Source organism: Thauera linaloolentis 47Lol = DSM 12138 (genome assembly GCF_000310205.1).
Taxonomy (GTDB): domain Bacteria; phylum Pseudomonadota; class Gammaproteobacteria; order Burkholderiales; family Rhodocyclaceae; genus Thauera; species Thauera linaloolentis.
In genome coordinates, this window is record NZ_AMXE01000009.1 from 1 (window position 1) to 57,671 (window position 57,671).

At 64.6% G+C, this 57,671-nt stretch carries 46 protein-coding genes, 2 tRNA genes and 1 pseudogene (1 of these 49 running past the window's edge); 31 read left to right on the forward strand and 18 right to left on the reverse strand.

The window, feature by feature from the left end:
• Window positions 1-88: 88 nt before the first annotated feature.
• Window positions 89-433, reverse strand: a pseudogene (locus C666_RS04430) (MaoC family dehydratase); the annotation flags it as partial.
• A gap of 421 nt (window positions 434-854) precedes the next feature.
• On the opposite strand from C666_RS04430, the gene C666_RS04435 reads away from it, so the two are divergent.
• From C666_RS04435 to C666_RS04465, 7 genes are all read left to right on the forward strand, one after another.
• Entirely contained in the window at window positions 855-2,237 is a 1,383-nt protein-coding gene (locus tag C666_RS04435; protein ID WP_004334347.1) for a TIGR03013 family XrtA/PEP-CTERM system glycosyltransferase, read from the forward strand.
• Window positions 2,238-2,312: 75 nt separating this feature from the next.
• Window positions 2,313-4,394, forward strand: a complete 2,082-nt coding sequence (prsK, locus tag C666_RS04440) for an XrtA/PEP-CTERM system histidine kinase PrsK (RefSeq protein WP_004334348.1) — start codon at window positions 2,313-2,315, stop codon at window positions 4,392-4,394.
• Window positions 4,387-5,751: a PEP-CTERM-box response regulator transcription factor gene (gene prsR, locus C666_RS04445; protein WP_028792349.1), complete on the forward strand. Its 1,365-nt coding sequence runs from the start codon at window positions 4,387-4,389 to the stop codon at window positions 5,749-5,751. The genes prsK and prsR overlap by 8 nt, the downstream gene beginning before the upstream one ends.
• The gene (gene prsT / locus C666_RS04450; protein ID WP_028792350.1) at window positions 5,748-8,552 is read left to right on the forward strand and encodes an XrtA/PEP-CTERM system TPR-repeat protein PrsT; all 2,805 of its coding nucleotides are present in this window, start codon (window positions 5,748-5,750) and stop codon (window positions 8,550-8,552) included. Before prsR ends, prsT begins: the two co-directional genes overlap by 4 nt.
• A 36-nt stretch (window positions 8,553-8,588) precedes the next feature.
• Window positions 8,589-9,869, forward strand: coding sequence for a nucleotide sugar dehydrogenase (locus tag C666_RS04455; protein ID WP_004334354.1), 1,281 nt, complete (start codon window positions 8,589-8,591; stop codon window positions 9,867-9,869).
• 109 nt (window positions 9,870-9,978) lie between these two features.
• Window positions 9,979-10,863, forward strand: a complete 885-nt coding sequence (locus C666_RS04460) for a lytic transglycosylase domain-containing protein (RefSeq protein ID WP_370701727.1) — start codon at window positions 9,979-9,981, stop codon at window positions 10,861-10,863.
• Window positions 10,860-11,669, forward strand: a complete 810-nt coding sequence (locus C666_RS04465; RefSeq protein WP_004334359.1) for a S1 family peptidase — start codon at window positions 10,860-10,862, stop codon at window positions 11,667-11,669. The genes C666_RS04460 and C666_RS04465 overlap by 4 nt, the downstream gene beginning before the upstream one ends.
• Window positions 11,670-11,811: 142 nt before the next feature.
• Here C666_RS04465 and C666_RS04470 read toward each other — a convergent pair.
• Window positions 11,812-11,886 (reverse strand) — tRNA-Arg (locus C666_RS04470).
• A gap of 233 nt (window positions 11,887-12,119) precedes the next feature.
• Here C666_RS04470 and C666_RS04475 point away from each other — a divergent pair.
• Complete coding sequence (locus C666_RS04475) at window positions 12,120-14,042, forward strand: ATP-binding cassette domain-containing protein (protein ID WP_004334361.1); 1,923 nt, start codon at window positions 12,120-12,122, stop codon at window positions 14,040-14,042.
• Between the two features lie 16 nt (window positions 14,043-14,058).
• Here the strand turns inward: C666_RS04475 and C666_RS04480 are convergent, their stop codons facing one another.
• The 3 genes from C666_RS04480 to C666_RS04490 all read right to left on the reverse strand — a co-directional run bounded on the left by C666_RS04480 (window position 14,059) and on the right by C666_RS04490 (window position 16,509).
• Window positions 14,059-14,961, reverse strand: coding sequence for a hypothetical protein (locus C666_RS04480; RefSeq protein ID WP_004334363.1), 903 nt, complete (start codon window positions 14,959-14,961; stop codon window positions 14,059-14,061).
• Window positions 14,962-14,988: 27 nt separating this feature from the next.
• A complete protein-coding gene (locus tag C666_RS04485; RefSeq protein WP_004334365.1) occupies window positions 14,989-15,564 on the reverse strand; it encodes a LemA family protein in 576 nt (191 codons plus the stop codon).
• A 78-nt stretch (window positions 15,565-15,642) separates the two neighbouring features.
• On the reverse strand, window positions 15,643-16,509 hold the full coding sequence (locus C666_RS04490; protein ID WP_028792351.1) for an HDOD domain-containing protein: 867 nt from the start codon (window positions 16,507-16,509) through the stop codon (window positions 15,643-15,645).
• A 150-nt stretch (window positions 16,510-16,659) separates the two neighbouring features.
• Here C666_RS04490 and C666_RS04495 point away from each other — a divergent pair, with 150 nt between their 5' ends.
• From C666_RS04495 to C666_RS04505, 3 genes are all read left to right on the forward strand, one after another.
• The gene (locus C666_RS04495; protein ID WP_004334369.1) at window positions 16,660-17,655 is read left to right on the forward strand and encodes an oxidoreductase; all 996 of its coding nucleotides are present in this window, start codon (window positions 16,660-16,662) and stop codon (window positions 17,653-17,655) included.
• 29 nt (window positions 17,656-17,684) lie between these two features.
• Window positions 17,685-18,872: a GGDEF domain-containing response regulator gene (locus C666_RS04500; protein ID WP_004334371.1), complete on the forward strand. Its 1,188-nt coding sequence runs from the start codon at window positions 17,685-17,687 to the stop codon at window positions 18,870-18,872.
• A gap of 99 nt (window positions 18,873-18,971) precedes the next feature.
• Window positions 18,972-20,864 (forward strand): propionate--CoA ligase, encoded by a 1,893-nt coding sequence (locus tag C666_RS04505; protein ID WP_004334373.1) that lies wholly within the window; start codon window positions 18,972-18,974, stop codon window positions 20,862-20,864.
• Between the two features lie 87 nt (window positions 20,865-20,951).
• Here the strand turns inward: C666_RS04505 and C666_RS04510 are convergent, their stop codons facing one another.
• Window positions 20,952-21,698, reverse strand: a complete 747-nt coding sequence (locus C666_RS04510; protein WP_004334375.1) for a PEP-CTERM/exosortase system-associated acyltransferase — start codon at window positions 21,696-21,698, stop codon at window positions 20,952-20,954.
• A gap of 372 nt (window positions 21,699-22,070) precedes the next feature.
• Between C666_RS04510 and C666_RS04515 the strand changes: the two genes are divergently transcribed.
• The 3 genes from C666_RS04515 (at window position 22,071) to C666_RS04525 (ending at window position 24,542) form a co-directional block, all read left to right on the forward strand.
• Window positions 22,071-22,865 carry a methyltransferase domain-containing protein gene (locus tag C666_RS04515; RefSeq protein WP_004334376.1) on the forward strand — a complete coding sequence of 265 codons (795 nt, stop codon included), beginning with the start codon at window positions 22,071-22,073 and terminating at the stop codon, window positions 22,863-22,865.
• 36 nt (window positions 22,866-22,901) lie between these two features.
• A complete protein-coding gene (locus C666_RS04520; RefSeq protein WP_004334377.1) occupies window positions 22,902-23,624 on the forward strand; it encodes a GNAT family N-acyltransferase in 723 nt (240 codons plus the stop codon).
• Between the two features lie 165 nt (window positions 23,625-23,789).
• On the forward strand, window positions 23,790-24,542 hold the full coding sequence (locus tag C666_RS04525; RefSeq protein WP_004334378.1) for a GNAT family N-acyltransferase: 753 nt from the start codon (window positions 23,790-23,792) through the stop codon (window positions 24,540-24,542).
• A gap of 237 nt (window positions 24,543-24,779) precedes the next feature.
• Here C666_RS04525 and C666_RS04530 read toward each other — a convergent pair whose 3' ends face one another.
• Complete coding sequence (locus C666_RS04530) at window positions 24,780-25,571, reverse strand: PEP-CTERM sorting domain-containing protein (protein WP_004334379.1); 792 nt, start codon at window positions 25,569-25,571, stop codon at window positions 24,780-24,782.
• A 224-nt stretch (window positions 25,572-25,795) separates the two neighbouring features.
• Here C666_RS04530 and C666_RS04535 point away from each other — a divergent pair, with 224 nt between their 5' ends.
• From C666_RS04535 to C666_RS04550, 4 genes are all read left to right on the forward strand, one after another.
• Window positions 25,796-26,668: a ThiF family adenylyltransferase gene (locus C666_RS04535; protein WP_028792353.1), complete on the forward strand. Its 873-nt coding sequence runs from the start codon at window positions 25,796-25,798 to the stop codon at window positions 26,666-26,668.
• Window positions 26,669-26,745: 77 nt separating this feature from the next.
• Window positions 26,746-27,582 (forward strand): outer membrane lipoprotein-sorting protein, encoded by an 837-nt coding sequence (locus C666_RS04540; RefSeq protein WP_245603944.1) that lies wholly within the window; start codon window positions 26,746-26,748, stop codon window positions 27,580-27,582.
• Window positions 27,583-27,623: 41 nt separating this feature from the next.
• Complete coding sequence (locus C666_RS04545; protein WP_004334382.1) at window positions 27,624-28,889, forward strand: hypothetical protein; 1,266 nt, start codon at window positions 27,624-27,626, stop codon at window positions 28,887-28,889.
• Between the two features lie 108 nt (window positions 28,890-28,997).
• Window positions 28,998-31,271 carry an efflux RND transporter permease subunit gene (locus tag C666_RS04550; protein WP_245603943.1) on the forward strand — a complete coding sequence of 758 codons (2,274 nt, stop codon included), beginning with the start codon at window positions 28,998-29,000 and terminating at the stop codon, window positions 31,269-31,271.
• Window positions 31,272-31,279: 8 nt separating this feature from the next.
• Here C666_RS04550 and C666_RS04555 read toward each other — a convergent pair whose 3' ends face one another.
• The 6 genes from C666_RS04555 to rplU all read right to left on the reverse strand — a co-directional run bounded on the left by C666_RS04555 (window position 31,280) and on the right by rplU (window position 37,345).
• Entirely contained in the window at window positions 31,280-32,407 is a 1,128-nt protein-coding gene (locus tag C666_RS04555) for an SDR family oxidoreductase (protein ID WP_004334384.1), read from the reverse strand.
• Window positions 32,404-34,173 carry an AMP-dependent synthetase/ligase gene (locus C666_RS04560; protein WP_004334385.1) on the reverse strand — a complete coding sequence of 590 codons (1,770 nt, stop codon included), beginning with the start codon at window positions 34,171-34,173 and terminating at the stop codon, window positions 32,404-32,406. The genes C666_RS04555 and C666_RS04560 overlap by 4 nt, the downstream gene beginning before the upstream one ends.
• Before the next feature lie 153 nt (window positions 34,174-34,326).
• The gene (proB, locus tag C666_RS04565) at window positions 34,327-35,442 is read right to left on the reverse strand and encodes a glutamate 5-kinase (protein ID WP_004334386.1); all 1,116 of its coding nucleotides are present in this window, start codon (window positions 35,440-35,442) and stop codon (window positions 34,327-34,329) included.
• A gap of 43 nt (window positions 35,443-35,485) precedes the next feature.
• Window positions 35,486-36,670 carry an Obg family GTPase CgtA gene (gene cgtA, locus C666_RS04570; RefSeq protein ID WP_004334387.1) on the reverse strand — a complete coding sequence of 395 codons (1,185 nt, stop codon included), beginning with the start codon at window positions 36,668-36,670 and terminating at the stop codon, window positions 35,486-35,488.
• A 79-nt stretch (window positions 36,671-36,749) separates the two neighbouring features.
• Window positions 36,750-37,013, reverse strand: a complete 264-nt coding sequence (gene rpmA / locus C666_RS04575) for a 50S ribosomal protein L27 (RefSeq protein ID WP_004259048.1) — start codon at window positions 37,011-37,013, stop codon at window positions 36,750-36,752.
• A 20-nt stretch (window positions 37,014-37,033) separates the two neighbouring features.
• The gene (gene rplU, locus C666_RS04580) at window positions 37,034-37,345 is read right to left on the reverse strand and encodes a 50S ribosomal protein L21 (RefSeq protein WP_004334388.1); all 312 of its coding nucleotides are present in this window, start codon (window positions 37,343-37,345) and stop codon (window positions 37,034-37,036) included.
• 306 nt (window positions 37,346-37,651) lie between these two features.
• Here rplU and C666_RS04585 point away from each other — a divergent pair, with 306 nt between their 5' ends.
• The 5 genes from C666_RS04585 to C666_RS04605 all read left to right on the forward strand — a co-directional run bounded on the left by C666_RS04585 (window position 37,652) and on the right by C666_RS04605 (window position 41,874).
• The gene (locus C666_RS04585) at window positions 37,652-38,419 is read left to right on the forward strand and encodes a PP2C family protein-serine/threonine phosphatase (RefSeq protein WP_004334389.1); all 768 of its coding nucleotides are present in this window, start codon (window positions 37,652-37,654) and stop codon (window positions 38,417-38,419) included.
• A gap of 200 nt (window positions 38,420-38,619) precedes the next feature.
• Complete coding sequence (locus tag C666_RS04590; RefSeq protein WP_028792355.1) at window positions 38,620-39,744, forward strand: NAD(P) transhydrogenase subunit alpha; 1,125 nt, start codon at window positions 38,620-38,622, stop codon at window positions 39,742-39,744.
• A gap of 11 nt (window positions 39,745-39,755) precedes the next feature.
• On the forward strand, window positions 39,756-40,058 hold the full coding sequence (locus C666_RS04595; protein WP_004334391.1) for an NAD(P) transhydrogenase subunit alpha part 2: 303 nt from the start codon (window positions 39,756-39,758) through the stop codon (window positions 40,056-40,058).
• Window positions 40,059-41,438, forward strand: a complete 1,380-nt coding sequence (locus C666_RS04600) for an NAD(P)(+) transhydrogenase (Re/Si-specific) subunit beta (RefSeq protein ID WP_004334392.1) — start codon at window positions 40,059-40,061, stop codon at window positions 41,436-41,438.
• A gap of 112 nt (window positions 41,439-41,550) precedes the next feature.
• Window positions 41,551-41,874: a hypothetical protein gene (locus tag C666_RS04605; RefSeq protein WP_038001066.1), complete on the forward strand. Its 324-nt coding sequence runs from the start codon at window positions 41,551-41,553 to the stop codon at window positions 41,872-41,874.
• 164 nt (window positions 41,875-42,038) lie between these two features.
• Here C666_RS04605 and C666_RS04610 read toward each other — a convergent pair whose 3' ends face one another.
• From C666_RS04610 to C666_RS04625, 4 genes are all read right to left on the reverse strand, one after another.
• The gene (locus C666_RS04610; protein WP_028792356.1) at window positions 42,039-43,349 is read right to left on the reverse strand and encodes a sensor domain-containing phosphodiesterase; all 1,311 of its coding nucleotides are present in this window, start codon (window positions 43,347-43,349) and stop codon (window positions 42,039-42,041) included.
• A 103-nt stretch (window positions 43,350-43,452) separates the two neighbouring features.
• Window positions 43,453-44,904, reverse strand: a complete 1,452-nt coding sequence (locus tag C666_RS04615; RefSeq protein ID WP_004334395.1) for a DEAD/DEAH box helicase — start codon at window positions 44,902-44,904, stop codon at window positions 43,453-43,455.
• Between the two features lie 141 nt (window positions 44,905-45,045).
• Window positions 45,046-46,140 carry a 23S rRNA (cytidine(2498)-2'-O)-methyltransferase RlmM gene (rlmM, locus tag C666_RS04620; protein WP_004334396.1) on the reverse strand — a complete coding sequence of 365 codons (1,095 nt, stop codon included), beginning with the start codon at window positions 46,138-46,140 and terminating at the stop codon, window positions 45,046-45,048.
• A 124-nt stretch (window positions 46,141-46,264) separates the two neighbouring features.
• Entirely contained in the window at window positions 46,265-46,648 is a 384-nt protein-coding gene (locus tag C666_RS04625; protein WP_038001056.1) for a hypothetical protein, read from the reverse strand.
• 213 nt (window positions 46,649-46,861) lie between these two features.
• On the opposite strand from C666_RS04625, the gene C666_RS04630 reads away from it, so the two are divergent.
• From C666_RS04630 to C666_RS04645, 4 genes are all read left to right on the forward strand, one after another.
• On the forward strand, window positions 46,862-48,136 hold the full coding sequence (locus C666_RS04630) for an extracellular solute-binding protein (RefSeq protein ID WP_004334398.1): 1,275 nt from the start codon (window positions 46,862-46,864) through the stop codon (window positions 48,134-48,136).
• A 212-nt stretch (window positions 48,137-48,348) separates the two neighbouring features.
• Window positions 48,349-49,317 carry an octaprenyl diphosphate synthase gene (gene ispB / locus C666_RS04635; protein ID WP_004334400.1) on the forward strand — a complete coding sequence of 323 codons (969 nt, stop codon included), beginning with the start codon at window positions 48,349-48,351 and terminating at the stop codon, window positions 49,315-49,317.
• A 38-nt stretch (window positions 49,318-49,355) separates the two neighbouring features.
• Window positions 49,356-49,432: transfer RNA gene (locus tag C666_RS04640), tRNA-Pro, on the forward strand.
• 100 nt (window positions 49,433-49,532) lie between these two features.
• Complete coding sequence (locus tag C666_RS04645; protein WP_004334401.1) at window positions 49,533-50,180, forward strand: 3'-5' exonuclease; 648 nt, start codon at window positions 49,533-49,535, stop codon at window positions 50,178-50,180.
• Between the two features lie 57 nt (window positions 50,181-50,237).
• Here the strand turns inward: C666_RS04645 and C666_RS04650 are convergent, their stop codons facing one another.
• The gene (locus C666_RS04650) at window positions 50,238-50,783 is read right to left on the reverse strand and encodes a TetR/AcrR family transcriptional regulator (RefSeq protein WP_004334402.1); all 546 of its coding nucleotides are present in this window, start codon (window positions 50,781-50,783) and stop codon (window positions 50,238-50,240) included.
• 212 nt (window positions 50,784-50,995) lie between these two features.
• Here C666_RS04650 and C666_RS04655 point away from each other — a divergent pair, with 212 nt between their 5' ends.
• From C666_RS04655 to dinB, 4 genes are all read left to right on the forward strand, one after another.
• Window positions 50,996-52,162 (forward strand): efflux RND transporter periplasmic adaptor subunit, encoded by a 1,167-nt coding sequence (locus tag C666_RS04655; protein WP_154666225.1) that lies wholly within the window; start codon window positions 50,996-50,998, stop codon window positions 52,160-52,162.
• A 40-nt stretch (window positions 52,163-52,202) separates the two neighbouring features.
• Window positions 52,203-55,328, forward strand: a complete 3,126-nt coding sequence (locus C666_RS04660; protein ID WP_004334404.1) for a multidrug efflux RND transporter permease subunit — start codon at window positions 52,203-52,205, stop codon at window positions 55,326-55,328.
• A 17-nt stretch (window positions 55,329-55,345) separates the two neighbouring features.
• Complete coding sequence (locus C666_RS04665) at window positions 55,346-56,587, forward strand: multidrug effflux MFS transporter (protein WP_004334405.1); 1,242 nt, start codon at window positions 55,346-55,348, stop codon at window positions 56,585-56,587.
• Between the two features lie 95 nt (window positions 56,588-56,682).
• On the forward strand, window positions 56,683-57,671 hold the 5' portion of the coding sequence (gene dinB, locus C666_RS04670; protein WP_004334406.1) for a DNA polymerase IV. It continues 79 nt past the right edge of the window; only the first 989 of its 1,068 coding nucleotides appear in the window; its start codon is at window positions 56,683-56,685; its stop codon lies off the right edge, out of view.

Consider the following 57,671-nt stretch of genomic DNA (forward strand, 5'->3'; position numbering starts at 1 on the left):
ACCGGAGATCCAGTAATCTCCAAACCCTTGGACTCGCTAACTCAACATTGGCACGGCTGAAGGGGGCAGGTCAACCAGAAAAACATGCTTACCCGCGCGCAGGGATCAGCAGCTCCGCCTCGCCGTCGATCACCACCGTGTCGCCGCAGCTGCACACTGTCGAAAACACCACCCGGCGCTTCTCCACCTTGAGCTCCTTCACCGTCACCCGCGCCACCACCGTCTGGCCAATCTTCACCGGCGCCTTGAACTTCAGGCTCTGCGACAGATAGATGCACCCCGGGCCAGGCAGCCGCATGCCGAAAACCGCCGAAATCAGACCCGCCGAAAGCATCCCGTGCGCAATCCGCCCCCCAAACATCGTGCTCGCCGCAAATTCCTCGTCAAGATGAACCGGATTCGTGTCACCAGAAACCCGCCCAGCCCTCAGTAGGGGAGATCAGACTGCAGGTGTGCGCAGTACTTAAACACTTCATCCTTAGTCTCGTCATGCTTTTGCCCCATCATCCCGCGCAAGCGCGATGCCGGGGACGCTACTGGCCGTAGCAAGCTCCAGTTAGCATCTGCTGGCTGGGTGTTGCGCTGATCGCCCTGCTTGGGAGGCGATCGTCCAGGAGCTGATGCATCGAAATGCCGTGTTAATATAGGCGGTTATGTGAGCGTGAGGTGGGGATGTGAGGTTTTCATGACCATGAAGCTTGGGCGGATTTTGATTCATCACTTGGCGTGGCTGGTGTGATGGGTTTAACGCCTGAATCGGCGTCAGTCGGATAGTCTGTTTGCAACTGCCGACGCCATGGGCGGGCAGCATTCGAGTTAGCTTTGAAGTAGATGGGTTCAGTCTGGGGTAAAAGATGCTGAAGGTCTTCAGTCACTATCTTCCGTCTCACACACTGCAGCAGGTGCTGTTCGATGCCCTGTTGCTCTTTCTTGTTGTGCTGGTCGCGGTGGTTTTCCTCGCTTCGCCAAGCGTGCCCGATTGGGCGGTGTTCGTGCCGTCGGCACTTACGTTTGCGCTTTTGATGGTGGGGCTGAACACGGCGATGGGGCTTTATCGTCCTGTGTTGCGTCGTTGCCATCGGCAGGCGTTTGCACGTGTGGCGCTGTCCCTGCTGGTGAGCATACCCGTTGCATACGGGATCTTTGGTTTGCTGCCTTGGGCGGAGATGGCGCCACACTCCCTGCAGTTGAGTGTCGTGCTGTTGCTTTCTTCCCTCTTGCTGATGCGCGGCCTTGTGAATCAGCGGCAGGCGTCCAGCCTGTTCTCTCCTCGAGTGCTTATCATTGGCACGGGGCATGATGCAGCCCAGGTCTACCGTGATCTGACTCGCCCATTGCAGCGGAGCGTAGAAATCGTCGGCTTCCTGCGCGGCGGTGGAGACGAGAAGCTCGAGGTCGATGCGCGGCAGGTCCTTCCTGCGCAGGGATTGCTCGATGCAGTGCAGGCCATGAAGGTCAATGAGGTGATCGTTGCCGTACGGGAGCGGAGGGGCGGCGTTCTGCCGATCCGTGAGCTGCTAGACTGCAAATTGGCGGGTGTCCGGATCGTCGATCTGTCATCGTTTTTTGAACGGGTTCAGGGGCAAGTCCGGCTTGACTCCCTCCGGGCGAGTTGGCTGATCTACGGCGACGGATTCCGGCAGGGCCTAGCCCGGACCTTCGTCAAGCGCGTATTCGACATCGTTGTGGCATTGTTGCTGCTTGTGCTGACATTGCCCATCATGCTCGTGACGATGTTCCTGATCGTGATCGAGGACGGTGCGCCCGTGTTCTATCGGCAAGAGCGGGTCGGGCTTGGTGGGCGGGTGATTCGTGTGATCAAGTTCCGCAGCATGCGCCGTGATGCGGAGAAGGATGGCAAGCCGCGCTGGGCGACTTCGAACGATGATCGTGTGACCCGCGTCGGGCGCGTCATTCGCAAGCTGCGCATCGATGAGTTGCCACAGTTGTTCAATGTGCTGCTCGGGGACATGAGCCTCGTCGGGCCGCGGCCGGAACGCCCCTTCTTCGTCGATCAACTGGCGCGGGAGATTCCTTTCTACAATGTCCGGCACTGCGTCAAGCCGGGTGTGACCGGGTGGGCGCAGGTTCGATACCAGTACGGAGCCTCCGTCGATGATGCGATGGAGAAGCTGCAGTATGACCTTTATTACGTCAAGAACCACACCTTGATTCTCGACACCCTCGTCCTTTTCGAGACCGTTCGCGTCGTGCTGACCGGTGAGGGTGCGCATTGAAATGGGTGCAGCATGCACGGGTCGGCGGTGGTCGGGCCGTGCGGGGTGGTCCTGATCTGACGCGGGAGGCTTGACGTGCTGGAGCTTGCCTTTTGGGGCTACGGCGTTGCGGCACTGGCCTTCTTTTTATTCGGTCTCTACGTATTTTTCGCATGGCGGGGCGGGCTTCCGGGGGGAGTCCTGCTCGTGGCCGTCGTATTCTCCTGCCTCTGGGCCGTAACGGAGGCCAGTTCGGTCCGTCTCACGGGCGCGGCCTGGCCAGTGTTGGGCGTCCTTCTCGACTGCCTGCGCGGTGCGGCATGGTTTGCCTTCTTGGTCGTGCTGATGCGTCCCCTGTGGGGAGGGCGTGTTCGATGGCCGGCCTATCTTGCCGTCGGCGTGGTCGTCAGCCAGGTGCTTGCACTGGGGTTGGAGCTGTTCCTGCCGATCGACACGCTTCCGATGCGCCCGATGCTGGTCGCCTGGCTTGCGCATGCCGTGGTTGGCCTCATGTTCGTCGAGCACCTTTATCGGGCGCTGCCCGATGCATCGCGCTGGGGCATCAAGCCGCTCTGCATCGCGCTGGGGGCCGGTTACATCTTCGAGTTGTATCTTTTTGCCGATGCGGCCCTGTTCAACCGGGTCGATGCCGACGTTCTTTCCGTTCGTGGCGTGGCTCACGCCCTGCTCATCCCGCTGATTGCCCTCTCCGGAACCCGCAGCCCCGCATGGACATTGCGCATGGCGATGTCGCGCGAGATGGTGTTCCATTCGACGGCGCTTGCCGTTGCCGGCATTTATCTTCTTGTGATTGCAGCAGTGGCGTACTACGTGCGCTATTTCGGCGGTGGCTGGGGGCGTGCGCTGCAGATGGCCCTGCTCTTCGCCGGGCTCGTGCTGCTGGGCGCCCTGCTTTTCTCGGGAGCGCAGCGCGCTCGTCTCAAGGTGTTCCTCAGCAAGCACCTTTTTTCGTATCGCTACGACTATCGCAACGAATGGCTGCGCTTCACACAGGCGCTCGCATCCGCGGACAAGGGACTGGATCTGGGGCAGTCGGTCGTCAGGGCGCTGTCCGACCTTGTCGAGAGCCCCGGCGGATTGTTGTGGCTGCGCGACAACTATGGCAAGTTCGCGCCGTATGCCCGCCTGAACCGTCCGCAGATCGACGTGATCGAATCGGCGGATTCGGAACTGTGCCGCTTCCTCAGCGAGCGCGAGTGGATCATCAACCTCGAAGAGTACCGGATCCGTCCCCAACCCTACGGCGGCCTGGTCCTGCCGGATTGGTTGTCCAGCCTCCCGGACGCATGGCTCGTCATTCCGCTGAAGAGCACTGATTCGCTGCTCGGCTTCGTCGTGCTCTCCGCACCGCGTGCTCCGTTCGAAGTGAATTGGGAGGTGCTCGACCTGCTCAAGACGGCCCAGCGTCAGGCTGCGGGCTATCTCGAGCGCATGCTCGCGGCGGAGGCGTTGCTCGAGGCGCGCAAGTTCGATTCGTTCAACCGCATGTCCGCCTTTATCGTGCACGACCTGAAGAACCTCGTGGCGCAGCTTTCGCTGATGCTCAAGAATGCGGAGCGGCATGGGCACAAGCCTGAGTTTCAGCAGGACATGCTCGAAACGGTCTCGCACGTGGAAGCAAGGATGCGCGGGCTGATGACTCAACTGCAGGAGAAGCGCCCCATCGATCCGCCGCGTGGCGTGGATGTCGCTCAAATCCTGCGTAGCGTATGTGATTCCAAGCGCGTGCAGCTACCCGTGATCCAGTTGCTTGACCCGCTGCCCGCCCAGACCCTTGTCCGGGCCCATCCGGAGCGGCTCGAAAGAATCGTCGGTCATGTCGTGCAAAATGCACTGGATGCGACGGACGACGATGGTAAGGTGACCGCTCGGCTCACCCTGGACGATGACGGCAGGGTGAGGATCGTGATTGCGGATACGGGATGCGGAATGTCGCCCGATTTTCTTCGTGATCGCCTGTCCCGTCCATTTCAGACGACAAAGGTGAGCGGTATGGGCATCGGTGTGTTCGAGACACGTCAGTATCTGAACGAAATCGGTGGCGACCTCCAGTTCGAGAGCGAAATCGGCCGGGGAACGTGCGTAACCATCCTGCTTCCGCGCCTGCCGGACGGCCGGCAGTACCTACATGACGGAGCCAGTGAGACTCATGCCTGAAAAGCAGCGAACGCTATTGATCGTCGAAGACGATCCCGCGCTGCAGAAGCAGATGCGTTGGGCCTTCGATGCCTGCGAGACGATTGTTGCCAGCGACAGGGAAGGGGCAATCGCCCAGTTGCGCCGCCACGAGCCCGCTGTCGTGACGATGGATCTCGGCCTGCCGCCGGCGCCGGACGATGTTACCGAGGGATTTCTGCTGCTGCGCGAAATCCTTGCGCTGGCACCGGATACGAAAGTGATCGTGCTCACAGGCCAGCACGATCGCGAGAATGCGGTCAAGGCGATCGGGCTGGGCGCATACGATTTCTTTGCCAAGCCCTTTGAGCCGGAGCTGCTGTCGCTCACCATCGAGCGGGCTTTCCGCATGCATGATCTGCAGCTCGAGAATGCGCGTCTTTCCGCAATGGGAAGCAGCCCCCTGTCCGGTCTGCTGACGCGCGATCCGGGCATGCTCAAGATCTGCCGCACGATCGAGAAGCTTGCGTCGGCATCGGTGACGGTGGCTCTGCTGGGGGAAAGCGGAACGGGCAAGGAAGTGCTGGCGCGTGGGCTGCATGCGCTGTCCTCGCGTGCAGCGGAACGTTTCGTTGCCATCAATTGCGCCGCGATTCCCGACACGCTGCTGGAAAGCGAACTCTTCGGCTACGAGAAAGGGGCTTTCACCGGAGCGGTGAAGCAGACGCTGGGGAAGATCGAAACCGCAAACAAAGGCACGCTGTTCCTCGACGAAATCGGCGATCTTCCCATGCCGCTGCAAGCCAAGTTGCTGCGATTCCTGCAGGAGCGGGTCATCGAGCGGGTCGGTGGCAGGGACGAGATTCCGGTCGATGTCCGTATCGTATGTGCCACGCATCGCGATCTCAAGGCGCAGATCAAGGCGGGGGCGTTCCGGGAGGATCTTTACTACCGCCTTGCCGAAGTGGTCGTCGACATTCCGCCCCTGCGCCAACGGCAGGGCGATGCAGTGCTGCTTTCCCATGCCTTCGTTCAGCGTTATGCGCGCGAGAATGCCCGCGGCGCGATGGCATTGACCGATGATGCGATCAATGCCGTCGAAGCTCATCCATGGCCTGGAAACGTGCGGGAGCTCGAAAACTGCCTGAAGCGAGCAGTTATCATGGCGGACGGAAACCGGATCACGGCAGATGATCTGGGTCTGGATGCGGTCGAGGAAGATCTCGAACGGCTCAACCTGCGGCAGGTGCGGGACGAGGCCGAACGCCAAGCCGTGCTGCGCGTTCTGGCACGTACCAACAACAATATCGCGCGGGCGGCCGAAGTCCTCGGCGTCAGCCGCCCCTCGCTCTACGACTTGATGAACCGGTTTGGTTTGAAGAAGGAGAACGGATCGTGAACAGCACCACAAGGGGTAAGCAGGTTTCGGGTTGGAGCGGGCGTTCTCGGGGGCTTGCCTTGGCCTTGATTTCTGCTGCTTTGTTGAGCGCTTGTGGTGACAGCCCTGAGCAGATGCTTGCCTCGGCAAAGGCCTATTTGTCCAAGAACGATTCCAGCGCCGCTGCCATCCAGTTGAAGAATGCCCTGCAGGAAGACGGAAACCTTGCAGAGGCCCGTTTTCTCCTCGGTCGGATCAACCTGGAGCAAGGCGACGTGCCCGGCGCAGTCAAGGAACTGCAGCGTGCGTTCGAACTCGGGTATGCCAAGACGGAAGTCGTTCCGCTGCTGGCCAGAGCGCGGATTCGTGCCGGCGAGTTCGATCGCGTGTTGAGCGACTTCGGCAGTCTTGAACTGGATGACCCTGCTGCGCAGGGGACTCTGCTTGGTGCCGTTGCCGATGCCCATTTCGGCAAGGCAAACGTTTCAGAGTCCATTCGGATCTATCAGCAGGCGCTTGTCTTGCGTGCGGATGATGCGGATGCCGGCATCGGCCTGGCGCGGGCCCGCATCTTCAACAACGACCCGGTCGGAGCTGAGGAGGCCGTCAGGGCCGTCATCGCTCACAGCCCCGATAATGGCAATGCGTTTGCGACCTTGTCCGATGCCCTGCAGGTGCAGGGCAAGCAGGAAGAAGCTCTCAAGGCGCTGGAGGAGGCCTTGCGGCTGCGCCCTGACAATGCTGCATATCATTACACGCTGATATCGCAGTTGTTCCGCAGCAATCGCTATGATGATGGCGTGGAACGCTTCGAGGCGATGAAGAAGGTGGCGCCGAACCATCCCTCGACGCGCTACCTGCAGGCGTTCATCGATGTGCGTGCCGGGCGTCTCACCGAAGCCAGAGACGGACTGATGGGGGTCTTGAAGCAGGCCCCCGACTTCCTGCCTGCCCAGCTCCTGGCCGGAACCGTATTGCTTCGGCTCAACGACCAGGCTCAGGGACGCAGCTATCTGAATTCCGTGCTTAGCCGCGCGCCCGGGCAGTTGATGGCCCGTACGCAGCTCATCGGCTCGCATCTGTCCTCCGGTGAAGCGCCCCGCGCACTTGAGCTGTTGCAGCCGCTTCTCGAAGCGCCGACCAATGATGCACGCATACTCGGCCTTGCGGGCCAGGTGTTCCTTGCCAACGGTGATTTCGCGAAGGCGGAGGATTTTCTGCAGCGCGCGGCAAAGGCTGCGCCCGAAGACCCCCAGGCCCGGCTGCGGCTGGGCGCCGCTCGCTTGGCGGGGGGAGACGCCGAAGGGGCATTTGCCGATTTCGAAAGCGCATCGGAGATGGACGACACTGCCATCCAGGCGGACCTCGCGCTGGTGGCCGCCTATCTGCGTCGGGGCGAGGCCGACAAGGCGCTCGAAGCGCAGGCGCAACTCGAGCGTAAGCAGCCACAGAATCCACTCGTGTATAACCTGCGTGGCGGTGTGATGCTCGCCAAGCAGGACGTTCCTGCCGCCCGGGCCGCATTCGAAAAGGCCTTGTCGCTCAATCCGGACTTTCTCTCTGCTGCGCTCAACCTCGCACGCCTCGACATCGGCGAGCGCAAGGTAGAGGAGGCGCTGGCGCGTGTCCGCGCCATTGCCGATCGTAACGAGAAGAACGCCGAGGCGCGTCTGTCGCTGGCCGAGTTGCAGCTTGCGACGGGCGCCGCATCTGCCGATGTGCTCGCCACGCTCGAACGTGCGGAAGCCGCTGCGCCCGGAACGCTGCCCCCTGCTTTGGCGATCATTCAGCACCACCTGCGCAACCGCGAGTTTCCGAAAGCCCTCGCCGCCGCCCAGAAACTTGGTTCGGCATATCCGAACGACGTGCGCGCCGTCGAGGCGCTCGCGCGTGCCCAACTGGCTGCGAGCGACACGCAGCAAGGCATCGCGTCTTTGAACAAGCTCGCCGCGCTTCGCCCGCAGTCTGCTGCTCCCTTGATCATGCTGGCAGACGTGCATCGGGGGGCGAAGGACAATGCCGCTGCCGAACAGGCTTTACGCAAGGCGCTCGCGCTCCGCCCCGATGCGATCGATGTCCAGCAGCGTCTTGCCGGGCTGCTGCTCGAACGTGGCGATAGTGCCGGTGCGCTGAAGATCGCACGGAACGTGCAGCAACAGCATGCCGAGAGTGCAGCTGGCCATGTGCTGGAGGCGGAGATCGAGGCCGCCGGTAGCCGATGGGCGGAAGCCGTCTCGGCTTATCGCCGCGCCATCGAGCGCAAAGCCGGTGGCGATGTCGCTGCCCGCCTGCATTCCATGCTGGTGCGTGCGGACCGCAAGGGCGAGGCCGACCGCTTCGCGGCCGACTGGCTGCGTCAGCAGCCCAAGGACTTGGCGATGCGTGGATATCTGGCTGAACGCGCGCTGGCTGAGGCGCGCTATGCGGATGCGGCAGATGGTTTCGGCGCGATGAACGAGGCATCGCCCAATAATCCTCTCGTGCTCAACAACCTGGCCTGGGCTGCGAACCAGCTCAAGGACCCGAAGGCGCTCGGGTATGCGGAGCAGGCACTGAGCTTCGCGCCCGACAACCCCGCGATCCTCGACACGCTTGGTGTGATCCAGATCGAGCGTGGCCAGGCCGACAAGGGCTTGGCCAACATCCAGAGGGCCGTTTCGCTTGCGCCGGAACTCGCTGAATTGCGATTGAGCCTGGCTCGGTCCTACGCGAAGCTGGAACGCAAGGACGATGCACGCAAAGAACTCGATACGCTGATGCCCAAGCTGCAGGATGGCACCCCCCTGCACAAGCAGGCGACTGAACTGTTGAAATCGCTTTGATGAACACTTGAATACGCAGCAACAAGGAACCCTTTCATGACTACCATCGCCGTCATCGGGCTGGGCTATGTAGGCCTGCCGCTCGCCGTGGAATTCGGCAAGAAGTACAAGACGCTGGGCTTCGACCTTTCCGCCGAGAAGGTTGCCGCTTACCGCGATTTCATCGATCCGACCGGTGAGGTCGCCACCGAGGATCTGCGTGCAGCGGTCCATCTGAGTTGCCACACGGATCCTGCCGTGCTGAAGGAGGCCGATTTCATCGTCGTTGCCGTGCCGACGCCGGTGGATGAGGCCCATCAGCCGGATTTCACGCCACTCGTGAAGTCCTCCGAGACGGTGGGCCGTCATCTGAAGCGCGGCGCGATCGTGGTCTATGAATCCACCGTCTACCCGGGCGCGACCGAAGAGGTCTGCATTCCGATCCTCGAGCGTGAGTCCGGCCTCGCATGGAAGGAGGGTTTCTTCGTTGGGTATTCGCCCGAGCGCATCAATCCGGGTGACAAGGAGCGAACCGTGACGAAAATCGTCAAGGTCGTGTCCGGAGATACCCCGGCAACGCTCGAGACGGTGACGGAAATCTATGGTTCGGTGATTACCGCGGGTGTCTATCCGGCCAGTTCGATCAAGGTCGCCGAGGCAGCGAAGGTCATCGAGAACACTCAGCGCGATCTCAACATCGCGCTGATGAACGAGCTTGCCGTCATTTTCCACAGGATTGGCATCGATACCGTCGAAGTGCTCAAGGCGGCCGGTACCAAATGGAATTTCCTGCCTTTCCGGCCCGGCCTGGTCGGAGGCCATTGCATCGGTGTCGACCCCTACTACCTGACCCACAAGGCCGATATGCTCGGCTATCACCCGCAAGTCATCCTTGCCGGGCGCCGGATCAACGACGGCATGGGCAAGTACGTCGCCGAACAGACCGTCAAGCAGATGATCGGCGCGGGTTCCAGCATCAAGGGCGCCGATGTCATCGTGCTCGGCCTGACCTTCAAGGAAAACTGCCCTGACCTGCGCAACAGCAAGGTCATCGACGTCATCCGCGAGCTGCAGAGCTATGGCTGCACGGTCCATGTCCATGATCCCGTGGCCGAATCTGCCGAGGCCGAGCACGAATACGGCGTCAGGCTCAGCACATGGGAAGCCTTGCCGAAGGCACAGGCCATCGTTGCCGCCGTTGCGCACCAGGCGTACCTCGACATGCCGCTCGCGGACTTGCTGCAGAAGCTCTCGTCCGGCGGTGTCTTCAGCGATGTGAAGTCGGCCTACGACCCGGCAGCGCTGGCAGCCGAAGGGGCGACCGTCTGGCGCTTGTAAGCGCCGGGGCCGGATTGGCGAGGCAAGGATGACGAAACGGTCCGTGTCGATCCGTCGCAGGCCTGGCCGCCCCGGCCGCCGGACGGGGGTGGAATGGGCGATCGGCCTCCTGCTGGCGCTGCCGGCGCCTGCTGCGCTCGCCGTCGACGACAAGCGTGTTGCTCAAGCCTTTGCCGAGCAGGCCCGCTACCTGGCGAAAGAAGCCCAGAGCTACGAGCATGGTGAAGGCGTGCCCCGTGATCAGCCCTATGCAGCGCGGCTCTATTGCGAGTCGGCCCGCCTGGGCGATCCCGAGGCCATGTATTCCCTGGGCTGGATGTATGCCAACGGGCGTGGTGTCGAGCGCAACGACGCCTATGCCAATACCCTGTTCGCCATGGCGGCCTTCATCGGCAATACGCATGCCGAGCGTATGCAGCGTTATACGGGAGACTACACAGGGGCGGTTCCCGATTGCCTGCATACGCCGTCAGAGATTCTGCAGCAGCGCTGGCCGGTGGAGGGACTGATCGCCCGCCTGTCGGCCGAACGCCAGGCGGTTGCGCGCATGCTTGCCGACCTGGCGCCGCAATATGGCATTCAGCCTGCGCTGGCACTGGCCATCGGACTCACCGAATCGGCGCTGAATCCGGAGGCCCTGTCGCCCAAGAATGCGATGGGCGTGATGCAGTTGATCCCGGAAACTGCGCTGCGTTTCAACGTCAGCCGCCCCTACGATCCGGAGCAGAACATCCGTGGCGGTCTCGCCTATCTGCGCTGGCTGCTGGCTTATTTCGAAGGTGACATTGCCCTGGCCGCAGCCGGCTACAATGCGGGAGAAGGCGCGGTCGACCGTCATCGGGGGGTGCCGCCGTATCGTGAGACGCGTGCCTATGTCGACCGCATCCTGCGTCACGTGGGGCAGCACAGACACCCCTTCGACAGCGCTGTGGTCGGACCCAGCCGGATGCTGCGCAGTTTGCGTCTGGCGGCCCAAGAGGATCATGAAACATGAACGAGGGGCTCTCGAATACGCGACGTTCCGGCATGCGCCGCCGGGTTCTGCAGTCTGCCTGCGCATTTGCGATGGCTGCGGCAGTGCCCGTGCTCGCCCGGGCCGACCTGGTCGGCGTCCTGCCGCAGATCAAGCCTTCCATCGTCGCGGTGGGGACCTACCAGCGCACGCGCAGCCCTGCCTTCCAGTTCAGGGGCACCGGCTTCGTCGTCGGCGACGGACACCTGATCGCGACCAATGCCCACGTCCTGCCCGAAACCGTCGCGGGCGAAAACATGGAAACGCTGGCCATCGTCGTCCCTGGCAAGGACCAGCAGGGGACGGTGCGTCAGGTGAGTCGTGTCGCCAGCGAACGCAGCCGCGACCTTGCGCTGCTGCGCCTCGAAGGTGGTGCTGCCTTGCCCGCCCTGTCGCTGGCTTCGCGCGAGCGAGTACAAGAGGGCCAGGAAATCGCATTCACCGGCTTCCCGATCGGCGCCGTTCTGGGCATGACGCCGGTCACGCATCGCGGAATCGTCTCGGCAATCACACCCATCGGCATTCCGCAGGCCAATTCGCGCGATCTCAATCCCGCCCTCATCCGCCGCCTGGCAAACGACGTCTTCCGCGTCTACCAACTCGACGCCACCGCCTATCCCGGCAACAGTGGCAGCCCCGTTTTCGATCCGAAGACGGGCGAGGTCATCGGTGTCATCAACATGGTGTTCGTCAAATCGACGAAGGAAAGTGCGCTGTCCGATCCGTCGGGAATCAGCTACGCGATTCCCGTCGAGTATCTGCACAAGCTGCTTGGCGAGGTACGTTGAGATTTCCAGGGGGCAGCTGTCCCCATAAATACCCCCAGAAATCGAGTATTGGTATGGTGCAAACGGGTGCAATAAAGAACCCGCGGGGCCAGTGGCTGCGCGGGTTTATGTTGCTTCCGGGGTGCTGCTCGGTGCTTTGAATTGGTCCCGTCACCAGGAATCGAACCTGGATCTGGCGCTTAGGAGGCGCCCGTTCTATCCATTGAACTATGACGAGCCGGCTACCGGTCGCGCATTCTAGCCGTTTGACGGCCGCTCACCAAGTGGCGACACCATGCGTAGCGGCGGGGCATCAGCGGGCAGGTGGGATGCATGCGGCACGAATCCGGCGTCTGGGGACCGCAGGGCGACACATTCGCGGGATTTCCCGGGTAATTCGCCCAGATCGCGAGCGGGCCGCTAGAATTCGGCTTCGATCCTTGCTGGCCGCTTTCCGGCCGATTTCACGCCATGCCTCTGTTGTCCGTAGAAAACGCCTGCCTCGCTTTCGGCCATGTCGATCTGCTCGACAAGGTTGCCTTCCAGCTGGATGCAGGAGAGCGTGTGGCCTTGATCGGACGCAATGGTTCGGGCAAATCCAGCCTGCTGCGGGCTGTGGCCGGGCAGGCGGCGCTGGATGATGGCACGGTGTGGCGCGAGGCAGGCATGGTGACTGCCTACGTGCCGCAGGAGCCCGACTTCGACCTCGGGCGTGACGTGTTCGCAACTGTTGCGGACGGGCTGGGCAACGCGGCGCAATTGCTCGTCGACTATCATGCGGCGATGCTGGCCGTGGCCGAGCAGGCCACGCCCGAAGCACTTGCCCGGCTCGATGTGCTGCAGCATCAGGTCGAGGTTGCCGAAGGCTGGCGTCTCAACCAGCGTGTCGAACACATGCTCGCCCGGCTTGGGCTCGATCCGGCAGCCAGCGTGTCCAGTCTGTCCGGTGGCGGTGTCAAGCGCGTGGCGCTGGCGCGGGCGCTGGTGGCGGAGCCCGACCTGTTGCTGCTCGATGAGCCGACCAACCATCTTGATCTCGACGGCATCCTCTGGCTGGAGGGACTGATCCGGGAGTTTCGCGGTGCGGTCATCGTCATCACCCACGATCGCGTCTTCCTCGACAACGTCGCAACTCGCATCATCGAGCTCGACCGCGGCCGGCTGGCAAGCTACCCGGGACGCTTTTCCGACTACTTGCGGCGCAAGGCCGAGGAACTGGAGGCCGAGGACAAGGCCGCTGCGCGCTTCGACAAGTTTCTGGCGCAGGAAGAGGTGTGGATCCGCAAGGGCGTCGAGGCGAGGCGCACGCGCAACGAGGGCCGCGTGCGCCGTCTCGAGAGCCTGCGCCGCGAACGTGCCGAGCGCCGTGATCGCCTAGGCGATGTCAGCCTGGCGGTCGACCGGGGCGAAAAGAGCGGCCAGATGGTGGCCGAACTGACCCAGGTCACCAAGCGCTACGGCGAGCGCGTGGTGGTGCGGGACTTCTCCGCTCGCATCATGCGGGGCGATCGTATCGGCTTCATCGGCCCCAACGGGGCCGGCAAGACAACCTTGCTCAAGCTCATACTCGGTGAAATCGAGGCCGATGAAGGCTCGGTGCGTCGCGGTACCCGCCAGACCGTGGCCTATTTCGACCAGTTGCGGGCCCAACTCGACCCCGAACTGCCGCTGACCGAGGTGATCAGCCCCGGATCGGACTACGTCGAGATCGGCGGCGAGCGGAAACACGTCATCGGCTACCTCGGCGATTTCCTGTTCGCACCCCAGCGCGCACGCTCGCCGGTCAAGTCCTTGTCCGGCGGGGAGCGCAACCGTCTGCTGCTGGCACGGCTCTTTGCGCGCCCGGCGAATGTAATGGTGCTCGATGAACCTACCAATGACCTCGACATCGAGACCCTGGATCTGCTCGAGGAGCTGCTGGCGGGTTATGACGGTACGCTCTTTCTCGTCAGCCACGACCGGGCCTTCCTCGACAACGTCGTCACCCAGGTGATCGCCGCCGAAGGCGATGGCTGCTGGGGCGAATACGCCGGTGGCTATGCCGACTGGCAACGCGTGAAGCTGGCACGGGCCGGGGAGCAGGCCGAGCGCGAAACGACGAAACGCGTTGCCGCGCCTGCCGACAGGCCGCGTCCGGCCGAACCCAGAGCGGCGAATCGTCCGGCGAAGATGTCCTTCAATGACAAACGCGAACTTGAGGCGCTGCCCGACAGGATCGCCGCGCTGGAAGATGAACAGGCGGCGTTGCATGCGCGCATGGCGGACCCGGCGCTGTACCAGCAGGCAGGACAGGAGGTGGCGCAGGTCAAGTCCCGGCTGGAGGCGCTCGAAACCGAGATCGAGGCAGCCATGCTGCGTTGGGAAGAACTGGAGTCGCGCGCCGCGTCCGCGTAGCCCAGGCGAGGGCGGTTCAGAGGGCGCCGATCTGGCCGAGCCGGGCCGTGCTCACCACGGCGCCGAGGAATACCGCCAGATGAAAGGCCGCGAGCCAGCGATAACGGCGCGCAATCCTGTCCGGGTCGAGGTCCGAGATCAGGAACAGCCGCCCGCCCGGAGGTTTGCGCATCACGTGCGCCTCGGGGGCCGCCTGCATTTCTGCCTGGCGCCGACGGACTTCGCGCTTCGCTTCCTGGCGCGCTAGCTCCCACTCGCGCAGATCGAGTTCGCCATTGCCGTCGAGATCGAAGCGTCGCAGCAACTCGGCACGATCCGCTTTCCAGGCAGCCAGTAGTTCGCGCACCTGGGTCCGGCTGTCGAAGTCCGGGCTGATACTGCCGAGCGTGGCGAAATCGCCCAATGCATACACGGTGTCGTGGCGGATCAGCGACCATTGGGTGTAACGGATGTCGCCGCGCGTGCTGACGTCGCGGCGCCGTACCAGCATCTCTGCTCCGTCCGGATCCACCGCACAGATACCACTGCCGTCATCGAGCAGGAACGAGGCATTGCTTTCGATGCTGTTGACCGTGCGCCACTTGCCGTCCGACTCGCGGCGCTCGGTGAGCAGCCGATACCACAGGACCGGAAGGCCATCTACCGGGGAGTGGAGCGGGGAGCCCTCGAGTGCTTGTGCCCTGCCGCGCAGTTCGACATAGCCCTGGGCGGCGGACGCGATCCGCGACGTCGGGGTGTCGGCGATCAGGCGGGCATGGCGCAGTGTGCGTGTCCACCCATAGAGGCTGGCCGCCAGCAGCAGGGCCAATGCCGCAATTTTGCCCCAGCCGGCATCGACGCGCAGTACCGCCGCAACAAGACCCAGTTGGAGCAGCGGCAAGGCCGTGTCCAGTCGGGCATGCGCGAGGCGGACCAGCATGTGCGGCGCAGCCGTGGGTAGGCGCGTTCAGGCGTTGAACAGCGCCTTGAGGTCGACGTCGGATTTTTCCGAGTTCGAGAATTGCAGCAGCGGTTGATCGACGAAGGCGAACATCCGGGCGACGATGAGATCCGGAAACTGCTCGATGCGTACGTTGTGCAGGTTGACCGCCTCGTTGTACCACTCGCGGCGGTCGGCAATGCCGTTCTCCAGCGCCGTGATGCGGCTTTGCAATTGCGTGAAATGCTCGTTCGCCCTGAGCTCGGGATAAGCCTCGGCAACGGCGAAGATCTGGCCCAGGCCGGCACGCAGCAGGCCCTCGGCCGCGCCAAGCGCTTCGACATCATGTGTTTCCCGGGCTGCGGCCACGCGTGCGCGGGCCTCGGTGACGCGGGCGAGCGTGGCTTGCTCGAACTGCTTGTACCGGCGGCACACCTCCACCAGCTTGGGCAGTTCGTCGTGGCGCTGCTTGAGCAGCACGTCGATGTTCGCCCAGGCCTTGGCCACGCCGTGCTTCAGGTTGACCAGTCCGTTATAGACGATCACGCCATACACCAGCGCCAGTACGAGAAGGCCGAGGACCACGGCGGTAGAGATGCTCATGTGTACGACTCCAGGGAGGTGGCGCCATGTTACTCCGCAGTGCGGGCACAGGGGGTGGCGACGCGATGCGAACCCCGGTCATTCACTCGCATGAGGCGGCGCCAGCAGGTAGCCGCGTGCATCGTCCGGGGCACCGAGGCGCTTGAGCAAGGTTTCGCGCGATACCCGGAGCAAGGCCTCGAGTTCATCGATGTCGTCCGGCAGGCCGGGATCATCCCAGCCGCGGGCGAGATGGCGGGCGATCCGTGCGGCAAGACTCACCGTCCTGACCCGCGGGTCGTTCTGCTGGCTGTCGTCGAGCAATTGCATCAGCAGGCGCGGAAGGCGCCAGGCGCGGATCAGGCCGAGCTGGAGTTCGCCGGCGGTGACGCCGAAGACCTGCCGTTGCGCATCGGCCGAGCGCAAGCGACGGTCGGCCGTCTGCAGCGCGTAGACCTGTTCGGTGAGGCCTGGGGCATGGATCCAGCAGATGATCTCGGTCGCTTCGTGCAGCGAGGCGGCGACCGTGATTTCCTGCACGTCGAGGTCGTGCCGCATCACTGCGAATTCCCGCGCAAGTCCGGAGATGTGGCGGGCGCGAGTGATGACCTTGAGCACGCCGACCAATGCGCGCGGGTGATCCTTCAATGCGTCTTCGACGGTCGGCGAGCTGTCGAACAGGCGGAAAAAGGGTTCGATGCCGATCATCATGACCGCGCGTTCGATCGTGGTGATGTCGTGGTTCTGAGACTGCCGGCGGTGGGTTTCGATATACGTCAGCAGGCGCATCGTCATCAATGGATCGTCGAGCACGATGGCAGCAATCTGGCGTCCCCCGGCGCGCTCCGGGTCTGCGCGCAGCGCATCCAGTTCGCGCACCGTACGGCGCAGCACGGGTAATGGCCGCCGGGTGAAATGCGCCACATAGGCATCCACCGACGGCAAGGGGGAAAGCAACGGGCTCATGGACATGGGTGTGGGACCTGAGTGTCGGGACTGTCGGCCGGTGCCGTCCGAGTTGAAGCCGCATGCCGGGACGACTCTTCTATGGCGCTATAATTATCGCGAATCGCGTAGAAACCTTCCGTGACATTCCACCGCTGGGAGAACGCCCGAGTGAGTCCTTTCAAAGCTTTCGTGATCGATCAGGACCCGAACAAGATGCTCGTGGCCGGCATGACGACGCTCGCAGTCGAGCAGCTCGACGCTGGAGAGGTAACGATACGCGTGCATTATTCGAGCATCAACTACAAGGATGCTCTGGCTGCAACCGGGGCGGGCAGGATCATCCGGCGTTTTCCCTGTGTCGGCGGCATCGATCTGGCGGGCGAGGTGGTCGAGAGCGAAGACCCCTGTTTCAGGCCGGGGGACAAGGTCATTGCCACCAGCTTCGACATCGGCGTTTCGCGCCACGGCGGTTATGCCGAGTATGCGCGCGTGCCGGCCGGCTGGGTCGTGCCCTTGCCCGACGGGCTGGACCTGTTCGAGGCCATGGCGCTCGGTACCGCGGGCTTTACCGCGGCCCTCGGCATCGTGCGAATGGAAGACAACGGCCTCGCGCCGGCCAATGGGCCGGTGGTCGTGACCGGCGCCACCGGCGGGGTCGGCGGCCTCGCCATCGACATGCTGGCGCATCTCGGCTATCACGTCGTCGCCCTCACCGGGAAGAAGAGCGAACACGATTATCTGAAGATGCTGGGGGCCGCCGAAGTTAGGCTGCGTTCCGACATCGACTTCGACAAGGTGCGTTCGCTCGAGGCCGCGCAATGGGCGGGGGCCGTCGACAACGTCGGTGGCCAGATCCTGAACTGGGTGCTGGCCACGATGAAGCAGGCCGGCACGGTGGCGAGCATAGGCAATGCGTCGGGCTTCAACCTCAGTACGACGGTGTTTCCGTTCATCCTGCGTGGGGTCAGCCTGCTCGGCATCGACTCGGGCTACATCGGCTTCCCGACGCGCCGGCGTGTGTGGGAGCGTCTGGCGACGGACCTCAAGCCGCGCCACCTGGCAGCCGTGACGCGCACGATCGACTTCGACGCATTGCCTGGCGCGTTCGACGACTTCATCCACGGCCGCGTCAAGGGACGCACGGTCGTGCGTATCGGCGCCTGAGCCGGGATCGAAGGCTGGATGCGTCCGTGGTGATCGACGACGGCAAGTTGCCCCGGATTCTCGTGGTGGACGATTCGCGCATGGTGCGGGCGTCCATTCTCAAGAATATCCGCGGCCGTTTCGAGGCCCGCGAGGAGGTCGACGGCGAGGCCGGCTGGGAGGCATTGCTGGTCGATCCGTCGATCGGCATGGTACTCACCGACATCGGCATGCCGCGCCTCGACGGCTTCGGCCTGCTCGAACGGATCCGTGCCTCGCGGATGGCGAGGGTGCGCGACCTGCCGGTGGTGATCATTTCGGGAGACGAGGACGAGCATGCGCGCGAACGTGCCCTGGCTCTCGGAGCGAACGGTTTCATTGCCAAAGGGGTGGGCAGTGTCGAACTGCTGGCGACGCTGAACTCGCTGACGAGGCTGTCACGTACCCAAACCGAGCTCGAACGCAGCCGTGAGGCCCTTGCACGCAAGACTCCGAAGGACCCGGACACCGGCCTGGTGAGCAGCGCTTACCTCGAACACCATGGAGAGCAGGCGCTGGCGGAAGCTCGCCGGCGGCACTCCGACATCGCGGTGATGGTCATCGAACTCGATGCCCATGAGGCCCTGCTCGAGCGTTACGGCGCGCACGTCGTGCAACTCATCGTGCGCAAGCTGACGAAGATGGTCACTGGCCGGATTCGCACCGAGGACAGCGTGTCACAGCATTCGGCCACGCAGTTCGCGTTGCTGTCGCCGGGTATCGACCTGGCATCGAGCTGTGTGTTCGCCCTGCGCCTGTGCCGCAGCTTCGAGAAGCTGTTGCTGGCGTATCGCGAGGAGCGTATCCGCGTCACGGTGAGCATCGGTGTGGCAAATTCCGCCGTCGATGGTCGCGGCAAGGTCAGCGAGTTGTTGGCGATTGCATGCGGACGCACCCGTCAAGGGGGCGAGGCAGGCGGGAATTGCGTGATCGCGGACCATGGCAGGGTCGCTCCGGATTGGGTGGCGCGCCAGGTCAAGCGCATGTGCAGCGTCGATGCCGCCTTGCGCCAGTTGCGCACCGGCGAGCGCGGCGAGGTCGAGGCACGCCTGCCCGATATCGTCGGTGTGCTTATGCCGCTATTCGAATTGATAGAATCTCGACTTCACTGCGGGTTGCCGATCGAGCAGCTCGAACGATACCAATACAGGTCGGACACCGGCAGTGGCGATGTGGATGGAACGCAAACCACCATCTGAGTCGAAAATCGTCGCGCATGACGCAGGCGCTTTCCCGGCGCACCGGCATGGGCGACAGTCATTTGCAGGATAGAGGGAATCAACGAGGGAGAGGATGCAATGACCGATTATCAACAGTTTCACCGCCGTTCGATCGAGGACCGTGACGGGTTCTGGGCCGAGCAGGCCCAGCTCGTGCACTGGAACAAGCCCGCAGAGCAGATCTGCGACTTCTCGAAACCGCCGTTCGTAAAGTGGTTCAAGGGCGGCGAAACCAACCTCTGCTACAACGCGGTGGACCGCCATGCGGCCCAGCGTCCGAACGATCGTGCGCTGGTGTACATCTCCACCGAGACCAACGAGGAAGAGGTTTACTCCTTTGCCGAACTGCAGCGCGAAGTCGAGCGCATGGCGGCCATTTACCAGGACCTCGGCGTCAAGCGCGGCGACCGCGTGCTGATCTACATGCCGATGATCGCCGAGGCCGCGTTCGCCATGCTGGCCTGCGCACGCATCGGTGCGATCCATTCCGTGGTGTTCGGCGGCTTCGCAGCTGGATCGCTCGCCACCCGCATCGACGATGCCAAGCCGGTGCTGATGGTCAGCTCGGACGCCGGCATGCGCAATGGCAAGCCGGTGCCCTACAAGCACCTGGTGGATGAAGCGTGCAAGCTCGCGGAATTCCCGCCGGCCAAGGTCCTGATCGTCGATCGCGGCCTGGACAAGGGCTTCCCGCGCGTCGAGGGCCGCGACGTCGACTACGCTGAACTGCGCGCCAGGCACATCGATGCCAGGGTGCCGGTCGAGTGGCTGGAGTCGTCCGAGCCGAGCTACATCCTCTATACCTCCGGCACCACGGGCAAGCCGAAGGGGGTGCAGCGTGACACCGGCGGCTATACGGTGGCGCTGGCCGCGTCGATGAAGCACATCTTCACCGGCGATGCGGGCGAGACGATGTTCTCGACCTCCGACATCGGCTGGGTGGTCGGCCACAGCTACATCATCTACGGCCCGCTGATCGCCGGCATGGCCACGATCATGTACGAGGGCACGCCGTTGCGGCCGGATGCCGGCATCTGGTGGCAGATCGTCGAAAAGTACAAGGTCAGCGTGATGTTCTCCGCGCCCACCGCGGTACGTGTGCTCAAGAAGCAGGACCCGGCCTACCTCAAGAAGTACGACCTGTCCTCGCTCAAGCACCTGTTCCTGGCCGGCGAGCCGCTGGACGAGACCTCGCACCAGTGGATCATGGAAGAACTCGGCATTCCGGTCATCGACAATTACTGGCAGACCGAAACCGGTTGGCCGATGCTCGCCATCTGCCGCGGCGTCGAGCAAAGCCCCATCAAGCTCGGTTCGCCCGCCTTCCCGGTGTATGGCTACGACCTGCGCATTTTCCGCGAGGACGGCACCGAATGCGGCGCCAACGAGAAAGGCATCGTCGGTATCGTGCCGCCGCTGCCGCCGGGCTGCCTGTCGACCGTATGGGGGCAGGACGACCGCTTCGTGTCCACCTATTTCAGCCTGTTCGCCGAACCGGTGGTGTATTCCTCGTCCGACTGGGGCATCAAGGACGAGAAGGGTTATCACACCATCCTCGGCCGCATGGATGACGTCATCAACGTTGCCGGCCATCGCCTCGGCACGCGTGAGATCGAGGAGGCGGTGCAGGCCCACCCGGCGATTGCCGAGGTCGCCGTGGTCGGCGTGGCCGATCAGCTCAAGGGCCAGATGCCGATGGCTTTCGCCGTGGTGAAGAACGCCGATGACGTCGATACCGCAGAAAAGCGTGCCGCGCTCGAAAAGGAAGTCATGAAGAAAGTCGACGAGAGCCTGGGTGCCATCGCGCGTCCGGCGCGCGTGCACTTCATCGGCGGACTGCCCAAGACGCGTTCCGGCAAGATGCTGAGACGCTCGATCCAGGCGCTGGCCGAAGGCCGCGATGCAGGCGACCTGACGACGATCGACGATCCGAGCACGCTGGATCAGATCAAGGCAGCGCTGAAATCATAAGGACGATCACGGCGAGCTTCGGCTTGCCATGACCGGTCACGGTGTTTACCGCGGCCTCGGGCGTCAATGCTCGAGGCCGCTTTGTTTTTAACGCTGTTTCAGGCTGCGTGCGATTTCCTCGTCGATCGTGTGCCAGAGCGGGCGCATGATCATGCGCATGTTGCGGACGACACTCGGGACGTCGACGACCGAAGGCACACGCGTGCCGCGGTGCTCGATCGGGCCGCCGATCTGCCTGATATCAACTCCGAGGCGGGCAAAATGGCTCGCGAGGCGAGGTTCGGTCAGCACGAACAGGGTGTCGATGTCGTTGCGTATGGCGAGGGAAATCGCACCCATGTAAAGCCCGACGGGAATGTATGGGAAACGTGGCTGGCTGGTGCCGGAAAAATCGTCCGGGCCTATCGATAATTGAGCCTGCCTTTCCCCCTTGCGGCTCCGGTAGCGTTTTGCCACCGCCAGACGCGAGATCTCGGCGATTCGGTCACGAGGCAGTTTCGCCGGGTCGATGATCCTGCGATCAAGCACATCGGCGCAGCTCCGTTCGAACGGCAGGGGGAGCTCGGGATTCTCGGGGTTGGCGAACACGATCCGCGTGCAGCCGACGGACTCGTTCGGTGGCGTAATGCTACGCAGCAGGCAATGGATGCTGTGGGCGTCGAATTCGTCATATTCCCTGCCGTCCGGGCGCTGGGGCTCGAATCGCAAATCCTCACAGTACACCGCATGACGCAGGCGGAAGGCCTCATCAAGCAAGGCGCCATCGAGCGCAGTATCAATTCGGAAATAGCGATTGAAGCCGCTGCGGAGGTTGGAATCGTCGAATGCTGGCACGGGTTTCTGGTCTCTGACTTGTTCCTCGGGGCCCTCCGCGGCTCGTTTCGATGGGCAATATGCTGATTGACACAGGCGAGCGGGGAGAGGGAAGCACCTCCCATGTTCCCACAAACTAAACGTCATTGTTCGCGCAGAGGGCGAATGATCCTCCGTTGGCGGAAGAGCGGGATGTGTATCATTGAGAGCGACAGCGACATTGTCGCTTGATTGCGTTCTTTTCGCTGCACAGGGGAAGGATATGTATGCTGTCTTGGACTAATCTAGAGATTACCTCCGGATTGCCGTTCTCGCGTCATCGCGAGCCGGTCTGGCGGCTGGTGTCCTTGCTTGCCACAAGGGCTGGGGGGCTCGGAAAAAAGGAGTGTCAGCATGTCAGGCGGTTCCTATGACATTGAGAAAATGAAGGATGCCGGCTACCAGACCGAGAGGCTGCGTGTGCAGGCGGGATCGATCCGTGCCCTGGAGGCCGGTATTCTTCGGCAGGCGGGCATCAAGCCGGAGCATGATGTTCTGGAGATAGGTTGCGGCCCGGGCTTCGTCACGGACCTGTTGGCTGATCTGGCGCGGGAGGGCAGGGTGCACGCTGTCGAGCCGAGCCCCAGCCTGCTCTCCCAGGTAGAAGGGAATGTGTCGCGCCCTCCCAAAAAGGGGCTTTTCCTTCATCAGGCGTATGGCAGCAAGTTGCCGCTCGCCGACGCGGTCGTCGATTTCGCCTATGCGCGCTTTGTCCTTCAGCACGTGCCCGAGCGGCAGGACGTTGTCGCTGAAGCCTATCGCGCGCTTCGCCCCGGCGGGGTGTTCTGCGTGGTCGATTCGGACGATGGACTCGTCATCTGCCATCCAGAGGAGGCGCGCGTTGCCGCCGTGCTCGACAAGGCGCAGGAGGTGCAGGCAGCCCGAGGGGGCGACCGCTTCGTAGGGAGAAAGCTCCAGGGCATGATGCATGCTGCTGGATTCACGAAGGTCAGCACGCGCGTTCTCGCCATGACGAGCACGGACCTGCCGTTCGAGGTCTTGTTCAACATACTGCTCGGCTACAAGGCATCGCTGATCGGGGATGCGCTCGATTGCCGCAAGCTGTACGAAGATCTGGCAGCGGATGTCGCTGCAGGAAGACGCCTGGTCGCGGCAGGCGTTTTTATCGTAACGGGTCACAAGGCCTGATCCGCGGTCTTGGGCGCAGGATCTGTAGAGGTCAATATGGAAACCACCTATTTTCGATTCGATGAAGTCAAGGAGGGAACGCCGGCGTACGAGCGTTACCTTGCGGCACGCCATGAAGTGTTTTGCGAGGAATTGCACAGGGTCGATCCGACGGGCTTGATGGCAAGCAATGGACAGGCGATCGAGACCGATCGTTATGACTGCCATAGCCGGCACTTTCTGGCAACGCACAAGGAGACGGGCTCGGTTGCCGGTTTCGCGCGGGTGATTCTGCCGAGCGAGATGGGGCTGAACGTCACGCCTCGCTATGTCATCGACGATCCACTGCCGTATCCGGGTGCGACTGCGGACCGGATCGGGGAGATTTCCCGCATGGCGATCGCCGCACGGTATCGGCGCCGCCACAGCGATCAGGGCAAACCGGCGCATGGGGACCCTGAAAGCGAAATGCTGCGCAAGCCCGATGGCTTCCGGAGGCATCAGCCGGAGCTCGTGCTCGGCATGTACCGCGAGATTTACCGCCTCTGCCGAGAGGTCGGCATCGATTATTGCGTAGCGGCGATGGACAACCTCTTCAGCCGCACGCTCACGTCCCTCGGTTTTCCGTTCGTGGCGATTGGACCCGTCAATGAACAGGTAGCCCCGCCGCGGCGCGTGTATCTGATCAGCGCTACGGAAATGGAGCGCAGCCTGGGTGCGCGCGAGGCGGACGTGCTGCGCTTCATGCAGGCCTGGAAGGAGTCCGGTGAGGCAACATAAATAAGCTTCGATCCGTGAAATTTTTCACGAACACATTTACACTTGCAGCAGGGCGAAGCCGCGCGATCTGCGGTACTTTCGTGCAAATACACCGGATACCCCAATCCGGGCATATTTGGATAAAACAAGTGTGCAGCAGAACAAGGCGCTGCGGAGAATGTGTAAATGCTCTTGACGGAATACGAGTACCTGGTGGTCGCGCCAGGTACCGCGGCGTATTGCGACTATCTTGCCTTGAGGCACGAAGTCTTTTGTGAAGAGCTGAAGCGCGTCCCGTCCAGCGGCATGTGCGCCAAGGGAATGGCGATCGAGAGCGACAGGTACGACATTCACAGTGTGCATGTGCTTTGCCGCTCGAGAGAGGCGGGAGATGCAGTCGGGTGCTCCAGGCTGATACTCCCGGGGCCCAACGGGCTCAATGTAAGCGCGCGCTATCGCATGTCGCAGTTCGGGGGGGTGTCAAGGCAGCAGTTGGGTGAAATCGGTCGCTTGACGCTGTCTCCACGCCTGCGCCGTTCGCGTGGGCAGATGCTGGAGAGCAGGAGGGGCGGGCAGAGATTTCGGCGCGACGGCTCGATGGTGGCCCTGGGGCTGTATCGGGAGCTCTTCCATCTTGCCGGGCAATATGGCATCACGCATTGCCTTGCCGCAATGGAGCCTTCGCTGGCCCGTCTGCTGAATCGGCTGGGTTTCCCGTTCGTGGAGGCGGGGCCGCTCAATGGCGACGTGGTGCCTGCGCGCCAGCCCTATGTCGTCGGTGCGCATGCCGTGCGTGCTGCGCTCGCAAGCCGCAATGTCAGTGTTTACGATTTCATCATGAGTGCGGACAGGACCAAATCGGCTGCAGCCGAAGGGGGCTGGGGGCGCAGCGTGATCATGCCCGAGGTTCGACGGGAATATCTTCGCTTGGCTGTATGAGACTCTTGCCGCGCGCAGGAGTATGTGCCGGGGTGCGGAGAATGTGTAGCGGCAAGAGCGCTTTGTTGGTCTACTCTCTGGCTGCTTCGATTGCCCGTCAGGTTAAAAAAACTCCCAACCGTCATTGGAAAAGCACGGTTCTTATTGCCTGTGCTTTGAGGGGCGCTAATAACGCGAGAATAAAAAACCCCGCCTGGGATATCCCAGGCGGGGTTTTTTGTCTTGCCGAAGTCTGGCTTACGCGATCTTCTTCGCGCGACGAGCAGCGCCAAGACCGACGAGGCCGATGCCGAGGAGCGCAAGGACGCCCGGTTCGGGAACGCGGTTGAATACCACGCTGCCATCCAGGGTGCTCGAGCGGCTGTACGTGCCGTCGCCATTGTCTGTCACGGCGGCATCGGGATCCAGATTGGTGTCGAGGCGCATGTTGATCGCCACGGTCAATCCGCTCCAGTCGGTTGCGGGGGGGAAGAACCAGGTGCCGGGCAGCGGGTCAGAGACCGTTGCGTAAATGATGGCGTTGGCGAAATCCGCATCGCTGCCGAAGACGTTCAGCGTCAGAAGCTCAATGGCGTTGGGGGTGTTACCATCGCCGTCAATTTCTGAGCCATAAACCTTGATCGTGCCCGAGGTGTAGTTCGCCAGAACATTGCCGTTGCCGGGATTGACCGCGGCAATCGTGCCTGCGAGGTCGTTGTATTCAAACCAGATGGAATAATTGTTGCCAATGCCTTCGTGGTTGTTGCCGCCGGTGATCGCTCCAGCACCCCCCAGGAAGCTGCTGACGGTTCCGCGACCAATGTCTAGCACGGAGTCGCCGATGCTCAGGCCAAGCGTGCCATCATCGTCGGTGAATGTGGAGGTCGCGGCCCAGTTCACTCCGAGTTGGGCGATGTTCGACGTGACGCCGTCTTGGAAATAGTTCGGCGTGAATGTGCCGACATTCAGATAGAACGGATCGGCCATCGCAGCGCCAGACGCGAAGATCGTGGAAGCGGCGAGCAGCCCGGTAAGTGCCTTGATTTTCATGTTTAGTACTCCTGTGTGGAGGGTTGTCTGACCACTGCGGTTATATACCCTTGCGCTGTATAAGCATGCGGCGTGCCATGTTTAAAAAATCTATATAAAACATCTTGTTGTGCGTTTTGTTTGCGGACCTTGCGAGTGGGGTGTAAAAAAAATCGACACCGCCCCGCTTGCCACGGCTGCCGTTGTGCGAAAAGATCGCATCAACGTGATTTGTGGAGATCATCTTGACTGCTTTCGACTACAACCCAGCCTTCAGCCGCAACCTCGGTGTCGTCAGTCCGGATGAGCATCAGCGCTTGCGCAATGCCACGGTCGCGATCGCCGGCATGGGCGGGGTGGGAGGCGACTACCTGATCAGCTTGGTGCGGGCGGGCGTGGGACATTTCCACCTTGCCGAATTCGACGAGTTCGAGCTGGTCAACTTCAACCGTCAGTATGGCGCGAACATGCAGACGATCGGCCGGCGCAAGCTCGACGTGATGATCGAGTACGCGCTCCAGATCAATCCGGAGCTGCAGATCGAGGCCTTTCCGGGGGGGATCGACACGGCCAATATCGGTGCCTTCCTTGCCGGTGTCGACCTGGCGATCGATGCGGTCGATGCCTTCGCAGTCGACATTCATCCGCTGCTGGTCAATGCCGCAACCGAACGCGGATTGGCGACGATCGCCGCGGTGCCGCTCGGGCTGGGGGCCGGTGTGCTGGCATTCGGGCCGCAGGGCATGTCCTATGCGGATTTCTTTGCGATTACGCCGGACATGAGCGAGGACGAGAAGATCGTCCAGTTCATGCTCGGCTTCGCGCCCGAGATGTACCACCTCAAGTATCTGGATCCGGCTTTCATCAACCTCAAGGCGCGCAAGGGGCCGAGTTCGATCGCGGGATGCAAGCTGTGCACCGGATTCATCACCACGCAGGCGCTGCTTGCGCTGTTGCACCCCGAGGAGCTGCGCTGCGTGCCGTGGTATACCTACCTCGATGCGCGCCTCGGGCGTTTCCGCCATCGCCGGCTATGGATGGGCAACCGGCATCCCCTGCAGCGCCTGAAGAGTTACGTCGCCAAGCGGCGCCTGGAAAAGCTCGGCGCGGCATCCTGAGGCCAGGGCGAGCGGCGGTGCTGGGTTAGAATCGGCCGGGCCTTGCCTGGTGCGGCAGGAATTTCGACGGAGGAGTGATGACGACGACACCATTTCATTCCCGCTGCGGCTGGCCGGGCATGCAGCGCGGGGTGCTGGTATTGCTGGCCGGCCTGGTGCTGGCCGCGCAGTCGTTCGCCGATGATGCCGGGATGCAGCTGGCGCAAAAGGTATACGACCGCCCTGATGGGGACGATGCATCCTCGGCGGTGACGATGACGCTGACCGAGAAGGATCGCAGCCCGCGTGTGCGCAGTCTGTTTCTGTATCGTGCCAGTGCCGATTCGGGCAACGTGTCGACGCTGATCCGGTTTACCGCGCCGGCCGATATCGACGGGACGGGCCTGCTTACCCAGGACCTGGCAGATGGCGAGACCAATCAGTGGATCTACCTGCCCGCGATGCAGCGGGTGCGCAGGGTGGACTCCAATCGCAAGGGCGGGCGTTTCGTCAACTCGGATTATTACTTCGAGGATCTGCGCGACCGGAAGCCGACGAAGGACGTGCATCGGGTGATCGGCCAGGAGCGCATCGGCGAGATCGATTGCGAGGTGCTCGAAAGCATTCCGGCCGAGGCGGGCAATTCGGTGTATGTCCGGCGGGTGAGCTGGATCGATCCGGTGAGCCTGCTGCCGTTGCGGGTGGATTTTTTCGAGAAGAGCGCCGACAAGCCGAGCAAACGCCTGCTGGTGGAAAAGCACGCGCAGGTGGAAGGGTACTGGACGGTGATGGACAGTGTCCTGACCGACCTCGGCAGTGGGCATCAGACCCGGTTGACGGTGAATCGCATTGTCTACGACCGCAAGCTGCCCGCCCGCCTGTTCGGTTCCAAGGCCCTGGAAGAAGAGCGAATGGAGAAGGAGTTTCGGCCGTGATCCGCGCCGGGCATAGGGATGGGATGGTTTCGGGAGCACGTATGAAGGGATTGAGCGGACTGGCACGGGTCGTGGCGCTGTGCCTGGCGGCAGGGGGCGCGGCGGGCAGTCTGGCGGCCGAGGACGACGAAGGCGCGTTCGACGCCAGGGTGGATACGCTGTGGCTGGAAACCGGCGGCCTTGTCGACCATCCCGAGGCGTCGGGCTCCGGGTTGTTGCATGGTGCGGTAAGCGGAAGAGGGCATGCAGGCGCGTGGGAGTACATGCTTGGCGCGCGCTTCGATGCCAACACCCAGTTCGGGGGCCAGGATTACACGCGCCTGCGTGTCGACTATGCCGAGAACTATCTGCGTTGGCGCGGAGACGACACGCGTGTCACGGTGGGCGCACAGAACATCATGTGGGGGCGCGTCGACGAGATATCTCCGATCGATCGGATGAGCCGGGCGGATCTGACCCGCATCGTTCTCGACAAGCTTCCCGAGCGCCGCCGCGCGGTGCCCGCGGTGCGCGTGGAACACTATGTCGACGAAATCAAGATCGACGCGGTATGGCTGCCGGCCTTCGATGATGCCGTGATGCCCGACCGGCGCAGCGTGTGGCATCCGGTCGATACCGAGGGAGGCCGGCTGCTGGGCCTGGGCGAGATACCCTTGCTGAAGGGCTTCAGGGTGAAGGAGGCGGACCAGAACGGCAGTGGCGGCGGAGGCATTCGTGTCACCAAGGGCGGGGATGAGCTGGACTATGGCTTCAGCATCCAGCGCGTACGGCAGTCGCAGCCCTACTACCGCGTGACGCCGGGCGTGCTGCAGGCGGTGCATCCGTACAGCACGGTGCTCGGCGGAGAACTGGAAGCCGAGCGCCTGGGCGCGACCTGGCGCATGGAGGCGGCCTGGAGCAGCGACGTTCCGGTCACGACCCGGGACTTCCGCTTCCTCACCCGACGCGGATTCGACGTGGTGCTCGGCACCGAGTTCTTCCCCGGTGATGGAGAAACGCGGGTGACGCTCCAAGTGAGCGGGCACAAGACCTCGGTCGACCAGCGGGTGCTGGACCGGACCGAGTTCTATGCTTTCAATGGAGAGATCGAGCATCCGTTCGCCAGAGGACGCTGGCGTGCCGACCTGCGCTTCGTCGTCGGTATCGGCGAGCGCGATCTCTACCTGAACCCCAAACTGACGTACACCGGTATCGACGAGCATGAGATCTTCATCGCCGCGCATGTTTTCGACGGTGCCGAAAAGACGCTCGGCGGCTACTATGACCGCAATGACTCGGTCATGCTGGGCTGGTTGGCCAAGTTCTGACAAGGCGGAGCCTTAGGGGCGGAGCCGTCGCCGGTTCTGGCTGATTCAGGTCCGTGTGCAAGGCAGACAATGCAGAATTCCTGGTTTCAGTCCCTGAAGCGTGTGGTCATGCAACCGCGCCTGATGCGCTGGCGCCCGGCGCTGGCCATCATCATCGCCGTGCACCTGGTGTGCGGCGCGTTGCTGCTGCGGCTCGACCTGAATAACGCGCCCGGGCTTTATTTTCCCGAGGATTCGCCGGCGAGCGTGCTGGAGCGCGAGCTGAGAGCGCAGTTTCCGAACGATGAGTTTCTCGTCGGCCTTTTCTCCGACGACCGGATCTACTCGGCACAGACGGTGGCGGCGATCCATCGGCTCGTGGAGCGGCTTGGGCGGCATGCCGACGTCGATCGCGTGTTCTCCGTGACCAGCGTCGATCACATCGCCGGCAGTGCCGACGGTTTCGTCGTCGAGCCCTTGGTCGATGCGGACGGCCTGGCGGACGAAACCGAGGAGGCGCGCAGGGCGAGGGTTCTCGGAGACCGCTTTGCACCGGGATGGCTCGCCTCGCGCGACGGGCGCTCGCTTGCAGTGATCGTACGCACCCAGCAGCTCGACGAAAGCCGCCAGCGCCAGTCGATCGAAAGCGAGTTTCATGCTGCGGTGGAGGATGAGCGCCTGCAGGACAAGCTCGTCGCGGTTGCCGGCACGGTCGCGCTCGATGCGGCCGAACTCCGGTCGATGCTGCACGATTCGCTGGTGTTTACGCCGCTGGTCATGGGGCTGGGGCTGCTGCTGCTTTACTGGGTGGTGGGGCGGCTGGCCCCGGTCGTGATTGGCGCGGTGGCGATGAGTACGGTCGTGGTGTTCTGCGTCGGCGTGATGGCGGCGATCGGCTTGCCGTACACTTTGGTGACGGCGATGGTACCGACACTCCTGTCGGCCTATACCGTGTCGAATCTGCTTCACCTGTACGCCGCGGCCAAGCGGATGCAGGAGGCGGGTTTCCGGCGGCCGAAGCGGATCGTTTTTGCGCTGCAGACCGTGCATGCGCCCTCGATGTTCAACGTCCTGACCACCGCGGCCGGCATGCTGAGCCTGGTGCTCGTCCAGATCCCGCCGATACAGGTGTTCGGCATGGTTGCCGCGCTGGGCGTGCTGACGATCTACTTCGTCGTCTTCTACCTGGTCCCCGCCCTGTTGATGAAATTCGACAACCGGCGCTGGCCACGGGAGGGGAGTGGCTTTGCCTGGACGAAGCGCCTTTCGTACGCGTTTGCCCGCTTCGGCATGCGGCGCGCCGGCTGGGTGGTCGGTAGTGCGCTGGTGGTGGTGGTCGCGACGGTTCCACTGGTGTTGAACGTCGAGGCAGAGTCCGACCTCCTGAAGTTCTTTGGCGAGGCGCATCCGTTGACACAATCGACCGCCCGGGTGGAGGCCGAACTCGTCGGCGTGACCGCGCTCGAGATCGTGGTCGATGGCACCGGGCGCGATGCCTTCAAGGACGCACAGCGGCTCGGCGCCATCAAGGCATTGCAGTCGAAGGTGGAAGCCTTGCCCGAAGTCGATCGCGCGCTGTCGATGATGGACATCGTCGAGGAGATGAACTGGGCGTTCAACGAAGAAGACCCGCAGTTCCGCCGCCTGCCCGACGACGACAGGATGTTGAGTCAGTTGCTGCTGGTCTACGACGGGCGGGACCTGCAAGAGCTCGTCGACGGCGAGTACCAGCGCATGCGGATCCTGCTGAACCTGAATGTCCATGGCGCGAATGCGATCCAGGACGTCATCGGGAAGATCGAGGGTTTGATTGCAGCGGAAGGCGTGCCGGGCCTGAAATGGCAGTTCGCCGGCTATGGGCGTCTGTTCGCAGACCAGGAAGACCTGCTGGTCACGGGGCAGTTGCACAGTTTCATGGGGGCCTTCGGGCAGATCTTCATCTTGCTCGCACTGCTGTGGCGTTCGGTATCGACCGCCATCATCGGCATGCTGCCCAACCTTGCTCCGCTTTACTTCGTGTTCACTCTGATGGGGGGCATGGGCATCAACCTGGACATGGCGACGGTGCTGATCGCGGGTGTGGTCCTCGGCATCACGGTGGACGACACGATCCACCTCTTCCATAGCTATCACGAACGCCGTGCGAAGGGCATGAGCACCGTGTTTGCCGTTGCGCGCAGCTTCGAGGCCTCGGGCCGCGCCGTGATGGCGGTTTCGCTGTTGCTGGTGTCGCAGTTCCTGCTGCTGTCCACATCCGATTTCGTGCCCACCGCCAATTTCGGCATGTTGACCGCGATCGGCCTGCTTTCGGGGCAGATGCTCGAATTGCTGCTGCTGCCCGCATTGCTGGTGCTGTGGAGCAAGTTGCGGCAGGCTCGCGTTTGGCGGCGAAGCAAGGACTGATGCTGGGCCTATGTCTTGGCCGTACCGCGTGTCAGGTAGCGGCCGACGACGACGGGAAGGTAGGCGGATGGGGAAGGCAGTGCCTCGCCCCTCTGCGATAGCCAATCAAGATAGGCATCGTTACCGAAGCCCTGCTGGTCCGCCAGGTAATCCATGTAGATCGGCAGTGTCGAGAGGGCGCGGCGGCGCGACGGGAGAAGCCAGCCGGCGATCCGTGGAAGGGCGCTGAACCAGCTCGCCGGGAGGGTGATGCTGCGCGGGGTCTTGCGGCCGTGCTTGCTGAAGATCTCGCGCAGGATGGTCTTCAGTTCATCCAGCCGCGGGGCCGTGCCCGGGCCGGAGCAGAGATGAAAGATCCTTCCGGCTGTCGCCGGCTCCCCGCTTGCAGCGACGATTGCCGCTGCGACCTGGTCGACGGGAATGATGTCCAGCCGTACATCGCCGAGATCGGGATAAAGCCCGAAGGTCTTGCTCCCCGACAGGATCTCGCAGATGTAGTAGAAGATCTGGTAGTGGATGATGCGGCCGTCGCGTGAATCCCCGATGACCATGCTGGGGCGGTGCACGGTGATCGGCAGATGTTCGTCCTCGATCGCCTTGCGAACGAGCGCCTCGGCCTCGGCCTTGGATTGTTCGTAGGTGTTGTGGAAGCTGCGGGATTCGTCGATCCATCGTTCAGGCAGGATGCCCTGGCGCTTGCCGGCGATTCCCACGGTACTCACGAACTCCACTTTTTCCAGTACGCCGTTTTCCGCTAGGCGGCGGGCTAGATCGAGGATGGCCAGGGCAGAGCCGACCGCCGAGCGGCGCGCCGCGTCGAGCGGGTCGTTCATGCGCACGCTTGCGGCACAGTGGATGACGTGCGTGGTATCGGCCAGCAGCGTCTCATAGGCTTCCGCGGCCAGTCCGAAACCGGGCAGGGCGGCATCGCCGCGCAGCGGTATCAGGCGTGCCCTTGCGGGGTCATCCGGCGCCAGGCGCCAGAATGCACAGAGCGATTCGAAGCGCTCGGCGAGGTGTTCGGCAGAGTCGGCGCGCAGCAGCATTCGCACGATGCTGCCGGGCTTGGCAAGCAGCATTGGCACGATGGCGCTGCCTACGGCGCCGGAGGCACCCGTAAGGAAATAGTGGTTCATGGCATCTCGATGATGGGCAGCGTGGTTCGTGCCGCCTGTTGTGAATCGGCGTAGGCCCGATCGATGCCGGCGGCGAACCGTTCTTCTATCCGGGCGCGGCGCAGCTTCAGGTTGGCCGTCAGCTCTCCGTCCGCCACGCTCAGCGGGCGCCTGGACACGATGAGGGCGCCTGGATGCTGATGCACGGGAAGTCCGGCGCAGGCACTAGCGACGTCGTTGGCAATACGCGCCCGGGCTGTGGCATCGAGCTCGGCGAGATGTTCGGACTGCGCGTCCAGTGTCAGGATTGCGATCGGGAAGGGCCGATTGCGCCCGACGGCGACGGCGTGGTCTACGTAGTCGATCTGCTTCAGGGCTGTTTCGATGGGTACCGGTGCAACACGTCGTCCGGTCGATGTCTTGAATATCTCGCTTTTCCGTCCTTCGAGCCAAAGGCGGCCTTCATCGTCCAGACGTGCAAAGTCGCCGGTGTGCAGGAATCCGTCGCCGTCCAGCGAGTCTGCAGGAGCGGTGTCGCGATAGTAGCCGCGGAAAACACCGGGGCCCCGCACGAGCAGTTCGCCATCGTCGGCAATGCGCAACTGGTTGCCCGGCAAGGGGCGTCCCACGCTGCCGAAGCGGAAGTCGTCGAGCCGGTTGATCGTCATGGGCACCACGTTCTCGCTGATTCCATAGGCTTCGAGCACCAGCCAGCCCAGGCCGTGAAAGCGTTCCAGCAGCCAGGGCGGGAGGGCGGCCGAGCCGCTGACCATGAATTGAAGCTCCGGGCCGGCCAGGAGGCGGATGCGCTGGAGAATGCTGCGTGAGAGCGGATGTAGCAGGCGCACCCAGGGAGGCGCAGACCTGCCGTCCCGCAGCGCGGCGGCGTGGCGGCAGCCGATATCCCAGGCCGCTTCTACGACGATGCGCAGGGGGAGCGGTTGCCGACGCACTTGGGAGACGATCCCCTGATGCAGTTTTTCATAAAAGCGCGGGACGCCGACGAACAGTGTCGGGCGAATCTCGGGCAGGCACTGCACCAACCTGTCGGGCTGGCCGACGAAGTAACTGTGGGCACCGCAATTCAGCGCCACCAGATTCAGGATGCGCTGAAAGAGGTTCGCCAGTGGCAGCCAGCACACTGTGCGCGCGCCGTTGCGTACGCTGGGAAAACACGCGATCAAGGCGTCAACCGCAAGCGTGATCTGCCGGTGCGAATAGGCGATGCCTTTGGGGGTACCGGTGCTGCCGGAGGTGAATACGATCGTTGCGGTGTCTTCGGCTTGCGGGACGTGCGCGACAGGCATCGTTTCCGGGCGGGAGGCGAGCAGGTCGGAGAGTAGCCGTCCGCGCGCCGGTGCTTCAGCGTTTGCGGAGGCGACGATACCGATCGCCTCGCCTCCCCAGAGCGCCGAAAGCCGGTCGAGATCGTTCGTAGCCTGTGCGATCACGATGCGCGGCTCGGTCAGCAACAGGATGTGCGCGAGGTTCGTATCGGCATCATGGCGGTCGAGTCCGACGACGACACCTCCTGCCGCCAGCGCTGCATGGTGGCAGAACTCCCACTCCGGGCACGTGGGGAGCATGATGGCGATACGGTCGCCCGGGCTCAACCCGAGCCTGGCGAATTCGTATGCGAGGCGATCGACGGTCGCGGCGACTTCCTGCCAGCCGATGGCGCACCACGCGCCGCCGGTTTCCGGCTGGAAGAGGTAGGCTGGAGAAGCCGCGTCCCGCCGCGCCCTTTCGCGCAGGCGAGCGGTGATGGTGTCCGGCAAGGAGATCATTTCAGTCCAGGCACAAATCCGCCCGCCAAGCGCCTCGTGAAACCGCGGCGCATGACGGACGGCAGCGTGAATAGGCGATGCATCGATTCTGATGGCATCGCCGGGAAAACGCCAGCGGTGTGCGTGGTAAGGCGTGTGCTTCGGCGCGGCCGTCTATCGGCTGACCATGTTGTCCCGATGGATCAGCTCGGGTTCATCGACGTAGCCAAGCAGCCTCTCGATCTCGGCCGTCGGCTTGCGCGCGATCCTGCGGCATTCGGCCGCGCTGTAGTTGACCAGCCCGCGCGCCACTTCTTCTCCCGCAGTGGTCCGGCACGCCACGGCCGCACCGCGTGCGAAATCGCCGCGAACCTCGGCAACCCCCACTGGCAGCAGGCTGCATCCGCTCTTCAAGGCGAGCACGGCGCCGTCGTCGATGATCAGGTCGCCCGCCAGTTGCAGGTGGTCGGCCAGCCACTGCTTGCGCGCCTGCAGCGGGCTGCTGCTGGCGTAGAGCAGGCTGCCGATGGCTTCTCCCGCGCTCAGGCGCAGCAGCGGGTCGCGTTCGCGCCCGCTGGCGATGCAGGTGTGGGCGCCGCTGCGTGCGGCGCGCTGGGCGGCGCGGATCTTGGTGATCATGCCGCCCTTGCTGATGCCGCTGCCGGCACCGCCGGCCATGGCCTCGAAGCGGCGATCCTCGGCGCGGCCTTCGGCGATCAGTGTGGCCGTGGGGTCACGGCGCGGATCGGCGGTGTACAGGCCCTGCTGGTCGGTGAGGATGATCAGTGCGTCGGCTTCGATCAGGTTCGCGACCAGCGCGCCGAGGGTGTCGTTGTCGCCGAACTTGATCTCGTCGGTGACGACCGTGTCGTTCTCGTTGATGATCGGCACGACGCCGAGTTCGAGCAGCGTGGTCAGCGTGCTGCGGGCATTAAGGTAGCGCGTGCGGTCGGAGAGGTCTTCGTGCGTCAGCAGGATCTGCGCGGTTTGCAGGCCGTGCCGGGAAAAGGCTTTTTCATAGGCTTCGACCAGCCCCATCTGGCCGACGGCCGCGGCGGCCTGCAGCCTGCTCATCTCGTGCGGGCGCCGGAGCCAGCCCAGGCGCTGCATGCCGGCGGCGATGGCGCCGGAGGAGACGAGCGCGACCTCGCGCCCCTCGGCGCGCAGCACGGCGATCTGGCGTGCCCAGCCGTCGAGTGCTTCCTTGTCGAGGCCGGCGCCGTTGTTGGTGACGAGGGCGCTGCCGACTTTCACCACGAGGCGGCGGGCGTTGCGGATCTTGGTTCTCATCTGTGGCAGACCTTGGGGTCAAAACAGGGCGCGACGTGCCGGCTCAGCGGGTTTCGTCGTCGGGGGTGTTTCCGGCGCTTTCGTCTTCGGGCAGCTCGTCTTCGCCCAGGCTATCAGCCACGTAGGCGGCATCGGCCGCCGCACGTTCGGCTTCGATCGCGGCCAGGCGCGCGGCCTCGGCTGCATGGCGTTCGGCACGTTCGGCTTCGATGCGCGCGCGTTCCGCATCGAGGAAGTCCTGAAGCGCGAAAATCAGTTCGCGCGTGCCTTCGCTCTTGAGTGCGGAAATCTCGAAATGGCGCTCGACCGGGCCGTAGGCTTCGAGGAAGGCAGCGACGCGCTCCGCCCGTTCTTCCTCGGGGATCAGGTCGAGCTTGTTCAGCGCCAGCCAGCGCGGCTTGTCGTACAAGGCCTCGTCGTACTTGCGCAACTCGCCGGCAATGGCCCTTGCGTCGGCAACGGGATCGGCTTCGGGGTCGAAGGGGGCGAGGTCGACCAGGTGCAGCAGCACATGGGTGCGCTGCAAGTGGCGCAGGAACTGGTGCCCCAGGCCGGCGCCCTCGGCCGCGCCTTCGATCAGGCCGGGAATGTCGGCGATGACGAAGCTGCGGTTCTCCGACGTGCGCACCACGCCCAGGTTGGGGGCGAGGGTGGTGAACGGGTAGTCGGCGACCTTGGGCTTGGCGGCCGACACGCTGCGGATGAAGGTGGACTTGCCGGCGTTGGGCATGCCCAGCAGGCCGACATCGGCGAGCACCTTGAGTTCGAGGTGCAGCGCGAAGCGCTCTCCCTCCTGGCCCATGGTCTTCTTGCGCGGGGCGCGATTGACGCTGGATTTGAAGTGGATGTTGCCCAGGCCGCCACGGCCGCCACGGGCGATCAGCACCTTCTTGCCGTCTTCGTCGAGGTCGGCGATCAGCGCTTCGGTTTCCAGGTCGCGGATCACGGTGCCGACCGGGAAGCGCAGCGTGATGTCCTCGCCGCCCTTGCCGTAGCAGTCGCGGCTGCCGCCGTTCTCGCCGCGTTCGGCGCGGAAGCTGCGGGTATAGCGGTAGTCGATCAGGGTGTTGAGGTTGCGGTCGGCCATGGCATAGACGCTGCCGCCACGCCCTCCGTCGCCGCCGCTGGGGCCGCCCTTGGGGATGAACTTCTCGCGGCGGAAGGTGGCCGCACCGTTGCCGCCATCGCCGGCGAAGACTTCGATGCGGGCTTCGTCAAAAAACTTCATGCCTGATCAACCTTCAAAATGAAAAAAGCCCTACCGCAAGGATAGGGCTTTGGTGCTGCAAAGCGCGTGGCGCGAGTGATCAGGCCGCTTCGGGCACGATGATCACGGTGCGGCGCTTCGACGGGCCCTTGACCGCGAACTGCACGACGCCGTCCTTCAGCGCGAACAGGGTGTGGTCCTTGCCGATGCCGACATTGTCGCCCGGATGGTACTCGGTGCCGCGCTGGCGGACGATGATGTTGCCGGCGAGCACGAACTGGCCGCCGTAGCGCTTCACGCCGAGGCGTTTCGATTCCGAGTCGCGGCCGTTACGCGAACTGCCGCCAGCTTTTTTGTGTGCCATGTCGGATTACCCCCTGCGCCTTAGGCCGAGATCGCTTCGATGCGAAGCTCGGTGTAGTTCTGACGATGCCCCTGGTGCTTCTGGTAGTGCTTGCGGCGGCGCATCTTGAAAATCTTGATTTTGTCGTGACGGCCGTGCGAAACCACAGTCGCCTTGACGGAAGCCCCGGAGACCACCGGCGTGCCGATCTTCACGGACTCGCCTTCACCGACCATGAAAACCTGATCGATGGTGATTTCGGAACCCACGTCGGCCGGTATCTGTTCTACCTTGATCTTTTCGCCAGCGGCAACGCGATATTGCTTGCCGCCGGTTTTTATCACCGCGTACATGGTGCTGCTCCAGTTGATGGGTTTGCAAAGAATCGAGAACTCTAACCGTCGCCCTGGGGAAAGTCAATGGCAATCAGCAGCATACGCGATCGGAGGCGGGCAGGTCGGGTTTGGCGTGGGGGCATCATGCGCGTGTGTCGGCCGGCGCGGGCATGGAAGGATTCGTGTCGATGAAGGAGGCGATATCGGGAGGGACGTGATTTTTTTCACGGCATCCGGATGGCCCGGCGCGTTTTCGGCGTTGGCGGCCGCCCCGGCTCCATATCCGGTTGATATGATCTGCGCCTCTTCAAAGAATGTTCGCCAATGGCCTTTTCCGCGGAAACCTGTGTTGCCACGCATATCGGCGACCGTTCGGAGCAGCAGGACCGTGTCGGTCTTTTCGCGCATCCGAAGCGTCCCGGCATCATGATGGCCGCGCTGGCCGACGGCATGGGCGGACATAGCGGGGGGGCGATGGCTGCCGAGCAGGTGATCATCCGCGCCAGGCAGAACCTCGAATCCTATGCGCCGCTGCACGAGACGCCGCAGGAATTGCTGTCGAGCGTCATCGATGAAGCGCACACCGTCATCAAGCTGACCCGCTTCACCAGCGAGAAGGATCCGCACAGTACCGCAGTCACCTTCCTGCTGCAGCAGGGCAAGGCCTATTGGGCGCATTGCGGCGACTCGCGCTTTTATTACTTTCGCGGCACCGATACCGTGTCGCGCAGCGGCGACCACTCGCTGGTCGGCGAACTGATGCGCAAGGGCCGGCTCGACGAGGCCGGGGCGCTCAAGCATCCGCAGCGCAACGTGTTGCTGTCCTGCCTTGGCAGCGAGCGCGAGCCGTGCATCGAGTACGGCCTTGCCGAGGCGCCCGACGCGGGGGACAGCTTCCTGCTGTGTTCCGACGGCCTGTGGGCATACTTCACCGATTTCGAGCTGGCTTCAACCATCCAGGCGCATCCGCCCCGCACGGCGGCCGAGTGTTTGGTCCGCATGGCGCGGGAGCGTGCCGGCGGTGCCGGCGACAACATCTCCCTCATCATCGTCAAGCTCGTTCCGCCGGCCGGCGGCGGCATTGCGCGCTGAGCGCGGCGGCAGCGCGTTTCGCGGCTTTTCTCCCGTCTTCGGGTTCACCCTTGTTGCTGTGGTGCAGCAAATCCGTCTAATGTCCGGGGTTCGCCGGTGCTGCAACGAAAGGTTGCAGAATAAATCAAGATATAAGGGCAGGTGACGCCGGCGGAATGTGCAACAGGTTTTCGATGCCAAACAACAGGGAGGATCAGCCTATGCCTCTGACAATCGGAGTGCTAGCGGAGACTGCTGCGGGCGAACGGCGTTTGTCCGTCGTGCCGGATGTGGTCAAGAAGTACCAGGGCCTCGGTGCCCGGGTCGTGTTGCAGAAAGGGGCGGGGGTGCCGGCGCATTTCCCCGACAGCGTATTTCCGGAGGTGACGTTCGCCGACAGCGCGGTCGAGGTCTGTGAGCAGGCCGACGTGGTGTTCTGCGTGCAGCCGCCGGCCGACGATACGATTGCTGCGATCAAGCCGGGCAGTCTGCTGCTGGGCCTGCTGCAGCCGTGGACGAGCGTCGAGCGCGCGCGCCAGTTAGCCGAGCGCCAGATCACTGCCTTCGCGCTCGAACTGCTGCCGCGCATCTCGCGTGCGCAGAGCATGGACGCGCTGTCCTCGCAAGGTGCGGTGGCGGGCTACGAATGCGCGCTGATCGCGGCCGACCACAGCCCGAAGTTCTTCCCGATGCTGACCTATGCGGCCGGCACGATCCGCCCGGCCAAGGTGCTGGTGATCGGCTGCGGCGTGGCGGGCCTGCAGGCCATCGCCACCGCGCGCCGCATCGGCGCGATGGTCGAGGCCTACGACGTGCGCCCCGAAACGCGCGAACAGGTCGAGTCGCTCGGCGCCAAGTTCGTCGACACCGGCGTGTCCGCGGCGGGCACGGGCGGCTACGCGCGCGAACTGACCGACGAGGAGAAGGCCAAGCAGGCCGAACGCTTGGCCAAGGCCGTCGCCCAGTGCGATGCGCTGATCACCACCGCCGCGATTCCCGGCAAGCGCGCGCCGCGCATCATCACCGCGGACATGGTCGCCAGGATGAAACCGGGCGCCGTGGTCGTCGACATGGCGGCGGAGAGCGGCGGCAACGTCGAGGGCACGGTGGCGGGCGAGAAGGTCTGGGTGGGCGACGTGCTCGTCATCGGCCCGGCCAACATCCCCAGCCGCATGCCGGTGCATGCATCGGAGATGTATGCCAAGAACCTGTTCAACTTCATCTCGCCCTTCATCAAGGACGGCGCGCTGGCGCTGGACTGGGACGACGAGGTGATGGCCGGTACGTGCCTGACCCACGCGGGCGAGCTTCGCCATGCCGGGGTCAAGCAGGTCCTGGGTCTGTAAGGAGAACCATGATGGAAGGATTTGCAGCGCTGTATATTTTCATGCTGGCCGCCTTCACCGGCTACGAGGTGATCTCGCGCGTGCCGGTGATCCTGCACACGCCGCTGATGAGTGGTTCGAACTTCGTGCACGGTGTCGTGCTGGTGGGCGCCATGGTGGTGCTCGGCCATGCCGACCCGGAAGACCCGGTGCAACTGGTGATCGGTTTCGTGGCCGTCTTCCTCGGCGCCGCGAATGCGGCCGGGGGCTACGTCGTGACCGAGCGCATGCTCGCGATGTTCAAGGGTGGCAACAAGAAGGAAGGGGGCGCATAAATGGCGAATTGGTTCATTCAGGCGTCGTACTTCGTCGTTGCCGTGGTGTTCATCCTCGGCCTGAAGGCGATGAGTTCCCCGGTGACGGCCCGCAAGGGCATCGTGTGGGCCGGCTATGCGATGGTCGCGGCCACCGTGGTCACCTTCTTCACCCCCGGCCTCGGCAACGTCGGCCTGATGGTGCTGGCCATCGTCGCCGGCGGCGCGGTGGCATGGTGGAGCGGCAAGACGGTCAAGATGACCGACATGCCGCAGATGGTCGCCATCTACAACGGCATGGGCGGCGGCGCGGCGGCAGCGATCGCGGCGCTGGAGTTCGCCCGCGGCGAAATCCATGATCCGGTGGTGGCGACGCTGGCCGTGCTCGGCGCGCTGATCGGCTCGGTGGCCTTCTCCGGTTCGTGCATCGCCTATGCCAAGCTGCAGGGCATCATGAAGAACGCCTTCCGTCTGCCGCAGCAGAACATGGTGAACATCGGCCTGGCCGCGCTGACCGCGCTGCTGGGGCTGGCGATCGTCGTGTCGGACCAGCCCTCTTCGACCCTGATCGTGCTGTTCTTCGTGCTGGCGCTGGCGCTGGGCGCGATCCTGACCAGCCCGATCGGCGGCGCCGACATGCCGGTCGTGATCTCGCTGCTCAATGCCTTCACCGGCCTGGCGGTGGGTTTCGAGGGGTATGTGCTGGGCAATCCGGCGCTGATCGTCGCCGGTATCGTGGTCGGTGCCTCGGGTACGCTGCTCACGCAGTTGATGGCCAAGGCGATGAACCGTCCGATCACCAACGTCATCTTCACGCCGATCAGCGGTGCGGCGGCCGGTGGCGAAGGCGAGGCGATCGAAGGCACGATGAAGGAGTTTTCCGCTCTCGACGCCGCGTCGGTGATGCGCTACGCCAGCAAGGTCGCCATCGTGCCGGGCTACGGCATGGCGGTCGCCGGGGCACAGCACAAGGTGTGGGAAATGGCGCAACTGCTCGAAGAGGCCGGCGTCGAGGTCGTGTTCGCGATCCACCCGGTCGCGGGCCGCATGCCGGGCCACATGAACGTGCTGCTGGCCGAGGCGGGCGTGCCCTACGACAAGATCTTCGACCTTGAAGAGATCAACGCCGACTTCCCGCAGATCGACGTGGCGCTGGTGATCGGCGCCAACGACGTGGTCAACCCGGTCGCACGCACCGACAAGACCAGCCCGATCTACGGCATGCCGATCCTGAACGTCGACATGGCGCAGAACGTCATCGTCGTCAAGCGCGGCAAGGGCGCGGGCTACTCGGGCATCGAGAACGCGTTGTTCTACAAGGACAACTGCCGCATGCTGTACGGCAGCGCGCAGGATGCCATCGGCCAGGTCATCACCCACGTCAAGGCGCTGGAGTCCTGACCCGGGTTTCCCGGCCCGTTCCCCGCCACTCGGGGGCGCGGGCCGGCTAAAGCCTGGCTTCATCGGGCCGTAAGCAGGAGAATGCTCTTCTGCTTACGGCCCGATGTCTTTCATGCGCGCACTGCTTTTCATGAGCCTGTTTTTCGTCCTGCTGCCGGCAGCCGCGCAGCAGCCGGCGGCCGCGTCCGGCGATGGCGTGCAGAAGCCCGGGGCCGAAGTGAAGCCGGAGCCGCCCGAGTGGCGCAAGACCGAGGGCTATCGCTTCCCCGCCGTGGCGAAAACGGTCGAAGACATGCAGAACCTGGCCTATGCGATGCAGCTGCGGGAGTTCTGCGCCAATCCCCGCGTAGCGGACGATTTCGTGCGTGAGCGCCTGGACCGTTTCGGCGCCATGACCGGGCGCGAGGAAAGCTGCCAGACGCTGCTCGATTACTGAGACAGGTGGCGGGCCGCCCATCCGGCTGCGCTCAAGCACAGCCGGAATCTCCCGGCCGTGGCGCTTTCGCCCGGTTTCATCGTTTGCGGTGCAGCAGTACGAGCGCCGGCCCGCCGATGATCGGGAGCGCCCCCAGCAGGCCTGAACGGATCCGGTGCCGAGCCCTAAGGCACGAAGCGCGAGAACTCGTGTGCCGTCATCGGCTGGCCGAACAGGGGGCCTTGTTGCAGATGGCAATCGAGCGCGCTGAGGAAATCCCGTTGGGCGGGGGTTTCGACGCCACGGGCGAACACCTCGAGCCCCAGCGTCGCGGCGAGGCCGACGATCGCCTCGACGACCGCCTCGCTGTCTTCGTCGTGGCCGACGCCGCGCACGAGGCCGGGGGCGAGCTTGATGGCGTTCAGCGGGTAGCGGCGCAGCCTGGGGATCGATGACAGGCCGCGGCCGAAATCATCGATGGCGAGGCGTACGCCCATTGCGGACAGTGCTTTCAGCGTGGCCAGCAGACCGGGGCTGTCGCTTTCGAGCACCTTCTCGTCGAGGTCGAGTTCCAGGCGACCGGGCGGCAGGTCGTTGTCCTCCAGAACCAGCCTCACGCATTCAGCGAAATCGCCGTGCAGCAGCTGCTCGGTGGCGACGTTCACGGTGAGTTTCACCCGCTGGTCGGTGTTGGGGCCCTGCCAGGTGCGCGCGCTGCGGCACGCGCTGTTGAGCGCCCAGTCACCGAGGCGGGCGATGAGTTGCGGGTCGTGGATCGCAGCCTTGAAGCGCCCGAACGGAAGCTGGCCGAGTGTGGGGTGCTGCCAGCGCAGCAAGGCCTCTCCCGCGCGGAGGCGCTTGCTGCGGGTGTCGACCAGGGGCTGGAAGTTCAGCAAGAATTCGTCCTGGTCCAATGCCTGCCACAATCTGGGTTCGAAGCTGCTCGTACCGGCGTCTGGCCAGATCGCAGCATCGAACAGGCTGCCGGGACGGCTCAAGACACGGCGCCCGGGGTCGAGATGGGCTGCGAAGCGGGCGTGGGCCGCCGATTCGGACGATCCGGCCGGTTCGGAGCGGGATGCGCTGCGGGAACGTGTGCTGGATGGACTGAGCACCAGCGCATGGACGCCGGGCCGCAGCCTGGGGGCACAGAGCACCTTGAGCTCGCGCGTCCGTCCGTCGGGCAGGGCGAAGCCCACCTGGCTGCGCCGCTCCCCCTGGATCAGGAGCCTGGCGCGGACGTCGAGGAAGCGTTCCTCGTTCGGGAAGAGCGTTGCCAGAGGGCGCCCGGCAATCTGCCGGTAGTCGCGTTCCAGCAGCTTGCAGGCGGCGCTGTTGGCATCGAGGATCAACTCGTCGCCGGTGATGATCAGGCCCTCGTCGATCAGTTCGAGCAGGGCGAGGTAGACACCGGCCTCCGCGCCCTCCGACAAATCGGCAACGAAAGGCTCGTGCGGCGCGGGGGAAGGGGCGGGCTGACGTCCAGGAATATTCACGGCGGCGGCTGTTGCAGTGGTCGGGTAGATGATCTACGGCATCGCCGTGAGAATACTTGAACCCACGTCGTCGCCGAGCCGGGAATAGGTGCCGGTGTCCGTGCTATTTTCGTCCCAGGCCGCCCAGCAGTACCGCGATCGGACGCTGGGAGCGGCGCAGTGCATCGGGCCGGGCGTCCGCCGCTGCCGGACGGGCATCGTCGGATACGGCCATGGTGGGAGAGGCGGGTTGGTAGGGCTTGCTGAAATCGAAGCCGTCCGACGCCACTGTCGGACGTTGCCGGGCGCCGGAACGCGGTGCAGCCCCGGAGGATTGGCGCGGCGCCGCGGAGGAACGGGGCGCGCGTGCGGCATCCGCCACGGGGGCTGCGCGGCGGCCGCGGGAGCGGCTACCGGCCTCGGAGAATTCGGGCTCGGGGTCGAAGCCGGGGATGATCTCCTGCGGGATCTCGAGCTTGATCAGCTTCTGGATCTCCGCCAGCCAGTGCTTTTCTTCGGTGCTGACGAGCGACACCGCGTTGCCCTTGTGGCCGGCACGGCCGGTGCGGCCGATGCGGTGAACGTAGTCCTCGGCGGTGTGGGGCAGTTCGAAGTTGATGACGTAGGGCAGTTCATCGATGTCGATGCCGCGCGCCGCGACGTCGGTGGCGACGAGCACGCGTAGCTTGCCGCCCTTGAATGCCTCCAGGGTTTCGGTGCGCTGCTGCTGGCTCTTGTCGCCGTGGATGGCGTCGGCCGAGATGCCGCTGCGTTCCAGGAAATGGGCCAGCCTGCCGCACACGATCTTGGTATCGACGAAGACCAGGGCCTGCGTATCCGGCTGATGGCGCAGCAGATGGGCGAGCAGGTTGCGCTTCATGCCGCTGGAGACGGGGTGTACGACGTGCGTGATCGTCTCCGACACCATGTTGCGGCGCGCGACTTCGATCAGCTGCGGGTTCTTCAGCATCTGATCGGCCAGCTTCTTGATCTCGTCCGAGAAGGTGGCAGAGAACAGCAGGCTCTGGCGGTTGGCCGGCAGCAGCGCGAGGATGCGCTTGATGTCGGGGATGAAGCCCATGTCGAGCATGCGGTCGGCTTCGTCCAGCACCAGGACTTCGACCTGGGACAGGTTGATGGATTTCTGCTCGACGTGATCGAGCAGGCGGCCCGGTGTGGCGATCACCACCTCGATGCCGCGGCGCAGCTCCATCTGCTGTGGCCTGATGTCCACGCCGCCGTAGATGCACACCGAACGCAGCGGCAGGTACTTGCTGTAGGTCTTGACCGACTCGTACACCTGCATCGCCAGTTCGCGCGTCGGCGCGAGGATGAGGGCGCGCGTCTGGTGGCGTGCGGGCGAGGTGCTGGTGTTGGCGTGGCGGGCGATGCGATGCAGCAGCGGCAGCGTGAAGCCGGCCGTCTTGCCGGTGCCGGTCTGGGCCCCGCCCATTACGTCGTGGCCGGCGACGACGGTCGGGATGGCCTGGCGCTGGATCGGCGTGGGTTCGGAATAGCCGGCGTCGGCGACGGCTTTGAGCAGTTCGGGAATGAGGCCGAGGTCGGCGAAACTCATGGGCGCCTTTGCGTTGAATGCGGCCGGCAGCCGACCGCCTGATTTGCGAAACAACGGATTATACACGGCATGGAAAACCGTTACGGGACAGGGGCTTCGGCGAGGGCCGGCGCTTCTGTCCCGGGGCGGGTGGATGCCGGGTCAGCGCTTGAGCGTGAGGAAGGCGGTGACTTCTTCGCGGTCGTGGTAGAGATGCTTGATGCGCAGGTCGAAGGGGCCGACGCTGTGGAGCCGCTTGCGGATCAGTTCGCGGCATTGCTCGACGGCTTCGAAGCGGCGCTTCATCGGCAGCTTGAGGTTGAAGATGGTGTAGCGGCACTTGCCGGTGGCGATCCATTCGGCCATCAGCGAGGCGATGCGCGAAGGCTGCTCGACCATGTCGCACACCATCCAGTCGACCGGCCGCTGGGGGCGCCAGGTGAAGCCGTCGGCCTTGAGGTGTTCGACCATCTCGGTCGCCATCACGCTGTCGCGCAGGGGGCCGTTGTCGATCGCGGTCACGCGCAGGCCGCGGCCGACGAGCTGCCAGGTCCAGCCGCCCGGCGCGGCGCCCAGGTCGACCGCGCGTTGCCCCGCGCGCAGGATGTTGTCGCGTTCTCCCTCTTCGAGCAGGGTCATGAAGGCTTCGGCAAGCTTCATCGTCGAGCGGCTGGGGGCGTTCGACGGCATGCGCAGCCGCGGGATGCCCATCGGCCAGGGAGCGCACTGGCCGTTCTGGCCGGCCGAGAGCCACGCAGTGGTGGCGTCGGAGAACAGGACGTGCAGTACCGGCAGGCCGGTGCGGCTGCTGCGCAGGCAGCCGGCTTTTTCCAGCGCCTTGGCCAGCGGCTCGGTGAAGCGCTTGCAGAACCCGGAGCGTTGCTTGGCCTCGTCGGTGTCGGGTGTCTCCAGCACCACGCCGCAGAAACGCTGCCCGGAGGCCTTGACCGCGTCCACGATGGGGGTGGCGCGGTCGCGCTCGGGCAGATCCTCGACGCGTGCGAACCACGGCAGCATCTGGCGCGCGAAACACGGGCGCCGCCAGTCGGTGGCTTCACCGAAGCTGCCGAGCGGGGTGGGCTCGAAGGTTTCGAAGACGACGTAGCCGGTATCGGGCTGGGCGCGGACGAAGCCGATCAGGCCGGCTTCGGCGGCCAGGTCGTCGATCTCGCCGGCGAGTTCCTTTTCGAAGCCGGCACGGCAATAGCCGATCAGGCCGGAGCAGAGGAGTCCGGCGGCGGGCGTATGTTGGTTCATCGGTGATATGCGCGGTGCGCTGAATGGGAGCGGTCCCATCGTGGATGGGCGGAAGCGCGGATGATAAGCCCGTGCGCCGCATCAGGCGAGCGGGCCGTGCCGCATGGACGGGCGGGGCGGACGCCTACTGCCGCGCGCCAGCGTCCCCGCCGGCGCCATCGGCCGCAGCCGGGGCCGCGTCGGCGGCGGGCTGCAGGGTGTTGGGCACGAGCCTGGAGGGGACCACGTCGAGCTTGTGCTCCATCATGTAGTCGTTCATGTCCCGCCAGCCGGCGAACACAGAGGCTTTCTCGGACGCGGGGTTGAGCGCGTAGCAGTCTTCCAGGGAACGCCCGGCGTGGCGGCAGGCGCTGCCGACCGCACGCCCTTCGGCTTCCTTCATCGCGTGTTCGCGCGCCGGGTTGGGGAGATCCAGCAGCTCGCTCAGCATGTCGCAGCCGGCGGTCAGCGCCAGCAGGGCGACGAGGAGGGCTCGGGCGAGTGAGGAAGGCAGGGCGGGTTTGCGCATGGACGGTGGGAATATGGGCGGGCTGTGGTGGACCTTAACGGCATCGTCGGCCATATCTTGAAGGCCGCCTCCGCATCCGGGGCAGAGCGCTTGCCGGCGCCCGTCCGGTGGCGGTGGATGTTACATCCGGCCTCGTCCGCGCGATCCGGGGCGCACTATAATTCGCGGGTTAACCGGGTTTCGTTTGCTCATCATCCTTCTCGCGCCAGGCTCATGAATATCAAATGTCTCAAGACGGCAGGACTCGCCGTTGCCACCTTTGCCGTGTTCGGGGCCGCTGCGCCCACGGTGCAGGCGAATGCCGGCATGCAGATCCAGCTCTTTCATCGGCTCCCCGAAAGCAAGGCGGCGGCGCTGAAGGAGCTCGTCGATCGCTTCAACGCGCAGGAGAAGAACGCCAAGGTGGTGCTGTCCGATGTGGACTGGCGCAATGCCTCGCCGCACATGCTGATCCTCGAGGGCGAGGACGAAGAGGCCTTCGTCGCCGGCAAGCCGCGCTACAAGGCGCTGCACGTCCTGATGAAGGACGCCGGGGTGGCGCTGCAGACCTTGCGCCCGCCGGCGATGATGACGCGCACCCCGGTCAACGCCAAAGGCCAGTTGCTGGCGCTGCCGGTCGGCCTGTCCACCCCGGTGCTGTTCCTGAACCGCGACGCGCTGCGCCGGGCGGGCGTCAACCCGGAGACCGCCCAGGTCGCCACCTGGTTCGAGTTGCAGGAGACGCTCGGCCGTCTGGCCGACACCGGCCACAGCTGTCCGTATACCGTTGCCGAGCCGGGCCGCGTCATGGTGGAGAATCTGAGCGCCTGGCATAACCAGCCTGTCGCCAAGTCTCAAGGCAAGGGCAAGGCGGCGACGATGGCGCCGTCCTTCAACGGCATGTTCCAGGTCAAGCACGTGGCGATGATGGCGAGCTGGTCGCGCGCCCGCTATCTGCATGTCTTCGAGCACAACAGTGAGGCGGAACAGCGCTTCGCGTCCGGCGATTGCGCCGTGATCGCGGCACCGTCGTCGAGCTGGGCCGATTTCCGCCGCCAGGGCAAGGTCGATGTCGCCGTATCGCGCCTGCCGTACCACGAGGATTTTCCCGGCGCGCCGCAGAACACCGTGGCCGATGGCCCGGCCCTGTGGGCATCCGCGGGCAAGAAGCCGGCCGAATACAAGGCCGTCGCGCGCTTCATCGCTTTCTGGCTACAGCCGCAGAACCAGGTAGCCTGGCAGCGCGAAACGGGCTATCTGCCACTGAACCGCGCCGGCCTGCTCGCGTCGAGCAGCGAACTGCTGGGCGACGATCTCGACAACGTGCGCGTGGCGGTCGAGCAGCTCACGAACAAGCCGACAACGACCGAGTCCGGCGCCCAGCCCGTGGTCGAGCGCGAGCGCGTGCGCCGCATCCTGGACGAAGAGCTTGCCGGCGTGTGGGCCGACCGCACGGCCGCCAAGGAAGCGCTGGACAACGCGGTGGCGCGGGCTGCGGCCGCCCGCTAGATCCAATGCGGTTCAGTTAACGCGCGCCCCGGAGCGGCTTTAGCCGTGAATCAGGCCGTGTTCGCGGCCAGGTCCGCTCCTACAGAAACAAGCTGCGCTTATCTGAACGGTATTGCCGCTAGATCACATAGCGCAAGATGGGTGGCGGCGTGGCTTGACTCGGGTCGACACGGGCGCCTACCATCCGCACTTTTTCCGCCAGCGTGTCCGCCTTGTCCGTCAAGCAGCTTTTTGCGCCGATCGCCGTCGACATGCAGGCGGTGGATGCGGTCATCCGCAGCCGTCTCCACTCCGACGTCGTTCTGATCCGCCAGGTGGCGGAATACATCATCCATAGTGGCGGCAAGCGCCTGCGCCCCGCCCTGGTGCTGTTTGCCGCCGGTGCGATGGGGTACAGGGGGACGCAGCACCATGAACTGGCTGCGGTGGTGGAGTTCATTCACACCGCCACCTTGTTGCACGACGACGTGGTCGACGAATCCGACCTGCGCCGCGGCAACAAGACCGCCAACGCCATGTTCGGCAACGCCGCCTCGGTGCTGGTGGGCGACTTTCTCTATACGCGCGCGTTCCAGATGATGGTCGGGGTCGACAACATGCATGTGATGCGTGTGCTGGCCGACGCCACCAACATCATCGCCGAAGGCGAAGTCCTGCAACTGCTCAACTGTCACAACGCAGATGTCCTCATCGAGGATTATCTGCGCGTGATCCGCTACAAGACGGCCAAGCTGTTCGAAGCCGCGTCGAGGCTGGGGGGCATCGTCGGTGGCGCGGATGCCGAGACCGAAGCCTGTCTTGCGGCTTTCGGCATGCATCTCGGCACGGCTTTCCAGCTCATCGACGACGTGCTCGACTATTCCGCCGACGAGGCCGATACCGGCAAGCACCTCGGTGACGACCTGGCCGAAGGCAAGCCCACGCTGCCGTTGATCCACGTCATGCAGCACGGCTCGCCCGAGCAGGCCGCGCTGGTGCGCGGTGCGATCGAAAACGGCGGGCGCGACGACTTCGCCGCGGTACTGGCCGCGATCCGGGCGACCGGTGCGCTGGAAGAAACGCGCCGCTATGCCGAGGCCGAAGCCAAGCTGGCGATCGAGGCGATTTCGACGCTTCCCCCTTCCATTTTCAAGGATGCGCTGCTACAATTGTCGAACTTTGCAGTTGAGCGAAATCACTGATATAGTAGCCGGCTTGGCAAGACAGCAAAGAAAAGTGTCGGGGAATAGCTCAGCCTGGTAGAGCACTGCGTTCGGGACGCAGGGGCCGGAGGTTCGAATCCTCTTTCCCCGACCAAAAATCCCGAAAAGCGCCCAAGCGAATCGATCGCTTGGGCGCTTTTTTCATGGGATGCCGGCTACGGTCCTGTCGCGGATGAATCAGGAGGGCGCTGACCATGGAAGTAGTGGCGGTAATCGACTTCGAAACCACCGGGCTATCGCCCGCGCAGGGCGACCGGGCAACGGAGGTCGCGGCGGTGATCGTGGAAGGCGGCCGGGTGGTGGACCGATACCAGAGCCTGATGAATGCAGGGGTCCGCATTCCGGCATACATCGAAGCGCTGACGGGGATCTCGAATACGATGGTCCGGAACGCGCCGCCTGCCGGAGAAGTCATGCGGGACGTGTCGGATTTCGTCGGCGGCATTCCTCTCGTCGCCCACAACGCCGCCTTCGATGCGAAGTTCTGGGATGGCGAGCTCGCCCGGATCCAGCGCTCGCGGAGCCAGGATTTCCTCTGTTCGCTGCTGCTGTCCCGCCGTCTGCTTCCGCTGGCGCCCAGCCACAAGCTCGGTGCGCTGGTCGAATACGCGAAGCTGCCGGTTGCCGGCCGCTACCACCGCGCGCTGGCCGACGCCGAGATGGCGGCGAGCCTGCTGGTTCGCCTCGAGGAGGAACTGCGCCTCCGCCATCGGGTGCCGCAGGTGTCGGTCGACCTGCTGCGCCGGATCCAGCGCACCCCGAAAGCACAACTGCCGAAATGCCTGGCGTCGGCGGGCGGGCCTTCGAGCTCGCATCGGCCGGACGCGAATCGCGGCGGCTGAATTTCTCGTGCGGCGGGCCGGACCGGCCGGCCTTTCCAGCCAGCTTCGGGCGCGCGGTCAGTGCGCTCCGGCACCCTGCAGGAATGCGCGTTCGAGCAGGGCGGCAAGTCCGGCGCGGGCGACCCTGCCGCGGCGTTCCGCGTCCACCAGCCCGATCACCATCGATACCCAGATCTCGGTGAGCGCGGGCGCGGGGATGTCGATGCGGAACACTCCTTCCTGCTGGCCGCGCAGAAAAAAGGTGTCCAGGGCGGTGTCCCAGCCGGCTTCGACGCCGGGGTCCTTCAACGCGTCCTTCCAGTAATACGTCAGGAAAGCGGTCAGTTCGCGGTGCTCCAGGTTGTTGGCGGTCAGGCGGCGGAAGGCCTCCGGCACCGGCGCCGTATCCAGTTCCGCCGTGCTGATGGCTTCGCTGAACACGTGGGTGCAGTGGTTCATCAGGCGTTCGATGAGCTGTTCGCGGGTGCGGCAGAAGCGGTACAGCGTGGCTTTGCTCACCCCGATGGCGCGGGCGAGCTCCAGCAGGGAAGCCCTGGGCTGGTCGACGAGCGCCAGGGCCAGCGCGGCCAGGAATTTCTTGTCTTCCGTCTCGAGGTCGGACATGGTCAGGCCGATTCACATGGTTTCATACCGGTAATTCTACTCATGAATTGGATCATGTCCGACTCATGAGCGCGCAACTGCCGGGCATGTCGTCATTCTGGCTGAAATGATCGATTGGTGAATTCAAACATGATCTTGTGAATCAATATTGATTCATTGGATTTTGTGTGGAATCATCCGTATCTTTTGTAGTCCTGCCACGGAAGGTGTCGATGATGAAGAGCCCAAGAACACGGAGACTGTCCCTGCTCATGCTTGCCGCGGCGGTGCTGGTCGCCGGTTGCGACGGCAAGCGCGACGCCTCCGGGCAGGATGCCGGGGCGCCGCAAACGGTCGAGGCGATTGTGGTCCAGGCCGGTTCGCTGGCCTTGTCGAGCGAGTTGCCGGGGCGGGTCGAGCCCGTCCGGGTCGCCGAAGTGCGGGCCCGCGTCGCCGGCATCGTGCTCAGCCGCAATTTTACCGAAGGTGCCGACGTCAAGGCCGGGCAGCGCCTGTTCCAGATCGACCCCGCGCCGTTCAAGGCAGCGCTGCTGCGGGCACAGAGCGAACTGGCCAAGGCCGAGGCGAGCCTGTTCGATGCCCAGGCGGTGATGCGGCGCTACGAGCCCCTGGTGGCGATCGAGGCGGTCAGCCGGCAGGATTACGATGCGGCCCAGGCCAGATTGAAGAGCGCACAGGCCGAGCGCCAGGCGGCGCTGGCCGGCATCGAGACGGCCAGGCTCGACCTCGGATATGCGACGGTGACGGCGCCGATCTCGGGACGCATCGGCCGGGCGTTGGTGACCGAAGGCGCGCTGGTCGGCCAGAACGAGGCCACGCCGCTGGCGACGATCCAGCAGATCGACGCGGTCCATGTCGACTTCAAGCAGCCGGTGGCCGAGGTGCTGAGCCTGCGTGAGGCGCTGGCCGAAGGCCGCCTGGCGCAGGACGAGGGCAAGGGCGCGCGGATTTCGGTCACCGTCGAAGGCACCGGTCAGCGCCGCGACGGACACCTGCTTTTCTCCGACATCACCGTGGATCGCGGCACCGGGCAGATTTCCCTGCGTGGCCGCTTCGACAACGCCGACGGATTGCTGCTGCCCGGCATGTATGTGCGTGTGCACACCCCGCAGGGCACCGACCCGCAAGCCATCCTGGTGCCGCAGCGTGCCGTGCAGCGCGGCACCGACGGCAAGCCGCTGGTCCTGGTGGTCGACCAGGACGACACGGCGCAGGCGCGTGCGGTGCAAACCGGCACGATGCACGGCGCCCAGTGGCATATCACCGAAGGCTTGCAGGCCGGCGACAGGGTGATCGTCGGCGGTCGCGCCAAGCCCGGCGACAAGGTCAGCGTCGCGGCGCCGGTGCAGCCTGCCGCGCCTGCCTCCGCCACCAACTGAGCCCGGACGCCGCGCCTGCGCACGTTTCCAAGGATAGGACATGCCCAAGTTCTTCATCGACCGCCCCAACTTCGCCTGGGTGGTCGCCATCTTCATCATCCTCGCCGGGCTGCTGGCGATGCCCTCGCTGCCGGTCGCCCAGTACCCGGTGGTGGCGCCGCCGCAAATTTCGATCTGGGCCACCTACCCCGGCGCCTCGGCGTCCACCGTGGTCGATTCGGTGACCAGCGTCATCGAAGAGGAGCTGAACGGCGCCAAGGGCATGCTGTACTACGAGTCGTCCAGCAGCTCCACCGGGATCGGCGAAATCGTCGTGACCTTCGCCCCCGGCACCGATCCGGATCTGGCCCAGGTCGACGTGCAGAACCGCATCAAGAAAGCCGAGCCGCGCCTGCCGACGGAGGTCACCCAGCAGGGGCTGCAGATCGAGCAGGCCAGCTCCGGCTTCCTGATGATCTATGCGCTGCGCTACAAGGGCGACGACAGCGACAAGGGCGTGGTCGGCCTGGCCGATTACGCGGCGCGCAACGTCAACAACGAGATCCGCCGGGTGGACGGCGTCGGCAAGGTGCAGTTCTTCGGTTCCGAGGCGGCCATGCGGGTGTGGATCGACCCGCAGAAGCTGATCGGCTACGGCCTCTCGGTGGCCGACGTCAATGCCGCCATCGCTGCGCAGAACGCCCAGGTACCGGCCGGCAGCTTCGGCAGCCGCCCCGGCAGCGCCGAGCAGGAACTGACCGCCACCATCGCCGTCAAGGGCATGCTCGACAGCCCCGAAGAGTTCGGCCGCATCCTGCTGCGCACCAACGCCGACGGCTCGAGGGTGACCCTGGCCGACGTGGCGCGCCTGGAGATCGGCAGCCAGGATTACAACTTCGAGATTCTCAACGACGCCAAGAAGTCGGTGGCCGCCGCCGTGCAACTGCGCCCCGGCGCCAACGCGCTGCAGACCGCCGAGGCGGTCAAGGCGCGGCTGGCCGAGCTGTCCGCCGGCTTCCCGGCCGACATCGAATACTCGGTGCCCTACGACACCTCGCGCTTCGTCGATATCGCCATCCAGAAAGTGCTCTACACCCTGGCCGAGGCCATGGTGCTGGTGTTCCTGGTGATGCTGCTGTTCCTGCAGAACCTGCGTTACACGCTGATCCCCAGCATCGTCGTGCCGGTGTGCCTGGCCGGCACGCTGGCGGTGATGTACGTGCTGGGCTTCTCGGTCAACATGATGACCATGTTCGGCATGGTGCTGGCCATCGGCATCCTGGTCGACGACGCCATCGTGGTGGTGGAGAACGTCGAGCGGATCATGGCCGAGGAAGGGCTGCCGCCGCGCCAGGCCACGGTCAAGGCGATGGGCCAGGTGTCCGGCGCCATCGTCGGCATCACCCTGGTGCTGTCGGCGGTGTTCCTGCCGCTGGCCTTCATGAGCGGCTCGGTGGGCGCGATCTACCAGCAGTTCTCGCTGTCGCTGGCGGTGTCCATCCTGTTCTCCGGCTTCCTCGCCCTGAGCCTCACCCCGGCGCTGTGCGCCACCCTGCTCAAGCCGCTGGACAAGGAACACCACGCCGAGAAGAAAGGCTTCGTCGGCTGGTTCAACCGCCGCTTCGCCGCCCTCACCGAGCGCTTCACCCTGCTCAACTCGCGCCTGCTGCGGCGCAGCGGACGCTACATGCTGATCTATGTCGGGATCGTGGCGCTGCTCGGCTTCTTCTACCTGCGCCTGCCCGAATCCTTCGTGCCGATCGAGGACCAGGGCTATTACATCATCGACGTGCAACTGCCGCCGGGCGCCACCCACGCGCGCACCGAGAAAGTGGTGCGCGAGCTGGAAAGCTACCTGCTCGAACGCGAGGCGACCCAGTCCACCACCATGATCATGGGCTTCAGCTTCTCTGGCACCGGGCAGAATGCCAGCCTGAGCTTCCCGTTGCTGAAGGATTGGTCCGAGCGTGACGCCAGCCAGTCGGCCAGCGCCGAGGTGGCGGCCTTCAACGCCCGCTTCGCCGGCCTCGCCGAGGCCCGGGTGATGGCGGTGGACCCGCCGCCGATCGACGGCCTGGGCAACGCCAGCGGCTTTTCCCTGCGCCTGCAGGATCGTGGCGGCCTGGGCCGTGAGGCCTTGAACGCCGCGCGCGACCAGTTGCTGTACCAGGCCAACACCTCGCCGCTGATCCTCTACGCCATGATGGAAGGCCTGGAAGACGCGCCACAACTGCGCCTGGACATCGACCGCGACAAGGCGCGCGCGCAGGGCATCGACTTCGCCACCGTCCGCAGCGCCATCGCCAGCGCCTACGGTTCGGCCACCGTCGCCGACTTCGCCAACCTCGGGCGCCTGCAGCGCGTGGTGGTGCAGGCCGACGTCGGCGAGCGGATGACCCCCGAGGCCATCCTGCGCCTGCACGTGCCCAACGCCAGCGGCGACCAAGTGCCGCTGGCGGCCTTCGCCAGCACCGCCTGGGAGAATGGCGCGGTGCAGATCTCGCGCTACAACGGCTACCCGGCGTTCAAAATCTCCGGCGACGCCGCCCCCGGCCACAGCACCGGCGAGGCGATGGCCGAGCTGGAGCGGATCATCGGCGAGCTGCCGGAAGGCATCGGCTACGAATGGACCGGCCTGTCCTACCAGGAGAAGGCCGCCGGCGCCCAGGCGCCACTGCTGCTGGGGCTGTCATTCCTGGTGGTGTTCCTGCTGCTGGTGGCGCTCTACGAGAGTTGGTCGATCCCCGCCGCGGTGATGCTGATCGTGCCCATCGGCGCGCTCGGCTCGGTGCTCGCGGTGACCTTGCTCGGCATGCCCAACGACGTCTACTTCAAGGTCGGCCTGATCACCATCATCGGCCTCGCGGCGAAAAACGCCATCCTCATCGTCGAGTTCGCCAAGAGCCTGCGCGAGCAGGGCCAGTCGCTGGCCGAGGCGGCGATCCAGGCTGCGCGCCTGCGCTTCCGGCCGATCGTCATGACCTCGCTGGCCTTCATCCTCGGCGTGGTGCCGCTGGCCATCGCCACCGGCGCCGGCGGCGCCAGCCAGCGCGCCATCGGCATCGGGGTGATCGGCGGCATGCTGACGGCGACCCTGCTCGGCGTGATCTTCGTCCCGATCTTCTTCGTCTGGGTGCTGTCGCGCTTCTCGCGCACGAAGCCGGCCGGGCAAGACCCCGATCACTGAAGCATGGCGGTCGTGAAATGAACGCGAGCATCACCTACCGCGACCATTGGCCGCTGGTCATCGTGCTGGCGATGCTGACGATGGCCGACATCATGGCCATCGATCTCTACCTGCCTGCGTTTCCCGCCGTGGCGGCGTCCTTTGCCGCGAGTGAGGCGCAGGTACGCGCGACGCTGTCGGTCTTCATCTTCGGCCTGGCGGTCGGCCAACTGGCTTATGGCCCCTTGCTCGACCGCTTCGGCCGCCGGCTGCCGCTACTGGCGGGCATCGCGCTGTTCGTGGCGGGCTCGGTGCTGGCGGCGCTGGCGCCCAGCATCGAAGTGCTGCTGGGCGCACGGCTGCTGCAGGCGGCCGGGGCCGCGGCCGGGCTGGTGGCGCCGCGGGCGATCGTCACCGACATGTTCTCCGCGCGCGAAGCCGCCGCGGTCTATTCGGTGCTGGGGCAGATCCAGATGGCCGCCCCGGTGGCCGCGCCGCTGCTGGGCGTGTTCATCCTGCAATGGGGCGGCTGGCGCGCCTGCTTCGGCGTACTGGCGCTGCTGGTGCTGGCGGCATGGGTGGCGGCTTATCGTGTCGTGCCCGATTCGCTGCCCCGGCACCGGCGGTCTCCGCTGTCGCTGCGCGCGGTCGCATCAGCTTATGCCGGCCTCCTGCGCGACCGCGCCTTCGTGCTCTACAGCCTGGCGGGCGCGTGCCTGCTCGGCGGCCTCTTCGCCTACATCAGCAGTTCGCCGTTCATCCTGATGAGCGGATTCGGGTTCTCGTCCATCCAGTTCGGGCTCACGTTCGGCGGCATCGCCTGCCTGATCATCGCCAGCGGCGCGTTGAACATCCGCCTGCTGCCGGTGTTCGGACCCGGCCGCCTGCTGCTCGCCGGACTGGGGCTGCACGCCCTGGCCGCGCTGGCCCTGCTGCTTGCGGCATCGGCGCAGGCAGGGGCGTGGCTGTTCGTCGCGCTGCTGGCGTGCTGCCTCGGCGTGCTCGGGCTGATCTTCGGCAATCTCGCGGCCTTGACCATGTCCCACGCCGGCGAGCATGCCGGCGTGGCGTCGGCCTTCATGGGCGCCAGCCAGTATGCCGGCGGCGCGGTGATCGGGCTGCTGGCCGGCAGCTTCGGTACCACCGCCGTCGTGCTGGCCGCGACGCTCTTCTGCTGTGCGGTGGCGACGCTGCTGCTGGGGGTTGGCGCTGGCCGCGGCGGCCGTGCAGTCGTACCATCGCCTCCTTCCAGCCTGTCCGAACCGGAGGAGAGCCCATGAGCAGGACCATTGCGACCGTCTGCATCGCATCGCGCAGAGACCGCCTCTAGCGTCGCCGGCCGCTCCGCGCTTCCTGCACGCGTTTTCGAACCGCGATGCGCAAGATCATCCATTGCGACTGCGACTGTTTCTATGCCTCGGTCGAGATGCGCGACGACCCGTCGCTGGCCGGGCGCCCGCTCGCCGTCGGCGGGCGGGCGGAAACGCGCGGTGTGATCGCGACCTGCAACTACGAGGCGCGCGCCTTCGGCGTCCATTCGGCGATGTCCACCGCGCGGGCGCTGCAACTGTGCCCGCAACTGCGCCTGCTGCCGCCCAATTTCGAGCGCTACCGCGCCGCGTCTCGGCAGATTCTCGCCATCTACCGGGACTACACGCCGCTGGTCGAGCCCTTGTCGCTGGACGAAGCCTACCTGGACGTGAGCGGCGTCGATCGCTGCAAGGGTTCGGCGACCTTGATGGCGCAGGAGATCCGCGCGCGCATCCGGGCCGAGGTCGGCATCACCGCATCGGCGGGCATCGCTCCCAGCAAGTTCGTGGCCAAGGTCGCGAGCGACTGGAACAAGCCCGACGGGCAGTTCGTGGTGCGCCCGGACGAGGTCGATGCCTTCGTCGCGGCGCTGCCGGTGAAGAAGATCTTCGGCGTCGGCAAGGTGACGGCCGCGCGCCTGCAGCGGCTGGGCGTGCAGACCTGCGGCGACCTGCGTGCCTGGAGCCTGGCCGAGCTGGCGCAGGCCTTCGGCAGTTTCGGCGCCAGCCTGTACCGCTTGTGCCGCGGCATCGACGAGCGGCCGGTGCGCCCCGACCGCATCCGCAAGTCGCTGTCGGTGGAAACCACCTACGTTACCGACCTGCCCGACCTGGCCGCCTGCAGCGCGGCGCTGCCGGCCTTGATCGAGGAATTCCGCGCCCGCTTCGGGCGCGCGCAGGAGGCACGGCCGGTGCACAAGGCGGTGGTCAAGATCAAGTTCTCCGATTTCACCCAAACCACGGCCGAATGCGTGTGCGAGGCGCCCGACGAGTCCGTCTGGCAGGCCCTGCTGGAAGAAGCGCATGCACGCAAGTCGCGCCCGGTGCGGCTGCT

Bases quoted from the DNA above. Each gene is read 5' to 3' on its own strand.
- C666_RS04490 (WP_028792351.1), bottom strand. From the start codon at position 16,509: ATGAGCCCGTTGCTTTCCCCCTTGCCGTCGGTGGATGCCTATGTGGCG.
- rpmA (WP_004259048.1), bottom strand. From the start codon at position 37,013: ATGGCACACAAAAAAGCTGGCGGCAGTTCGCGTAACGGCCGCGACTCG.
- C666_RS04605 (WP_038001066.1), top strand. From the start codon at position 41,551: ATGCGCGCACTGCTTTTCATGAGCCTGTTTTTCGTCCTGCTGCCGGCA.
- C666_RS04615 (WP_004334395.1), bottom strand. From the start codon at position 44,904: ATGAGTTTCGCCGACCTCGGCCTCATTCCCGAACTGCTCAAAGCCGTC.
- C666_RS04515 (WP_004334376.1), top strand. From the start codon at position 22,071: ATGTCAGGCGGTTCCTATGACATTGAGAAAATGAAGGATGCCGGCTAC.
- C666_RS04585 (WP_004334389.1), top strand. From the start codon at position 37,652: ATGGCCTTTTCCGCGGAAACCTGTGTTGCCACGCATATCGGCGACCGT.
- C666_RS04525 (WP_004334378.1), top strand. From the start codon at position 23,790: ATGCTCTTGACGGAATACGAGTACCTGGTGGTCGCGCCAGGTACCGCG.
- C666_RS04505 (WP_004334373.1), top strand. From the start codon at position 18,972: ATGACCGATTATCAACAGTTTCACCGCCGTTCGATCGAGGACCGTGAC.
- C666_RS04455 (WP_004334354.1), top strand. From the start codon at position 8,589: ATGACTACCATCGCCGTCATCGGGCTGGGCTATGTAGGCCTGCCGCTC.
- C666_RS04630 (WP_004334398.1), top strand. From the start codon at position 46,862: ATGAATATCAAATGTCTCAAGACGGCAGGACTCGCCGTTGCCACCTTT.
- C666_RS04475 (WP_004334361.1), top strand. From the start codon at position 12,120: ATGCCTCTGTTGTCCGTAGAAAACGCCTGCCTCGCTTTCGGCCATGTC.
- C666_RS04555 (WP_004334384.1), bottom strand. From the start codon at position 32,407: ATGAACCACTATTTCCTTACGGGTGCCTCCGGCGCCGTAGGCAGCGCC.
- prsR (WP_028792349.1), top strand. From the start codon at position 4,387: ATGCCTGAAAAGCAGCGAACGCTATTGATCGTCGAAGACGATCCCGCG.
- cgtA (WP_004334387.1), bottom strand. From the start codon at position 36,670: ATGAAGTTTTTTGACGAAGCCCGCATCGAAGTCTTCGCCGGCGATGGC.
- proB (WP_004334386.1), bottom strand. From the start codon at position 35,442: ATGAGAACCAAGATCCGCAACGCCCGCCGCCTCGTGGTGAAAGTCGGC.
- C666_RS04595 (WP_004334391.1), top strand. From the start codon at position 39,756: ATGGAAGGATTTGCAGCGCTGTATATTTTCATGCTGGCCGCCTTCACC.
- C666_RS04550 (WP_245603943.1), top strand. From the start codon at position 28,998: ATGCAACCGCGCCTGATGCGCTGGCGCCCGGCGCTGGCCATCATCATC.
- C666_RS04665 (WP_004334405.1), top strand. From the start codon at position 55,346: ATGAACGCGAGCATCACCTACCGCGACCATTGGCCGCTGGTCATCGTG.
- C666_RS04655 (WP_154666225.1), top strand. From the start codon at position 50,996: ATGATGAAGAGCCCAAGAACACGGAGACTGTCCCTGCTCATGCTTGCC.
- C666_RS04480 (WP_004334363.1), bottom strand. From the start codon at position 14,961: ATGCTGGTCCGCCTCGCGCATGCCCGACTGGACACGGCCTTGCCGCTG.
- rplU (WP_004334388.1), bottom strand. From the start codon at position 37,345: ATGTACGCGGTGATAAAAACCGGCGGCAAGCAATATCGCGTTGCCGCT.
- C666_RS04590 (WP_028792355.1), top strand. From the start codon at position 38,620: ATGCCTCTGACAATCGGAGTGCTAGCGGAGACTGCTGCGGGCGAACGG.
- C666_RS04645 (WP_004334401.1), top strand. From the start codon at position 49,533: ATGGAAGTAGTGGCGGTAATCGACTTCGAAACCACCGGGCTATCGCCC.
- C666_RS04435 (WP_004334347.1), top strand. From the start codon at position 855: ATGCTGAAGGTCTTCAGTCACTATCTTCCGTCTCACACACTGCAGCAG.
- C666_RS04485 (WP_004334365.1), bottom strand. From the start codon at position 15,564: ATGAGCATCTCTACCGCCGTGGTCCTCGGCCTTCTCGTACTGGCGCTG.
- C666_RS04545 (WP_004334382.1), top strand. From the start codon at position 27,624: ATGAAGGGATTGAGCGGACTGGCACGGGTCGTGGCGCTGTGCCTGGCG.
- C666_RS04530 (WP_004334379.1), bottom strand. From the start codon at position 25,571: ATGAAAATCAAGGCACTTACCGGGCTGCTCGCCGCTTCCACGATCTTC.
- C666_RS04540 (WP_245603944.1), top strand. From the start codon at position 26,746: ATGACGACGACACCATTTCATTCCCGCTGCGGCTGGCCGGGCATGCAG.
- C666_RS04625 (WP_038001056.1), bottom strand. From the start codon at position 46,648: ATGCGCAAACCCGCCCTGCCTTCCTCACTCGCCCGAGCCCTCCTCGTC.
- C666_RS04600 (WP_004334392.1), top strand. From the start codon at position 40,059: ATGGCGAATTGGTTCATTCAGGCGTCGTACTTCGTCGTTGCCGTGGTG.
- C666_RS04520 (WP_004334377.1), top strand. From the start codon at position 22,902: ATGGAAACCACCTATTTTCGATTCGATGAAGTCAAGGAGGGAACGCCG.
- C666_RS04560 (WP_004334385.1), bottom strand. From the start codon at position 34,173: ATGATCTCCTTGCCGGACACCATCACCGCTCGCCTGCGCGAAAGGGCG.
- C666_RS04650 (WP_004334402.1), bottom strand. From the start codon at position 50,783: ATGTCCGACCTCGAGACGGAAGACAAGAAATTCCTGGCCGCGCTGGCC.
- C666_RS04660 (WP_004334404.1), top strand. From the start codon at position 52,203: ATGCCCAAGTTCTTCATCGACCGCCCCAACTTCGCCTGGGTGGTCGCC.
- rlmM (WP_004334396.1), bottom strand. From the start codon at position 46,140: ATGAACCAACATACGCCCGCCGCCGGACTCCTCTGCTCCGGCCTGATC.
- C666_RS04465 (WP_004334359.1), top strand. From the start codon at position 10,860: ATGAACGAGGGGCTCTCGAATACGCGACGTTCCGGCATGCGCCGCCGG.